44 protein-coding genes and 1 pseudogene (1 of these 45 only partly in view) are annotated in these 49713 nt (G+C 71.1%); 23 read left to right on the top strand and 22 right to left on the bottom strand.

The annotated features are described in order from the left end of the window. Nucleotides 1-224, top strand: the 3' portion of a protein-coding gene (locus ACIO3P_RS00300) for a TIGR03618 family F420-dependent PPOX class oxidoreductase (protein ID WP_329824010.1). 223 nt of this gene lie to the left of the window's left edge; only the last 224 of its 447 coding nucleotides appear in the window; its start codon lies beyond the left edge, outside the window; its stop codon occupies nucleotides 222-224. A 116-nt stretch (nucleotides 225-340) separates the two neighbouring features. Beyond that, nucleotides 341-1030, top strand: a complete 690-nt coding sequence (locus ACIO3P_RS00305; protein ID WP_401849581.1) for a hypothetical protein — start codon at nucleotides 341-343, stop codon at nucleotides 1028-1030. A gap of 162 nt (nucleotides 1031-1192) precedes the next feature. On the opposite strand, the gene ACIO3P_RS00310 is transcribed toward ACIO3P_RS00305, so the two are convergent. After that, on the bottom strand, nucleotides 1193-3001 hold the full coding sequence (locus ACIO3P_RS00310; RefSeq protein ID WP_329824008.1) for an NAD(P)/FAD-dependent oxidoreductase: 1809 nt from the start codon (nucleotides 2999-3001) through the stop codon (nucleotides 1193-1195). A gap of 213 nt (nucleotides 3002-3214) precedes the next feature. Between ACIO3P_RS00310 and ACIO3P_RS00315 the strand changes: the two genes are divergently transcribed. Beyond that, nucleotides 3215-4237 carry an SMP-30/gluconolactonase/LRE family protein gene (locus ACIO3P_RS00315; RefSeq protein WP_329824007.1) on the top strand — a complete coding sequence of 341 codons (1023 nt, stop codon included), beginning with the start codon at nucleotides 3215-3217 and terminating at the stop codon, nucleotides 4235-4237. Between the two features lie 14 nt (nucleotides 4238-4251). Here ACIO3P_RS00315 and ACIO3P_RS00320 read toward each other — a convergent pair whose 3' ends face one another. From ACIO3P_RS00320 to ACIO3P_RS00340, 5 genes are all read right to left on the bottom strand, one after another. After that, nucleotides 4252-4839: a helix-turn-helix domain-containing protein gene (locus ACIO3P_RS00320; protein ID WP_329824006.1), complete on the bottom strand. Its 588-nt coding sequence runs from the start codon at nucleotides 4837-4839 to the stop codon at nucleotides 4252-4254. A gap of 90 nt (nucleotides 4840-4929) precedes the next feature. Further along, on the bottom strand, nucleotides 4930-6966 hold the full coding sequence (locus ACIO3P_RS00325; protein WP_401849583.1) for a non-reducing end alpha-L-arabinofuranosidase family hydrolase: 2037 nt from the start codon (nucleotides 6964-6966) through the stop codon (nucleotides 4930-4932). 260 nt (nucleotides 6967-7226) lie between these two features. Then, nucleotides 7227-8045, bottom strand: coding sequence for an SDR family oxidoreductase (locus tag ACIO3P_RS00330; RefSeq protein WP_329824004.1), 819 nt, complete (start codon nucleotides 8043-8045; stop codon nucleotides 7227-7229). A gap of 129 nt (nucleotides 8046-8174) precedes the next feature. After that, nucleotides 8175-8297: a hypothetical protein gene (locus ACIO3P_RS00335; protein WP_329824003.1), complete on the bottom strand. Its 123-nt coding sequence runs from the start codon at nucleotides 8295-8297 to the stop codon at nucleotides 8175-8177. Between the two features lie 512 nt (nucleotides 8298-8809). Further along, nucleotides 8810-9085, bottom strand: coding sequence for a helix-turn-helix domain-containing protein (locus ACIO3P_RS00340; RefSeq protein WP_401849584.1), 276 nt, complete (start codon nucleotides 9083-9085; stop codon nucleotides 8810-8812). 15 nt (nucleotides 9086-9100) lie between these two features. Here ACIO3P_RS00340 and ACIO3P_RS00345 point away from each other — a divergent pair. Next, nucleotides 9101-9670, top strand: a pseudogene (locus tag ACIO3P_RS00345) (MFS transporter); the annotation flags it as partial. A 4-nt stretch (nucleotides 9671-9674) separates the two neighbouring features. Here the strand turns inward: ACIO3P_RS00345 and ACIO3P_RS00350 are convergent. Further along, complete coding sequence (locus ACIO3P_RS00350; protein ID WP_401849587.1) at nucleotides 9675-10736, bottom strand: protein kinase family protein; 1062 nt, start codon at nucleotides 10734-10736, stop codon at nucleotides 9675-9677. A gap of 177 nt (nucleotides 10737-10913) precedes the next feature. Between ACIO3P_RS00350 and ACIO3P_RS00355 the strand changes: the two genes are divergently transcribed. The 4 genes from ACIO3P_RS00355 (at nucleotide 10914) to ACIO3P_RS00370 (ending at nucleotide 13516) form a co-directional block, all read left to right on the top strand. Further along, the gene (locus ACIO3P_RS00355; protein WP_329824000.1) at nucleotides 10914-11531 is read left to right on the top strand and encodes a LysE family translocator; all 618 of its coding nucleotides are present in this window, start codon (nucleotides 10914-10916) and stop codon (nucleotides 11529-11531) included. A 139-nt stretch (nucleotides 11532-11670) separates the two neighbouring features. Then, nucleotides 11671-12045: a PaaI family thioesterase gene (locus ACIO3P_RS00360; protein WP_401795297.1), complete on the top strand. Its 375-nt coding sequence runs from the start codon at nucleotides 11671-11673 to the stop codon at nucleotides 12043-12045. Between the two features lie 240 nt (nucleotides 12046-12285). Further along, complete coding sequence (locus tag ACIO3P_RS00365; RefSeq protein WP_401849589.1) at nucleotides 12286-12792, top strand: DUF4158 domain-containing protein; 507 nt, start codon at nucleotides 12286-12288, stop codon at nucleotides 12790-12792. A 541-nt stretch (nucleotides 12793-13333) separates the two neighbouring features. Then, nucleotides 13334-13516, top strand: coding sequence for a hypothetical protein (locus ACIO3P_RS00370; protein WP_401849590.1), 183 nt, complete (start codon nucleotides 13334-13336; stop codon nucleotides 13514-13516). Between the two features lie 216 nt (nucleotides 13517-13732). Here the strand turns inward: ACIO3P_RS00370 and ACIO3P_RS00375 are convergent, their stop codons facing one another. Continuing rightward, nucleotides 13733-14659: a LysR family transcriptional regulator gene (locus tag ACIO3P_RS00375; protein ID WP_401849591.1), complete on the bottom strand. Its 927-nt coding sequence runs from the start codon at nucleotides 14657-14659 to the stop codon at nucleotides 13733-13735. A 94-nt stretch (nucleotides 14660-14753) separates the two neighbouring features. On the opposite strand from ACIO3P_RS00375, the gene ACIO3P_RS00380 reads away from it, so the two are divergent. The 6 genes from ACIO3P_RS00380 to ACIO3P_RS00405 all read left to right on the top strand — a co-directional run bounded on the left by ACIO3P_RS00380 (nucleotide 14754) and on the right by ACIO3P_RS00405 (nucleotide 21884). After that, nucleotides 14754-15863 (top strand): epoxide hydrolase family protein, encoded by a 1110-nt coding sequence (locus ACIO3P_RS00380; protein WP_329823995.1) that lies wholly within the window; start codon nucleotides 14754-14756, stop codon nucleotides 15861-15863. Continuing rightward, entirely contained in the window at nucleotides 15860-16639 is a 780-nt protein-coding gene (locus ACIO3P_RS00385; RefSeq protein ID WP_401849593.1) for an SDR family NAD(P)-dependent oxidoreductase, read from the top strand. Before ACIO3P_RS00380 ends, ACIO3P_RS00385 begins: the two co-directional genes overlap by 4 nt. Further along, nucleotides 16636-17526, top strand: coding sequence for a fumarylacetoacetate hydrolase family protein (locus ACIO3P_RS00390; protein ID WP_365750009.1), 891 nt, complete (start codon nucleotides 16636-16638; stop codon nucleotides 17524-17526). Before ACIO3P_RS00385 ends, ACIO3P_RS00390 begins: the two co-directional genes overlap by 4 nt. Nucleotides 17527-17583: 57 nt before the next feature. After that, the gene (locus tag ACIO3P_RS00395) at nucleotides 17584-18489 is read left to right on the top strand and encodes a hypothetical protein (RefSeq protein WP_401978109.1); all 906 of its coding nucleotides are present in this window, start codon (nucleotides 17584-17586) and stop codon (nucleotides 18487-18489) included. A gap of 388 nt (nucleotides 18490-18877) precedes the next feature. Further along, nucleotides 18878-19765, top strand: coding sequence for a tyrosine-type recombinase/integrase (locus tag ACIO3P_RS00400; RefSeq protein WP_401849594.1), 888 nt, complete (start codon nucleotides 18878-18880; stop codon nucleotides 19763-19765). A 256-nt stretch (nucleotides 19766-20021) separates the two neighbouring features. Next, the gene (locus tag ACIO3P_RS00405; protein ID WP_401849596.1) at nucleotides 20022-21884 is read left to right on the top strand and encodes a glycoside hydrolase family 76 protein; all 1863 of its coding nucleotides are present in this window, start codon (nucleotides 20022-20024) and stop codon (nucleotides 21882-21884) included. Nucleotides 21885-21937: 53 nt separating this feature from the next. Here the strand turns inward: ACIO3P_RS00405 and ACIO3P_RS00410 are convergent, their stop codons facing one another. The 6 genes from ACIO3P_RS00410 to ACIO3P_RS00435 form a co-directional block, all read right to left on the bottom strand. Beyond that, a complete protein-coding gene (locus tag ACIO3P_RS00410) occupies nucleotides 21938-22096 on the bottom strand; it encodes a hypothetical protein (RefSeq protein WP_329823989.1) in 159 nt (52 codons plus the stop codon). Between the two features lie 102 nt (nucleotides 22097-22198). Next, nucleotides 22199-22939, bottom strand: coding sequence for a hypothetical protein (locus tag ACIO3P_RS00415; RefSeq protein WP_401849598.1), 741 nt, complete (start codon nucleotides 22937-22939; stop codon nucleotides 22199-22201). A gap of 10 nt (nucleotides 22940-22949) precedes the next feature. Further along, nucleotides 22950-23861: a carbohydrate ABC transporter permease gene (locus tag ACIO3P_RS00420; protein WP_401794964.1), complete on the bottom strand. Its 912-nt coding sequence runs from the start codon at nucleotides 23859-23861 to the stop codon at nucleotides 22950-22952. Then, entirely contained in the window at nucleotides 23858-24754 is an 897-nt protein-coding gene (locus tag ACIO3P_RS00425) for a carbohydrate ABC transporter permease (protein ID WP_401849600.1), read from the bottom strand. The genes ACIO3P_RS00420 and ACIO3P_RS00425 overlap by 4 nt, the downstream gene beginning before the upstream one ends. Then, nucleotides 24751-26019 carry an extracellular solute-binding protein gene (locus tag ACIO3P_RS00430; protein WP_329823985.1) on the bottom strand — a complete coding sequence of 423 codons (1269 nt, stop codon included), beginning with the start codon at nucleotides 26017-26019 and terminating at the stop codon, nucleotides 24751-24753. Before ACIO3P_RS00430 ends, ACIO3P_RS00425 begins: the two co-directional genes overlap by 4 nt. A 78-nt stretch (nucleotides 26020-26097) precedes the next feature. Next, complete coding sequence (locus ACIO3P_RS00435; protein ID WP_329823984.1) at nucleotides 26098-27117, bottom strand: hydroxyacid dehydrogenase; 1020 nt, start codon at nucleotides 27115-27117, stop codon at nucleotides 26098-26100. A gap of 224 nt (nucleotides 27118-27341) precedes the next feature. On the opposite strand from ACIO3P_RS00435, the gene ACIO3P_RS00440 reads away from it, so the two are divergent. Beyond that, nucleotides 27342-28445: a substrate-binding domain-containing protein gene (locus ACIO3P_RS00440; protein WP_329823983.1), complete on the top strand. Its 1104-nt coding sequence runs from the start codon at nucleotides 27342-27344 to the stop codon at nucleotides 28443-28445. A gap of 12 nt (nucleotides 28446-28457) precedes the next feature. On the opposite strand, the gene ACIO3P_RS00445 is transcribed toward ACIO3P_RS00440, so the two are convergent. The 4 genes from ACIO3P_RS00445 to ACIO3P_RS00460 form a co-directional block, all read right to left on the bottom strand. Further along, entirely contained in the window at nucleotides 28458-30320 is a 1863-nt protein-coding gene (locus ACIO3P_RS00445; RefSeq protein ID WP_329823982.1) for a heparinase II/III family protein, read from the bottom strand. Between the two features lie 234 nt (nucleotides 30321-30554). Continuing rightward, entirely contained in the window at nucleotides 30555-31619 is a 1065-nt protein-coding gene (locus ACIO3P_RS00450; protein WP_329823981.1) for an iron chelate uptake ABC transporter family permease subunit, read from the bottom strand. After that, entirely contained in the window at nucleotides 31616-32656 is a 1041-nt protein-coding gene (locus tag ACIO3P_RS00455) for an iron ABC transporter permease (RefSeq protein ID WP_329823980.1), read from the bottom strand. Before ACIO3P_RS00455 ends, ACIO3P_RS00450 begins: the two co-directional genes overlap by 4 nt. A gap of 16 nt (nucleotides 32657-32672) precedes the next feature. Next, nucleotides 32673-33725 (bottom strand): iron-siderophore ABC transporter substrate-binding protein, encoded by a 1053-nt coding sequence (locus ACIO3P_RS00460; protein ID WP_329823979.1) that lies wholly within the window; start codon nucleotides 33723-33725, stop codon nucleotides 32673-32675. Between the two features lie 384 nt (nucleotides 33726-34109). Here ACIO3P_RS00460 and ACIO3P_RS00465 point away from each other — a divergent pair, with 384 nt between their 5' ends. The 6 genes from ACIO3P_RS00465 (at nucleotide 34110) to ACIO3P_RS00490 (ending at nucleotide 42435) form a co-directional block, all read left to right on the top strand. Further along, the gene (locus ACIO3P_RS00465; protein WP_329823978.1) at nucleotides 34110-34709 is read left to right on the top strand and encodes an antibiotic biosynthesis monooxygenase; all 600 of its coding nucleotides are present in this window, start codon (nucleotides 34110-34112) and stop codon (nucleotides 34707-34709) included. A 79-nt stretch (nucleotides 34710-34788) separates the two neighbouring features. Beyond that, nucleotides 34789-37017 carry an aminodeoxychorismate synthase component I gene (gene pabB / locus ACIO3P_RS00470; protein ID WP_401849605.1) on the top strand — a complete coding sequence of 743 codons (2229 nt, stop codon included), beginning with the start codon at nucleotides 34789-34791 and terminating at the stop codon, nucleotides 37015-37017. Then, on the top strand, nucleotides 37014-38621 hold the full coding sequence (locus tag ACIO3P_RS00475) for an AMP-binding protein (RefSeq protein ID WP_401849606.1): 1608 nt from the start codon (nucleotides 37014-37016) through the stop codon (nucleotides 38619-38621). Before pabB ends, ACIO3P_RS00475 begins: the two co-directional genes overlap by 4 nt. 86 nt (nucleotides 38622-38707) lie before the next feature. Then, nucleotides 38708-40309: a class I adenylate-forming enzyme family protein gene (locus ACIO3P_RS00480; RefSeq protein ID WP_401850176.1), complete on the top strand. Its 1602-nt coding sequence runs from the start codon at nucleotides 38708-38710 to the stop codon at nucleotides 40307-40309. Between the two features lies 1 nt (nucleotide 40310). Further along, complete coding sequence (locus ACIO3P_RS00485) at nucleotides 40311-41531, top strand: FAD-dependent monooxygenase (RefSeq protein ID WP_401849608.1); 1221 nt, start codon at nucleotides 40311-40313, stop codon at nucleotides 41529-41531. Between the two features lie 37 nt (nucleotides 41532-41568). Further along, nucleotides 41569-42435 carry an aminotransferase class IV gene (locus ACIO3P_RS00490; RefSeq protein WP_401849609.1) on the top strand — a complete coding sequence of 289 codons (867 nt, stop codon included), beginning with the start codon at nucleotides 41569-41571 and terminating at the stop codon, nucleotides 42433-42435. Between the two features lie 134 nt (nucleotides 42436-42569). On the opposite strand, the gene ACIO3P_RS00495 is transcribed toward ACIO3P_RS00490, so the two are convergent. Then, nucleotides 42570-43061, bottom strand: a complete 492-nt coding sequence (locus ACIO3P_RS00495) for a carboxymuconolactone decarboxylase family protein (protein ID WP_329823973.1) — start codon at nucleotides 43059-43061, stop codon at nucleotides 42570-42572. 259 nt (nucleotides 43062-43320) lie between these two features. On the opposite strand from ACIO3P_RS00495, the gene ACIO3P_RS00500 reads away from it, so the two are divergent. After that, nucleotides 43321-44349: a sporulation protein gene (locus ACIO3P_RS00500; RefSeq protein ID WP_401849611.1), complete on the top strand. Its 1029-nt coding sequence runs from the start codon at nucleotides 43321-43323 to the stop codon at nucleotides 44347-44349. A 283-nt stretch (nucleotides 44350-44632) separates the two neighbouring features. Here the strand turns inward: ACIO3P_RS00500 and ACIO3P_RS00505 are convergent, their stop codons facing one another. The 3 genes from ACIO3P_RS00505 to ACIO3P_RS00515 are packed head-to-tail and all read right to left on the bottom strand — an operon-like array spanning nucleotide 44633 to nucleotide 46949. Further along, nucleotides 44633-45538: a biotin-dependent carboxyltransferase family protein gene (locus ACIO3P_RS00505; RefSeq protein ID WP_329823971.1), complete on the bottom strand. Its 906-nt coding sequence runs from the start codon at nucleotides 45536-45538 to the stop codon at nucleotides 44633-44635. Next, on the bottom strand, nucleotides 45535-46191 hold the full coding sequence (locus ACIO3P_RS00510; RefSeq protein ID WP_401849613.1) for an allophanate hydrolase subunit 1: 657 nt from the start codon (nucleotides 46189-46191) through the stop codon (nucleotides 45535-45537). The genes ACIO3P_RS00505 and ACIO3P_RS00510 overlap by 4 nt, the downstream gene beginning before the upstream one ends. After that, nucleotides 46188-46949: a LamB/YcsF family protein gene (locus tag ACIO3P_RS00515; RefSeq protein ID WP_401849615.1), complete on the bottom strand. Its 762-nt coding sequence runs from the start codon at nucleotides 46947-46949 to the stop codon at nucleotides 46188-46190. Before ACIO3P_RS00515 ends, ACIO3P_RS00510 begins: the two co-directional genes overlap by 4 nt. A 434-nt stretch (nucleotides 46950-47383) precedes the next feature. Here ACIO3P_RS00515 and ACIO3P_RS00520 point away from each other — a divergent pair, with 434 nt between their 5' ends. Continuing rightward, the gene (locus ACIO3P_RS00520; RefSeq protein WP_401849616.1) at nucleotides 47384-49576 is read left to right on the top strand and encodes a glycoside hydrolase family 9 protein; all 2193 of its coding nucleotides are present in this window, start codon (nucleotides 47384-47386) and stop codon (nucleotides 49574-49576) included. The last annotated feature ends 137 nt before the right edge of the window (nucleotides 49577-49713 follow it).

Genomic DNA, 49713 nt, shown 5'->3' on the forward strand with positions numbered 1-49713 from the left:
CCTTCGACCGCGTGCAGATCAGTGGTGAGGTGGCCCGCTTCATCGACGGCCAGGAGGCGCACGACCGGATGGACCGGCTGGCCCGGAAGTACCTGGGCGGCGAACGGTTCGAGTGGATCATGCCGGGTGAGCAGCGGGTCGCGGTGATCGTGCGCGCGGTCAAGGTGCGGCACATCGTCGGGGTGGAGCGGTTCCGGCCCGGCGGCCCCGTCCCCGCGCCCTGACCGGCCCGGCCGAGCGCCGTCCGCTCCTCGCGCAGGTCGACTGAGTACGCGTACCCACTCCTTGCCGGGTATCCGTGCCCATCCGCCGCGCTCCCCCGCTGACATAGCGTCCCCGTATGCCCGCAGAGACCGCACCGACCAGCATCACCCCCGCCACGACCGAGTCCGCTCCCGCCGCCTCGGCCCTCAGGGCCATCGGATGTAGCTGCGTCGCGTTGGTCGCCGTACTCGCTCTGGTCGTCCCGCTCGTATGGGGATCATCGGGGTCGACGGACTTTCCCCGTGTCACGCCCGAGAACATGGCGAGCCGCGCCTTCCAACGCTCGCAGGAGGCGTACGACGTCCTGGGCTTCACGCGCACCGTGGAGCCGGGGGTCGAGGACATCGGCGTCAGCACGGAGAACACGTTCAGCTCCGGCTCCTGCTACGACGGGGGCCTGCTGGGACTGGAGGACAAGACCGTCGACGGCGCCTACCAGATGAGTCACAGTTGGGCGCTGGACCACGTGCCCGCGAGTCAGGCCGTCTCCGGCCTGCGCCGGCTGCACCAGCACCTCAAGGACAACGGCTGGACGGTCTCGTCCTACCGTGACGGCACCAAGGGCAACTGGGACCTGTTCGTCCAGCGGGACGACGGGGCCGAGCGGATGTCCTTCACCTGGTACGCGGACCGGGAGTACTTCACCGGCGGCGCCAGCGTGCCCTGCGCCTACGACCCCGAGTGGAAGGACGGCGACATCGGCTCCTCCGGGGATGACCAGAACCCACCCGTCCTCGGTCCCGCGCGGCGGGGCCAGGGCGGGTGAGGGAAGGGTCACCGACCACTCTCCGTGCCTTCGACGGCATGGGCCGCCGTCCCGATGGTCCTTCTCGGCACCGGAGCACCACACGGTCGCCCAGGCCCCGCACGGTCCAGGGCATGGGCGACCGGCGCTGCCGGGCCGGGGCGGGGCGCTTCCGTGCGCGTCCTAGAGCTGCTGGGCGGTCCTGGTGCGGAGGATCTCGTCCATGGACTCCTCACGCCATCGCTTCAGGAGTTCGTGGAAGGCGAACGCGCCGTGGGGGTAGGCGCTCGGGCCGTTCGGCCGGCCGCGGCCCTCGCGGTTGTAGTAGCCCGGGGTGCATTCGGCGTGGAACCACTCGTGGTCGGGGGCGTCCTCGGCCAGGACGGCGATCCAGGCGTCCTCGGCTTCGCGGGGCGGTTCGATGAGGGCGTCCTTGGCGTGGGCGGCGGCGACGAGGGCGGCGGCGTGGACGGCCTGCTCGTCCAGGATGTGCGTGAAGTTGACGCTGCTGGCGTTCTGCAGGGAGCCCATGTGGATCAGGTTCGGGAAGCCGTTGCCGGTGAAGCCGTGCAGGCTGCGCGGGCCCTGTCGCGCCCAGGCGTGCAGCAGTTGGGTGCCGTCCCTGCCGTGGACGGGGAGCTTGCCGGACAGGACGCCGGAGGTCCCGACGGAGAAACCGGTGGCGAAGATCAGGCAGTCGAGTTCGTACGTGGTGTCCCCGACCACGACGCCCTGCTCGGTGATGCGTTCGATGCCGTGGGTGTCCGCGGTGTCGACCAGGGTGACGTTGCCGCGGTTGAACGCCGGGTAGTACTTGTCGGAGAAGGTGGGGCGCTTGCAGGCGTACCGGTACCAGGGTTTGAGCTTCTCCGCCGTGTCCGGGTCGTTGACGGTCTCCTCGACGCGGGCGCGCAGCTCGTTCATCTTGGTGGCGTCGGCGGCCTCGTAGGCGACCTCGAAGGCTTTCCGGTCGCCTTGGCGGCGGAAGCTCGGCAGGAGCTTCTCCAGGAGACCGGCCGACATGGTCCAGCGGTCCGCCACGAGATCCTTGTCGGCGCCCTCGCCGGAGACGATGCGGAGATAGTTCTCACGGCGTTCACGCGCCCAGCCGTCGTGGTCGGCGCCCACGTCACCGGCGGTGGTGCGGCAGTTGGCGCGGACGTCCACGGTGGAGGGGGTGCGCTGGAAGACGTAGACGTGCTCGGCGTCCTCGGCCAGCATCGGAATGACCTGGATGCCGGTGGCGCCGGTGCCGACGATGCCCACCCGCTTCTGTGAGAGGCCGGTCAGGCCGCCGTCCGCGGTGCCGCCCGTGTAGGCGTAGTCCCACCGCGACGTGTGGAAGGTGTGGCCCTTGAAGTCCTCGATGCCGGGTATCCCGGGAAGCTTCGGCTCGGAAAGGGTGCCGGTGGCGGTGACGACGTACGTGGCCCGGAACGCGTCGCCCCGGTCGGTGGCCACGAGCCATGTCTCGGACGCCTCGTCCCAGGTCAGCGAGGTGACCGCGGTGGAGAACAGGGCGTCCGGGTAGAGGTCGAACTTCTGCGCGACCCGCACCGCGTGGCGGCGGATCTCCTCGCCGGGAGCGTACTTCCACTCCGGCACGTATCCGGTCTCGTCGAGCATCGGCAGATAGACGTGCGACTCGATGTCGCAGTGGATGCCCGGGTACCGGTTCCAGTACCAGGTGCCCCCGAAGTCGCCGCCCTGCTCGACGATCCGGACGCGCTCCAGGCCCTGCTGCCGCATCCGGGCCCCGGCGAGGATGCCGCCGAACCCGCCACCGACCACGGCCACGTCGACCGTGTCGTGCATCGGCTCGCGCTCGGCCACGTCCCCCACGTACGGATCGGCGGCGTAGTAGCCGAACTCCGCGTCGGTGGCCTGGTACTGGCTTGCGCCGTCGGGCCGTACCCGTCGCTCGCGTTCGCGTTCGTAACGCTGCCTCAGTGCGGCGAGTTCGTCGGGCGTCGGCGCTTGAGGGGGTGTCATGTGGGGGCCTCGATCCTGTGGGTCTGCTGTCGTGCGGCCGCCCAGGACGAGCGGTCTTCCGCTACGGTAGCAACTACCGGACAACGATGTCCGGTTGGATCGCGGGTGCACCGCGGCACTCGGGAAACGAGCACGTCCGCGCCCCGGGCGGACGTACGCGAGCCCCCTGTCGGCGGCACCCGTACACAGCGGACAGGAAGAGTGATTCCCCCCATGCGACGACTCCCGATCCGATCCCTCGCCGTGCTCGCCTCGGTCGGCATGCTGGCGCTCACCGGATGCGGTACGGACACGGGCGGCCCCGGCGATACGGCGGCCTCCTCCACGGCCACGGGCAAGACCATCCGCGCGCAGAAGGTCATGCAGCTCACGAAGGTGCACGAAGAGACCGGCATGACCCTGCTGGAGGGCCCGACCTTCGGCAAGGACGGTGGCCTGTTCGTCGTCGATGTCACCGCACCCGCCGGTGACCCGAAGGTGATACGTGTCGACGTCAAGAAGAAGACGTCGCGGGCGGTCCACACCGACGACCGGGGGGCCTACACCTCGGCGCAGTTCAGCCCGTACGACGGACGGCTCTATCTGACCGATTACGCCTACGGCGAGGTCGTGAGCCTGGCCCCGGGCGGCGGCGATCCGCGGACCTTCTTCTCCGGCAAGGTCGACGGAGCGCAGATGAACCCCGACGACATCGCCTTCGACCAGGAGGGCAACCTGTACATCAGCGACACACGCGGCCTGTCCGAGGGAGAGGCGCACGGCCGCGTGGTGCGGATCGACCGCGACGGCAAGAAGGCCACCGTCCTGGCCGAGAACCTGGCCGCGACGAACGGTATCTCGTTCGACGTGGACTACCGGGGGCTGTGGTTCAGCGAGCTCACCGAGAACCGGATCTCCTACCTCCGCCTCGACGGAAAGGGAGCAGTGGCTTCCCGGCACACCGCCATCCGCGTCGACGGCGGGATCGCCCAGACCGACTCGATCGCCGTGGACGCGGACGGCAACCTCTACCAGGCACTGCACGGCCGGCCCGCGATGGCCGTGTACAACCAGCACGGTGAGCACCTGGCGACGGTCGAGGTGCCCGCCCGCGCCGAAGGGCTGGAGTCGGCGACGAACGTGGCGATCACGCCCGGCGGGACCACGGCGTACATGACCGTCAGCGGGCCCGCCGGAGGGTACCTGTACACCTTCGACGCGCTGGCGAAGGGCATCCGGCAGTCCAACGGCGGCTGACCCCGCTCCGCCGCTCACCCCTCGAACGGCCGCACCGGTCCCACCGCGACGTCGAGCAGCCGCCAGGCCGCCAGCGCCCGGTGTTCCCGCTCCTCGCGCGTGGGGCCGGTGACGGCGCCGGAGACCATGGCGACGGCCAGCATGAGATCGTGCGCCGCCCCCAGCCGATGACCTTCCGGCAGGCGTGCCCGCAGGGCCTGCTCGACCCGCTCGGACAGGGCCAGAGCGTACGCGCGGACGTCGGAGCGGCGGTCCACGTCGGCGTGCAACAGGCCGATGAAGGCCGCCGACTCCGTCAGATGCCAGGTCAGCACACCGAGGACTCCGGTGAAGGCCAGGTCCTCGGTCGCGGCCGCCTTCTCGACCTGCCGCACGTTCTCCTCCAGAACCGCGGTCGCCACGGCGGCCCGGTCAGGGAAATGCCGGTACAGGACGCCCTGCCCGACCCCGGCCCGACGCGCGATCGCGGAGAGCGGAGCGTCCAGACCGTGCTCCGCGTAGATCTCCCGGGCAGCGGTGACCAGAGCGGCCCGGTTGCGGGCAGCGGCCTTCGGCCCGTGGTTCGCGGGCCGCCGCTCGTTCGACATGGGGTGCTGCGTCACTACCGAAGGGTAGCCCCCGACCGGGCATCGCGGCACTTCCCTTCCCCCGCGGAGAGGCCCGGCGGCCCGGAGCCCCGCGGTTCCGGGCGGTCAGCAGGCCGAGTTGGTCTGGGTGAGCAGGCCGAGCCGCCACGGCAGTGTGTTGTAGTCGCCGCTCGCGCCGGGGTCCAGGCCCTGGTACACGTACTGCAGCTTGCAGGCGGGGATCGTCAGCGTCTGGTCGTAGCCCGCCCGGATCATCTCGCCGTGACTCACGTCCCTGGTCCAGGACCCGGCCGGGAAGGTGACGTTGTTCGCCCGGGCGAAGGGATTGCCCTCCGAGGCGGCCAGCGCCGTCCACGAACCGCCGAGACCGGTGGCGGTCCAGGACCGGAAGTAGCGCCGGCCGTCCGATCCGATCGCCTCCACCAGCAGCAGATACTGGTTGCCGCCCTGCACCTTGTAGACGTTGGCGGCTTCGAACAGGGCGTACTTGTTGGCGTCCTGGGCCGCGATGACGGTGTTGGTGAACCCGTTCGGGAACTGGGACACGCTCGTCTGCGAGCGGTACAGGTGCCCGTTGTCGTCGGAGGAGAACAGATAGCAGGTGGCGCTGTCGCAGATCACCCACATGTCGACCCAGTAGCCGTTGCCGATGTTCTGCCTGATGATGTCGGGCATCGAGGCGTAGAAGTTGCGGGGCGCGCTCCAGCCGTTCGGATCGCTGATGTCCGGGTTGGTGGAGAAGGAAGCGTTCCCGGTCTGGTACACGAGGTACCACAGCCCTTGCGGGGCGTAGTAGAACACCTGTGGCGCGGCCCGGTATCCGGTTCCGATCGCGCCGCGGTCCAGGTAGTGGTGGGTGGCCGAACCCGCCTGGGACCAGTCGCTGAAGCTCAGGTACACCAGGTTGTAGCCGGAGGCGCTCGCGGTGCTGGCGAACACGTGGTACTTGCCGTTGTAGTGGACGACCGACGGGTCCTTGATCCCGGCGATGTTGTGGGTCGAGTCCGGCTTCGGGGCGATCAGCGCGCCGCTGGAGCTCCAGGAGAAACTGCCGGGCAGGGCCGATGCGGAGGAGGCCGGGCGTGTACTCGTGGTGCGTGCCGCCGTGACCGCGCTGCCGCCGAGGCCGGTCAGCGTCGCCTGGTAGGCCGCCTTCTTGTTGCCGTTACGGTCGAACAGCAGCGGGTTCTCCCCGCTGCGCCAGGAGTCGCTGTCCCTGATGCCCCACACGGTGATCCCGGTGCACCGTGGGACGTTCAGGCATGCCTGGACGGTGTTCGTGTACGCGGCCGCCGGCGCCTGGGCGATGTCGAGTTCGGTGATCTGTACGTCCACACCGAGGGCGGCGAAGTTCGCCAGCGTCGTCCGGAAGTTCGACGGCGGGCCGCCGGTGCCGAAGTGTGCCTGGAAGCCGACACAGTCGATGGGCACGCCGCGCGCCGTGAAGTCGCGCACCATGCGGTACACGCCCTGGGTCTTGGCGTCGCTCCAGTTCTCGATGTTGTAGTCGTTGTAGCAGAGCTTGGCCGCCGGATCGGCGGTCCGCGCGGTGCGGAAGGCTTGCTCGACGAAGCCGTCGCCGAGCAGGTTCTGGAACACCGAGGGGCGGTGCTGACCGCTGCCGCCGTCGGCGAATGCCTCGTTGACCACGTCCCAGGTCTGGACCTTGCCCTTGTAGTGGTTCATCACCGTGGTGATGTGGTTGTTCATCACGCCGCGCAGGGTGTTCGCGTCCGTGAGAGAGCTGACCCAACTGGGCAGTTGGGAGTGCCAGACCAGGGTGTGGCCCCGTACGCGCTGGCCGCGCGCCGAGGCGCGGTTGACGATCTGGTCCGCGGGAGCGAAGTTGAACGAGCCGCGGGACCGCTCGACGGTGTCCCACTTCATCTCGTTCTCGGGCGTGACCGAGTTGAACTCGCGGTCCAGGATCGTCGCGTACGTCCCGTCGCCCAGTTTACCGGCCGCCACGGCGGTCCCGAAGTACCGTCCGGACTGGGCCGCCTGGGCGCCCAGGGTGCTCGCCCGGACCGGTGCGGACTCGGCGGCGGGTGCGGCGGCGACCCCGGTCGCCAGCAGCGCGGAGACCGTCAGCAGGCCCAACATCGAGGCGCGGCGCCTGCCGCGTCGGGTGGGGGGATTCATGGTTCTCCTCCTGTGCGCTTGTTCGCGCCCTGACATGCCGGTCGCTCCTCCTCGCCAGGGCGCGAAAGGTTTCGACATGATCGCGCGCGGTTCGAGAGCCGCACGTTCGAAGTATCGGACAGCTACCGGCGCTTCGGACAGCCTGGATGATAGAAGCCCCAGCGGGAGCGTCAATACCCCTCGCATCATTCGGACTTGGCGGCGAAATGTTTCGACGCGAGAGGGGGTGCGTCACCCGTGTCGGCCGAGGTGCACAGGGGTCAGCCGTGGTGCACAGGGACCACGATCATCTCGGCGATGTTCACATGGACCGGCGCCGTGACGGTGAAGGCGACAGACTCGGCGATGTCCTCGGCGGACAGAGGGCGCGGGCCGGTGCGCATCTGCGCCAGGGCGGCACGCATGTCCTCGTTGAGCATGTCGTCCCCCAGCTCGGTCGCCGTCACGCCGGGTTCGATGGTGTGCACCCGTACCTTGCGCGGTCCGAGCTCGGCTCGCAGATTGCGGGTGAGGTGGGCGACCGCGGCCTTGGTGGCGCAGTAGACGGACCAGTTGGGGTAGAGGCTGTGGCCGCCGACGGAACCGATGTGCACGAGGTCGGCCGGGCCGTGCTCCGCCGCGGTGAGCAGGTCGTCGACGAAGGCGCGGCCGGTGTGGAGCAGTCCGCGCAGGTTGACGTCGAGCATGCGGTCCCACTCGGCGGTGTCGGCGGTCTCGAACGGCGCGCCCAGCATCGCGCCGGCGTTGGCCACGACCAGGTCGACCCGGCCGAGCCGGGACCGTACGGACGCCGCTGCCTCGGCGAAGGACCGGGTTCGGGCGAGATCCACGGCCACGGTGAGGATCTCGCCGGAAGCGGCCGGACGCAGCTCCTCGGCCAGTTCCGTGAGCCTGTCCTCGCGGCGGCCCATCAGGGCGACATTGGCGCCGCCGAGGGCCAGCTTCCGGGCGGTGGCGGCGCCGATGCCACTGGTGGCCCCGGTCACCACGGCCACCCGCCCGGCGAGGGGACGACCGGGTTCGGCGGCGGGGGCGGAGCTTGCGGATACGGCCGAGGGCGATGCGGAAGAAAAGGTCATGCCGCAACCTTCGGGTGATCCGGCGGCTCCTGCCAGGCACCGCTTCACCTGGGTGCCCTCACCCTGGGAGTGCCACGACCACCCTCGGCCGGAGGCGCCCTACGGAGGAAGGGCGGGACGACGGTTCGGTCAACTGCTGTGTCGCGAGAGGCTGTAGAGGAGGATCAGCACAGCCGCGGCCATCACCAGCACGTGTAACCACGCGGGGGCGGCGGAGGCGTCGGCGGCCAGGGTCGTGAGCGAGGTCATCATGATGTCTCCTTCAACGCGGTCGTCCGAGACGGAACCGCGGTCGTCGTGTGGGTCCTTGCCGCACCGGAGCGGGCCCGGATCGGCCCGTCGGCGGCGTTCGGAGGACGCACCTCGGGTCAGGGTGCCGCGTGGCGGACGGGGCGCTCGTCCACTCTCACCGTGCGGAGGGTGCGAGTGCCCGTCCGGCCGGAGTCGCGGTCAGGTCACCGCCGGTCGGGGCGGCGTCCGTTGCCGGTGCCTGCCCTGTGCGGGGCCGGCGGCGCCGGGCCCGGCAGCATGGCGTTCATCGACGTGAGGACGGCGTTCGACGCGAGGTCGGCGGCGCGGGTCAGGAAGGCGATGACAAGCAGTACGCGGCTGTCCCAGCATGACCGACTCCTTCGGCAGTTGGTATGCGTGTGCCCCCGCATCAGGGAGGTAGACCTGATCCGGCTCGGCGGGGCGGGCCGGAGCGCGGAGGAGGGCCCGACGGGAGGCATCCGTGCCGGGGGGAAGTGGCGCGTGTCCGCCGCTCAGTTCGTTCCACGGAACGTGTTGCGGTACGTACGCGGCGACACCCCCAGCGCCTCCCTGAAGTGCTGGCGCATCGCCGTCCCGGTGCCGAAACCGGCTGCCGCGGCGATCCGGTCCACCGGCTCGTCCGTACGCTCCGGCAGCAGCCGCGCGTGCTGGAGCCGCTGTTCGGCCGGCCAGCGCATCGGCGTCGCTCCCGTCTCCTGGAGGAAGCGCCGGCTGAGGGTCCGTACGCTCATCGCCGCCTCCCGGGCCCAATCCTCCAAGGTCAGCAACTCCCCAGGGGGCCGAGGGCGTATGTCACCGGCGTCCTCTCCTCGGGCAGCGTCTTCGGACAGATGGTGTTCCTGCCCGCACTGTCCTGGACCATCGGCCGCTACGACTGGCGCCCCGCCCTGGTCACTCTCGCGCTCGCCGTGCTGGCCGTCGCGCCCGTCGTCCGGCTGGTCCTGCGCGACCACCCCGCCGACATCGGCCGATGCCCGTACGGCAGCACGGTCTTCGTTCCGAAGCCGCCCCCTGTCAACGGCGTCGCCCGCCGCACGCTCACCGTGCTCCGCGACTCCGGGCGCACCACGCCCTTCTGGCTGCTCGCCGGCGCCTTCGCGATCTGTGGCGCCACCACCAACGGCATCATGTGGACCCATTTCACCCCGGCCGCCCACGACCACGGCATGGCCGTCACAATCGCGTCCAGCCTGCTCGCCCTCATCGGCGTCTTCAACGTCGCCGGCACCATCGGCTCCGGCCGGCTCACCGACCGCTTCGACGCCCGCCGCCTGCTCGCCGTCCACTTCGCCCTCCGTGGTGCGCTTCTCGTGTCGCTCCCCGTCATGATGGCCGCGTTGCCCCGCGGACCGGGTCTCAGAGGTGCGCGCGGCCGAGTCGGCGGATCTCCTCCAGCGGGTACGGGGTCTGCCTGCTCTCGTGCCGGAGCTTGCGGAAGAAGTCCGCCATCACCGCGGTGAGCGGCGCGTCACGGGCGAGGATCGCCGCGGCCACCCGCGGGGCTCCGGTGGGGCGCTCGCCCTGGGCGTACGCGCGCACCTGCGCCTCGCGGTCGTCTCTGCCGTATCCGTACAAGGCGGTGACGAGCCAGTTCACCAGGTAGGCGGCGGCGTAACAGCGGTCGTAGCTCTGATGCCGGTCGAAGAAGTCGGCCTCCTCCTGGGACAGTTCGAATCGGGAGGAGAGCGCAAGGCCGTAGTCCGTGAAGAACAGGCGCCGTCCGTCGGTCAGGATGTTCTCGAAGTGGGCGTCGAAGTGCAGGAGTTCGCGGCTGTTCATGAAGGAGATTCCCGCGTCCAGCTCCCTTTCCACCATCGCGCAGGCCCGGTCGGCGGTCTCGCCGCCGATGTCCATCTGCCGGCCCAGCCATTGGTGCAGGTTCTGCGGGATGTACTCGAGGAACAGCGTGACACCGGCCGAGGAGTGCTGGAGGGCCTCGATCCGGCGGCGTACCGGCGAACCGCCGCCCCAGTAGGCAACAGCCCTTTCAACGTCGGACAGTTCCTCGGGCAGGGGCGTCGAGTCCGGCAGTACCCGCCAGTGGTACATCAGGGGGAAGCCCTCGGACTCCCCTGCCCGTACCCAGTTCGTCGTCATGGTGTGCACGGCGAGCTCTCTCCAGGCCCCGAAGCCAGGACCGCCGATGCCGTACTGGCAGAAGACCGGCAGCCCGAACACGTTCGCCGTGGACCGGACGCCGTCCGGGCGCCTCTCCAGGTCGGTGAGAGGCACCCGCTTCACGAAGACCGGGGTTCCGGCGATCTCCAGCAGCGCCGATGTTCCGCCGATGCCGGACCCGAGCGGCTCGGCGGTGTCCACGAGGTCGCGCAGGGCGCGATCACCGTACCGGGCCAGAGAGGTGGAGACGGCGCCGTGGGTGGTCAGCCGGGCACCGTGCGACGCGTCGGGGGACTTCATGGCCCGCCTCCATCCGTGACAGCCACCTGTCATCCAGGAAGCATTTTCCGATGCAGAGCCTATGTGAAGAATATTCTTCCCCTTAGAGCGCGATCATGGAGTAAGAACAGAAACACCTTCGGGCGTATTACGCCTAACCTTCCCTCTTGCACCAAGGAACGTGAGAGGGATCTATCGATGGACACGACGACTGTGGCGGCTTTCCTGGCAGTGGATCTGCTGCTGGTCCTCACCCCGGGCGCGGACTGGGCCTACGCGATCTCGGCCGGGCTGCGGGACCGGTCGGTCGTCCCCGCGGTCGCCGGCCTGATAGCCGGATACGCCGGTTACACGGTGCTCGCCGTCGCGGGTCTGGTGGTGATCGTGGCGAGTTCGGCGACCGTCCTCACCGCGCTGACCGTGGCCGGGGCCGCCTATCTCATGTGGCTGGGCTGGGGTGTGCTGTCGCGGCCGGCGGTGCTGGGGGCGTCCACGGAGAGCATGGCCTCCTCGCGTGGGCGGATCATGCTCAAGGGGGCCGGGATCAGTGGCCTCAATCCCAAGGCGCTGCTGCTGTACTTCTCGCTGTTCCCGCAGTTCATCGACCCCGCGGGCGGCTGGCCGGTCGCCGCGCAGACCGGGCTGTTCGGCACGCTCCACATGGTGGCCTGCGCCGTCGTCTACCTCGTCGTCGGCGTCCTCGCCCGCACCGTTCTGAAGACGCGGCCTTCCGCGGCCCGGGCCGTCACGCGCGTCTCCGGTGCCATGATGATCGTCATCGGCGGGTTCCTTCTGGTGGAACGGCTCGCCGGCTGACGACCCCGCACCACCCTGTTCACAGACCGTGATGTCCGTCGGAGGAGAACACGTGGAAGACCGGACGCCGCAGGAGCACGACCAGGCGAGCCCCGAGGTGCGACACCGCATCCGAACGAGCTTCGACCGCCAGGGGTTGATGACTCATCTCGGTGCGCGCATAACCCACATCGGCCCCGGTCGCGTGCACATCGTGCTCCCGAGCCGCCCCGAGGTGACCCAGCAGCACGGCTACTTCCACGCCGGCGCCACGAGCGCCGTCGCGGACACCGCCGGCGGGTACGCGGCCTTCACGCTGTTCCCCGAGGACACCGAGGTGCTCACCGTCGAGTACAAGATCAACCTCCTCGCGCCTGCCACCGGCGACCACATCGAGGCGGTCGGGACCGTCCTGAAGCCCGGACGCACGCTGACGGTGTGCCTGCTCGAGGTGTTCGGCGTCCAGGACGGACGGCGGAAACTCGTGGCCAACGGGCAGCAGACGCTGATCCGCGTGAACCGGCCCGAGCGGTGAGCCCGCGGCCGTCGTTGCCGTCCGCCGGGACCCCGGCGGCCGGGATCCCGGCCGCCGCGCGGCGGAGCGCCCCGACGGGCCGGTAGGCCGAGCCCTGCCCGTACGTCCGGGTGTGACCGAGATACGCGCCAAAGGGGCAACGGGATGATCTTGAAGCCCTGAGCGCCCTCCGCCCGTCACCCATTCGGCTCAGTCTCGTTGGTGGTGATGTTGAGCGTCGTCTGGGGCCTGGGGTGGGTGGTGACATCGATTGAACGGACCGCGTATCCGCGGTTCAAGCGGCTCATCACCGCGCATGAGCTGCACCTGTTCTTCTCCCCGAGCCGCGATGAGCTGAAGTGGGCGGCCGATGCCACGAACTGCGATGAGCATCTGCCGGCGCTGCTGCTGATGCTGAAGTCGTATCGGCGCATGGGGTGTTTCCCGGCGTTGGAGGACGTCCCGGAGATGGTGGTGGACTTCGTCCGGCGGGCGGTGGAGCTGCCGGAGGGCACGCTGCCGGTGTACCGGGCGGAGCGGACCGCCAAGCACCACCGGGGACTGGTCCGCAAGCAGGCCGGCGTGACATACGACCAGGCCAGGGCCCGCGGGATCGTCGAGCAGTCGATCCGCAAGGAGGCCGCGGCGAAGAACCGCCCGGCGGATCTGATCCGTATCGCGCTGGAGAAGGTGGTGGAGAACCCGGGCTGGAACTGCCCGGGTTCTCCACCTTCGACAAGATGGCCTCGAAAATCCGCACCGAGGTGAACGCCTCGATCTGCACGGGCATCCACGACCGCATGAGCGCCGCTCAGCGGGCGGGGCATCTCCTTCGCCACCCAGAACTGGCGCAAGGCCGTGGTCGACAAGACCCGGACCGGGCAGTTCGTCCGCAAGCGCTTCGAGGCGATGGTCTTCACCGCCTTCGCCGAGGAGCTGCGCACCGACGTGGCGGCGTGCTGGACGCCGGTGGTAGCGACTGGGACCCAGTCGCGAACAAGTCCGCCCGACCCGGCTCGGCTTCGTTATCTGGAGTCACCGAGGCACTGTCCAGGACGTGCAGCACGTACGGGTGAAGCCCCCTCGGCCCCGTCCTGGATGGGATTGCCTTCCGTCATCCCCGGAACCCGGCCAGCACGGCCGACCAGACAGCAACAGAGTCCCGCCATACCCGCTGAGCAGTACGGACGCTGAATCAGCGCCGCCTGCGCGCAGGACGGCTCTCCGGCCGCGGGGGCCTGCACTCGCGTGTGCCCTGCACGCCCTCAACGAGGTCTCCAACGGCGTCGGGCCGGGCCCCGCAGCCGCGGTGCTGCCCATCTCCTGCCCGGACGGATCCGTGCTCGGCCGGTTCGCGGCCGACACCCAGGACGCGGAGATCCTGGCCAAGCGCGTGCACGAGATGTCCGCCGACCGGTCGTACTCGCGGCGGGTCTTGCGCTGTATCAGGATGGCCGGGGTGCTGTCGAAAGGCTGGCATCGGGCGCGGTGAGCGCGGTGCACACCGGGTGTGGTGCTGACGCGCGAGGCGCAGCCCTGACCGCGCCGTACTGTCTATGCCCTGATCGAGCGCGGCCCGCTCGGCGTCGTCCAGTTCAGCGGTGCGCAGGACGTCCCCGGAGGAGATCCCCGATCTCGTCGGGACGCTGTGGCGGCAGACCAGGCACGGGCCATGATCGCTTGCGTATGCGGGCGGAGCTGCCGCTGATCATGTCGTGCGGATCGGTCCTGCACGGTGGGTTCCGGTAAGCAGAGCTTCGGCATGCTTGCGGAAAGCGGTGACCAGACGGCTGCGGTCGCCGGTGCGCGTGGCGAGTACGACCTGGCTCGGTTCGACCCCATGCAACGGGACGGTGGTGAGGCTGGGATGCAGGCCGGTCGCGTGGTCGAGGGGCGGCCCGATGGCCACGGCCTGCCCGGCGGCGATGAGTTCGTGTTTGTCCTCAAGGGCTTCGACCAGGGGGCCGTCGGGCGCGGGCCGCCCGTCGGGCCGGGGATCGAGCCGCCAGTAGGCGTTCAGCAACGGGTCGGACTGGCGTACGTGGGGGATCGGCTCGTCGGCGATGTCGCCGAGGGTGACCGACTCCTTGCCGGCCAGACGGTGGTCCCGGGGCACGACCAGTACGCGCGGTTCGTCGTGGAGGACGGTGACGCGCAGCTGGTCGGTGGGGAACGGCAGGCGCGTCACCACCGCGTCGACGCGGTGCTCCAGCAGCGCGCCGCGCGAGTCGTTCCAGGCGAGCAGGCGGGTGTGGACCTCGGCATCGGGATTGCGGTCGAGCAGGGCGCGCACGGCCGGAGTGATGACCAGCCCCTTGGTGTAGCCGATGGTGATGCTGCTGGGCCGGGCCGCGGCCCGGGTGCGGGCCATCGCCTCGACCGCGGCGCGCAGCACCCCCTGGGCCCGGGGCAGGAAAACCTCGCCGGCCTCGCTGAGCCGGGTGCCGCGCGTGGTGCGGTCGAGCAGGCGGACGCCCACTTGCTGTTCGAGGCGGCGGATCTGCCGGCTCAGCGACGGCTGGGTGGTGTGCAGCGCTTCGGCGGCACGGCCGAAGTGCTGGTACTCGGCGACCACCGTGAAGCACTGCACCAGCCGGAGGTCGAGGTCCACGGGTGCGGGGAAGCGTTCGGACACCATGCCACTCTAGCTGGCCTTATACGCAGCCTGTATTACATGTGTCGGAACAATCATTGGACTGCGCGCTTGTCGCGGCCGCACCGTGGTGACCATGACATCGGACAGCGTGACACCGTTTCGTATCGACATTCCGGACAGTGCCCTGGAGGATCTGAAGGACCGGCTCCACCGGGTACGCCTTGCTGGCCGGGAGACAGCGCCGGACAGCAGCCAGGGGGTGCAGCGGGAGCGCCTTGAGGGGCTGCTGGAGTACTGGGCCACCGGATACGACTGGCGCGATCTGGAGCGGCGGCTCAACGAGCTGGGCCAGTTCCGCACGACCATCGACGGTCTCGGCCTCCACTTCATGCACGTACGCTCACCCCGCCCCGACGCCACCCCCCTGTTGCTGCTGCACGGATGGCCGGGCTCGTTCCTGGAGTTCCTCAAGACCGTCGGCCCGCTCACCGAGCACGGCTTCCACCTCGTCGTCCCCTCGATGCCCGGCTACGGCTTCTCCGACCAACCCGCCTCGACAGGCTGGGGCCCGGACCGGATCGCCCGCGCGTACGGCGTGCTCATGTGGCGCCTCGGTTATGACTCCTACCTGGCCCAGGGCGGCGACTGGGGCGGCGTCGTCGCGACCCGCATGGGGGCGCAGCGCGTGACGGGCCTGCGTGCGATACACGTCAACTTCCCTGAGTTCCTCGCCGCACCACCGGTCGCCGACGCCCCGGCCCCTGAGGAGAAGGCCGCACTCGAACAGGGCAGCCGCTTCTTCGCCGTCCATTCCGGATACCACGTCGTGCAGCGCACCCGGCCGCAGACCATCGGCTACGCCTTGACCGACTCCCCGGCCGGGCAGGCCGCCTGGATCTACGAGAAGTTCCTCGACTGGGCCCGGCCCGACGCCCTCACCCCCGACGAGATCCTCGACCACATCTCCCTGTACTGGTTCACCGGCACCGCTGCTTCCTCCGCCCGCCTGTACTGGGAGTACGCCCGGCAGCCGCTCGCTCTGACCGAGCTGGACCTTCCCGTTGGGGTCAGCGTCTTCCCGGACGAACTGACGCGTACCCCGCGCATCTGGGCCGAGCGCGCCTATCACGACCTGCGCTACTTCAACGACGACATCCCCGCGGGCGGACACTTCGCCGCCCTGGAGCAGCCTGAGCTGTTCGTCGAGGAGATCGTCAAGTTCGCGCGGACGGTGGCCGCATGAAGACGGTCGTGATCACCGGGGGCACGGACGGCATCGGGCGCGGCCTCGCCCGTATCCACCTCGGGCGTGGGGACCAGGTCGTGGTCGTCGGGACGGACAAGGCCAAGGCCGAGCCCGGCGCCTGGTTCATCCGGGCCGACCTGGAGCTCATCGACGAGAACAGGCGGCTGATCAACCGGCTCTCCGCCGAGCTCGACACGATCGACGTCCTTGTCCTGGGTGCCCGGTTCCAGCGCTCCAGGCGTAGGGAGACCGCCGACGGCCTGGAGTCCGACTTCGCGCTGACCTGCCTCAGCCGTTTCCTGCTCAGCCACGGCCTGGCCGGCCTACTCGGCCGCGCCGCGGATCCGGTCGTGCTCAACTTCGGCGGCGCCGGGCGTTTCGGGCCCCCACGTTGGGACGACCTTCAGCAGCGGACGCAGTATCACGGCCTCACCGCGATGATCCAGGCCGGAATCCTCAACGCTGCGCTCGCGGTCGACCTCGTCGGCCGTCACCCCGCCATCCGGTACGTGAACACCTTCCCCGGCACCGTCGCCACGAGCTTCGCCGGCGATTACGACGAGGTCGAGGCCGCGCAGATCGGTTGTCTTCGCGCGACCGGTAAATCCGTGGAGACCGCCGTCAAGGAGATCCTGCCGTTCCTGGATTCCGGCGCCCCGGGCCACCCCGTCGCCGTGAGCGAGGGAAGCGCCGTCCCCCTGGACCCTCAGGCATCCTCCCTCGCCGACGCGCGGCGGCTCTACGACTACACCCGGGAGGTGCTTGCCCGATGAAGTGGGTCAGCTACCGCTCCGCCGACGGCTCCACGCGCTGCGGCGTGGTGCACGACAACAGGATCCACGCCGTGGGCTTGGGCCTGTTGAAGCTGCTGCGCGCCGAAGGCGGGCTGGAGGCCGCGGCAACCAGAGAACCGTCTGAGATCGTCGAGTTGGCTACGGCCGACCTGCTGCCGCCGATACCGGTGCCCCCGGCGGTCCGGGACTTCGCAGCGTTCGAACGTCACATCAGTAACGCGGGTAAGGCAGCCGTTGGCGACGGCAGGGTCAGCCCGGTCTGGTACGAGTATCCGCTCTTCTACTTCTCCAACCCGGCGGCGATCAAGGGACCGCACGACGAGGTCCCCATCGCCCCGGGCGCTCAGTTGTGGGACTACGAGGTCGAGGTCGCCGCGGTGATCGCCGGGGACTGCTCGAACCTTGACGCCGCCACCGCGGAGAATCACATAGCCGGCTACCTGGTCTACTGCGACTGGAGCGCACGCGATATCTCCGCGAGCGAGATGGGGTTCGTGTACGGCCCGTCCAAGAGCAAGGACGCCTCGACCAGCCTCGGCCCGTTCCTCGTCACCCCCGACGAACTGGAGCCCTACCGCTCGGGCAAAGGCTATGCCCTGCGGATGGACGGGTACGTCAACGATGAGCATTACGGCGGCGGCAGCTGGGACGAGATCCACTGGTCGTTCGGCGAGATGCTGGCGCACGCGTCGCGCGGCACCTCGCTGCGAGCCGGTGACATCCTCGCCAGCGGCCCCGTGGGCACCGGCTGCATCCAGGAGTTGTCCGGCCGCCGCCGCTACCTGGCACCGGGAGACACGGTCCGGATCGAAGTGCAGGAACTCGGCGCGATCTCCGCACGGATCACCGCGCCAGAGCCGTCCTGACGTACCGGATGCACCAAAAACAATGTTGCCCCTTCCACTTGTCGGGAGACCACCGAGATGCGTCTCGCCAGCACCTTCGCTCGCGCTGACATGGATCTGAACGCCGTCCGCGAGGTCAGCCTCACCATCAACGCGACCCACCTGTTCGTCTACTTCATCCCCGAGGCACCGGAAGAGGCCGCCAAGCTGGGCGTAACCGAGTACGCACCGGCGTACTTCGCGTTCCGGTCAGCCCCGATGGGCGCAGTCCCATGGCAGGTCACACTCGCGGCCTTCTACAACTTCAGCCCGCGGTCGGTGCAGGTCATGGCAGGCGTGTGGGACACAGCGACGCCAGAGGAGTGGCAGGCCGCTCGCTTCGCAGCCGTCGATCGTGCGTTGCAGCGCGTCGACGTGAGCCTCACCGCCGATCAGATCGCCGAGGCACGATCGCTGATCGCCCCGGTCGTCGCGAGCGCCGACTACGCCGGGAAGACGATGGCTGCCGCCAACGCCTCGGTCCCCCTCCCAGCCGATCCGCTCGTCGCGCTATGGCAGCAGATCACGGTGCTGCGCGAGTGGCGCGGCGACGCGCATGTCACCGTGCTCGCCGCCAACGACCTCGGGCCGTGTGACTGCAACGTTCTGCAAACCGCGACAGGTCACTTCCCGGAAGCGATCGCGCGCGCCACCCGGCTGTGGGACGACGAGGAGGTGGCTGCGGCAACAACACGCCTCGTTGCTCGCGGCTGGCTCAACGCCGACGGCACCGCTACCGATGCCGGCATCGCGGCGCGCGAGCAGATCGAGGTCGAGACCGACGAGCACTGCGCGGCGCTGTGGACGCCGATCGGCGACGCCAACATCCGTCGCCTCACCTCGCTCATCATGCCGATCCACGACGCGTTCACCGCAGCCGGGACATACCCCTTCCGCGTGGAGAGGGGAGACACGCAGTCCGCCGATCCGGAGGCCGCCAGGTAGGCCCCGTTCTCGTGTAACCGCGACGAACGGACAAGTAGCAGGGTGACGCTGAGGGCTGAACCGGGCGCGAGGGCCGAGGGCACAGCGATCATCGGTAGCAGTGATTCCGCTTATCGGACTTCCGGTGCGCCTGACGGCTCGTCAGCGCGGTGCCGCAGTAAATGCCGGATTTACTGCGGCAGTCCCGGGAAGGCGGAGCGGGCATGACAATCGAGCCGGTGACCGAGCTCGGGAACGAGGGCGCACTTCGGTTGCCGCGCGCTCGGGTCGTACCTCTGTCCGCCCCGCCCGCGTCGTACACCGCGGCGGTCGAGCGGTACCTCACCGGCGCGGGCCTCGCGAAGTCCTCCGCGCGGATCTACCGGATCTCGCTGACGACCTGGGGTGGATGCTCACCGGTGAACCGGCGCCGACCGGAGCCGCCCGCCGGGGCGCGAAGCCGCCCGTCTTCCCCGTCGCCGCGATCGACGACCTGGCGCTGCCCGAGGTGCCGGCCGAGCCGGCGGCGGCGCGCGCGGACGAGATGGACGCCGACACCGTCAACCGGGAGTTGTCCATCGCGCGCAAGGCGATCGGCCGGTGGCAGCGCCAGGGCTGGATAGAAGGCGACCCGACGATCGGCATCGAGCGGCGGCCGGCACCGCCGGACCGCACCAGGGCTCTCGCGGAGAATCAGATCGCTGCCCTGTGGCGCCTCGACGTCGCGCTGCGGGAGAAGACGCGGTGGAAGACGCTCTACGAGTCTGCCGCACGGGCCGACGAGGTGCTGTGCCTGAACGTGAACGTGGAAGACCTGTGCCCGCAGGACAAGCGGGGGAAGATCACCGCCAAGGGCGGGGCGACCGAGTGGATTCACTGGCGGTCCGGCACCGCCCAGCTCCTGCCCCGCCTCATCGCCCGCCGCACCCGCGGCCCGCTGTTCCTCACCGACCGCAAGGCGCCGGCCGGAACACCGACGCTCGACGTGTGCCCGGAGAACGGCCGGGCCCGGCTCTCCTACCGCCGCGCTGAGGAGATCTTCGAGGAGAACACCCGGCTGCCGGCCAACCCTCTCGCCTCACCCGACGACATCGAGGACCTGGACGGCTGGACCCTGCACCGGCTACGGCACAGTGCCCTCACGCACGACGCGGAGGACGGCGCCTCCACCCCGATGCTGCTGGCCCGCTCCCGCCACGCCTCGGTCCGCTCTCCGGAGCGATACGCACGGCCCGGCGTCGACTCGGTCGCTCGGCACGTCGCCGAACGCGACCCCGCTGCACGTCGCCGCACGTAGATCCGTGCGGATCAGGGCTTCAAGATCATCCAGTTGCCCCTTTGGCGCGTATCTCGGTCACACCCCTACGTCCGGGCGTGGCCGACCGAGGCCGCGCGGGGCCACGCGCCCGACCACGTTGTCCGTATGTGGTCTGGACTTGTGTCCGGGTGAGTGCTGTGGTGTTCGCGCAGCGGGAGCAGCCCCAGGACGGCCGTCCTCCACGGGCGGCCGTCCCTTCCTTCCGCGTACGGCCCCCTTGGAAAGGCGGTACGTCATGTCAGCGCGGACCCATCCCGTCGTCGGCGGTCTTCTGGCCCTGTTCCTGGCACTGACCGGCCTCGTCGCCCTCCCCAGCCCCTCCCATGCCGTGGCACCGGTCTGTGCCCTGGCGTGCGACACCCTGGACCCCTCGAAGGCGCGGCAGGACACCTTCCCGGTGCCGGCCAGGACCATCAACGGCCGGATCCTCCGGCTGCATGTCTCCGACCCGGACAGCATGGCCTGGGCGAGCATCGACAACGGCGTGAGCGGCGACTCGGTCTGGCTGGACCGGTCCTGGGACCGGGGCGCCACCTGGGAACCGCTGCTCGGCAAGGCGAGCGTCCCCGGCACATGGACCGGTACCCGCACGCTGATGTACAACATCACCGACCCGGTGGAGCACCGGCGCGGCTGGATCCGCGCCTGCGGTGACGCCGCCGCCGTCACGTGCACCGACTGGGTGTATCCGACGGTGTGCGACGGCTCGTTCTGCGACGGCGCCGACCCCGCCACCGCGTCGGGCGACGACACACCCGTACCGTCCGTCACCCTCTTCGGGCGCGCCATCAGCCTCCATGTCGACCAGCGCAGCGGCCTGGCCTGGGGCGTCATCGGAAACGGCGGCGCGGGCGACGAGATCTGGCTGGACCGCTCCTGGGACGGCGGTACGAGTTGGCCCGAGGGTTCCTCCCTCGGCCGTACGAGCGTGTCGTCCGGGGCGGTTTCGGCGCGGACCGCCCTGTTCGCCACCCGGGACCCGCACGGCCTCCTGTACGGCGGGGCGGTGCGTGCCTGTGGCCGCGAGGCCGCCCACCAGGAGGGCGGCTGCACGGCCTGGGTGAGGCCGGCGCCGACCCGGGCGCGCGCGGCGGCCGACGCGCTGATGGCGTCGTACCGCACCGATGAGGGCTGGTGGCACAGCAGTTGGTGGAACTCGGCCGTCGCGATCACCTCGGTCGTCGACTTCGCCGAGCGGACCGGGCGGCACGACTACGACTGGGCGATCTCCCGCACCTTCGAGCAGAACCGCGGCGTCTTTCCCGCGGGCGCGCGCGGTTCGGACCCGATCGAGGGCCATTTCATCAGCCGCGCCGTCGACGACGCGGCCTGGTGGGCGGTGGCCTGGCTGGCGGCGTACGACTACACGGGCGAGCGGCGCTACCTGGACGAGGCGGTGACGATCACCTCGTACGTCCAGCAGCACTGGGACACCGGGACGTGCGGCGGCGGGGTGTGGTGGGACCGGGAACACACCTACAAGAACGCGGTGACCAACGGGCTGTACCTGTGGCTGACCGCCTCGCTGCACGAGCGGCTCGGCAGCGACACCCTGTGGGGCGCCCGTGCGGTCACGGCGGCGGACTGGTACCTCGCCAGCGGGATGATCAACTCCTCGGGCCTGGTCAATGACGGGATCGCCACGGGGTGCGGCAACAACGGTCAGACGGTGTGGAGTTACAACCAGGGTCTCGCCATCGGCGCCTTCACCCAGCTCTGGCGGTCCACCGGGAGCGGCCGGTACCTGGACACGGCCCGGCGCCTGGCCGACGCCGCGATGTCCTCGCCGATGCTGACCAGCGGCGGTGTGCTGACCGAGTCCTGCGACCTCGGCACGAGGTCCTGCGACGACAACCAGAAGCAGTTCAAGGGCATCTTCATGCGGCACTTCTCCGACCTGGCGGACGCCACCGGTTCGGCCACCTACCAGGCGTACATCAGGAAGCAGGCCGACTCGATCTGGGCCACCGACCGGGACTCCCTCAACCGCCTCGGCCAGCGCTGGTTCGGCACGCCGCCCAACCCGGCCGACTGGCGCACCCAGGCCGGCGGGCTGGAAGCGCTGACGGCCGCGGAGGATCTCCGGGGCGCGGGCTGACGGCCGGCGGACGCGGACCCCGGGGGCTCAGGCGGACGCGGGCTCCCGGGCACTCAGCGGCGGGCTTTCCAGCAGCCCCAGGCGAGGAACGCGAGGAGCGCGGTGACCGCCAGATCACCGACGCCGATCGGCGCCCCGGGCTCCTTGGAGGCGATGCTGCCGACGGCGAGCGCAGCGAAGAGCACCGCCAGCCCCATCCAGAATCTCGTCACGGCCACCCCCACGCGGATCCGACAGCCACCGTACCGCCCGCGCCCCCTGACCGGCGCGGGCGGTCGGCTCTTCGGTGAGGCCGAGGTGCCGGCGTCATGGCCTCACGGGGTCCCGGGCCGGTCGTCGGGCCGGGTGCCCTTGTCCGCCCGTACCGCCGCCGGACCCGCTGATTCGATCATGGCGCAGGAGTTGCGCCAGACGACGGACAGCACACAGCCGGGCACGACGGCCAGGCCGAGCAGCGGCGCCTGATTGACGATCACGAGGGTGACCGCGAGCAGCCCGAGGTTCATCAGACCGAGCGGCCAGCGGCGTATCAGCGCGTACGGCGCCGCCAGGAGGGGGTGTTTCCTGGTGTGCGGGGCGTCGTACGCCAGGCAGGCCATCGCCACGACGCCGGAGCTTCCCGTGACGAGTACGGCCACGACGAGCAGCGGCACCAGCGCGAGTCCCCACGCGGAGTCGCGCAGGACGAACACGTCGGTGGTGGCCATGGCGATCAGCAGTACGCACGGCGTCCAGAGGAGCAGCGCCCGGCCGGACAGACGCCGGTAGGCGCGCAGCAGTTCGGCGACCGGGGCCCGCTCGTCGTCGTCGGCCCGGCGCAGATAGCCGAACACGGCGGCGAGCGACGGACCGATGCCGAGGGACAGGAGCCCGAAGAACACCGGGTACCGCCACGGCTGGTGGGCCACGTACAGGGCGACCAGCAGGGGCAGGTTCGCCGCCGCGAGGCCGAGGTTGACCACCAGGACCCGGTGGACGAACGACCAGATCAGGTCCCAGGACCCGTACCCCACGTTGAGCCGGGGACGTCGGCCGGTGACGGGTGCGCCGCTCATCGTACGCACCTCACTTGATTCCGCTGGTGGCGATGCCTCGCACGAAGTAGCGCTGGCCGAAGAGGAAGATCACCAGGATGGGCAGCACCGACAGCACCGAGCCGGTCATGATCATGGCGTACCGGGTGTCGTACATCCCCACGAACTGACGCAGACCGAGCTGCACGGTCCAGAGGTTGTTGTCCGTCAGATAGATGAACGGCCCCATGTAGTCGTTCCACGTGTTGACGAAGGTCAGCAACGCCAGGCTGGCGAGCGCCGGCTTGGAGAGCGGGAGGATCATGCGGGCCCAGATGCCGTACTCGCTGAGCCCGTCCAGGCGCGCGGCCTCGCTGATCTCGTCGGGAATGGTCAGGTAGAACTGGCGCATCAGGAAGACCCCGAACGCGCCGAACGCCTGAAGAAGGATCAGCGAGAGATGGGTGTTCACCAGCCCGAGCTTCTCCATGATGATGTACTGCGGAACCATGTATGCCTGCCACGGCACGGCGATCGTCGCGATGTAGCCGAGGAACAGCGCGTCCCGTCCGGGGAATTGCATCTTGGCGAAGCCGTAGGCCGCGAAGCTTCCGGTGAGTACCTGGAGCGCGGTGATGGTGATGCTGAGGAAGAGCGAGTTGTTCAAGTAGGTGAGCAGCGGGATGTCGGTCCAGATCTGGGAGAAGTTCTCCCAGTGGAACTCCTTCGGTATCCACTGGATCGGGACGGTGAAGACGTCGTTGTCCGCCTTGACCGAGGACGTCATCATCCAGGCGAACGGCAGCAGGATCGCCGCCGCCAGCGCGATCAGTCCTGTGTGGAGGAGAATCTGGCCGGCGATCCTCCCCGCACCGCTCCGGCCGCCGGTCCTGCCCGTTTCCGGGGCGGCCGGTGGTGGCGTCCCGGTCGCCGTGCTGTCCTTTCGCAGCGTGGTCGTGTTCATCGGTCGTACCTCCGCTGGAGCTGGAACTGTACGAGGGTGATCGTCAGGACGAGGAGGAAGAGCACCAGGGAGATGGCCGAGGAGTAGCCGAATCTGCCCTGGGTGATGCCCTGCCGGAAGATGAGCTGCGAGAGCACCAGTGTCGAGCGTCCCGGTCCGCCCTCGGTCATGACCTGGACCAGGTCGAAGACCTTGAAGCTGGACACCGTGAGCATGACCAGCACGAAGAAGGTGGTGGGCCGGAGCCCGGGCAGCGTCACATGCCAGAACCGCTTCCACGCGCCGGCGCCGTCCATGCGCGCGGCTTCGTAGAGTTCACCGGGGATGGCTTGGAGCCCGGCGAGATAGAGCACCATGTAGTACCCCATGTCCCGCCACACGCTGGTGATGATGAGCGCGGGCATCGCCCAGTCGGTGGAGGTCGTCCAGCCCGGCGGGTCCGCGACGCCCACGTACCTCAGGAACTGGTTGACGGGCCCCACTTCGGGGCTGAGCAGCATGTTCCATACGACGGCCACGGCGACCAGCGAGGTGATGTACGGGAAGAAGAACGCCGTGCGGAGGATTCCCACACCTTTGAGCTTCTGGTTCAGCAGCACCGCGAGGCCGAGGGCCGCCGCCAGGGTGAGGGGGATGTGACCGGCCGCGTACCACGAGGTGTTCTTGAACGCCGTCCAGAAGTTGTCGTCGTCGAGCATCCGCCGGAAGTTGTCGAGCCCGATCCACTGGGGTGTCGAGTACGAGTTCCAGTCGGTGAAGGCCAGCAGCAGCGACCCGATCACCGGGATGAGCGTCAGGGCCGCGAAGCCCAGGAAGTTCGGGAGGATGAAGCTCCAGCCGACCAGTGTGGCGCGCCGGCGCTTGCCGGCGGTGGTCTCCGAGAGTGTGGTCACTGGACTTCGGACTTCACTCGCTTGTTCATCTCCTCGATGCCCTTCTCGACGGACTTGTCACCCGTCATCACGAGTTCGTGCTCCTCCTCGATGATCTGGTCGATGTCCGAGGTCTTGTCGCTGACCGGCATCTCCAGCTTCACGGCGTCCGGCTTCATGGCCTTCCTGGACAGCTCGTCGGACGGCATGCCCTGGACGCCGAAGTACGACTTCATGACCGCGTCGCTCGTGTACGAGGGGACGACACCGATCTTGGCGATGGCCTCCGCGCCCTTCGGGCCCGAAGCCCACTTCACGAACTTCTCGGCCTCCGCCGATCGCCTCGCGTTCTTGTTCACGGCGAACGCGGTCGGCGAGCCGAACGTCGTCGTCTTCCCGTCGGCCGCGATCTGCGGCAGCGGCGCTATGCCCCAGTCGACGTCGGTCTTGCCCTGGGCCTTGTCCGCCAGCAGGCCGGCGGCGAGCCAGCTCCCCATCGGCACCATGCCGACCTTGCCGCCCTCGAAGATCGTCTTGTAGGTGACCTTCTGGCTCTTGGCCGTCGCGAACGGCATCGTGGCACCGGCCTTCTGGAGGTCCAGGGCCGTCTCGTACTGGTCCTTGAAGAAGCCGTAGTCGCCGCCCAGCAGGTCGCCACCGGTCTGGGCGGCGGCGGTCGCCTGGACCACCGAGCGCCAGGTCTCCAGATAGGTGCCGTAGACCTTGGACGTGCCCTCGCCCTTGGTGATCTTCTTCGCCAGGTCCGCGTAGTCGGCCCAGGTGAGGTCCGACAGATCGGCGCCGGTCGGCTCGGTGAGCGCCTTGTTGTAGAAGAGCACCCAGAAGTCGTGCCGATAGGGCATCGCGTAGTAGTGGCCGTCCAGATCGAACGGCTCCAGTCCGGAGTACGACGCCTTGTCGAGCGCCTTGACCTCACTGTCGAGGGACTTCAACTGGCCGCGTGTGGCGTACCGCGCGTAGTCGGTGACGTTCTTCATCGTCAGTACGTCGGTGGAGTCGCCGCCCGCGAGCATGGTGGTGACCTTCTCGGCGTAGGTGTCGGCCAGGATGTCGACCGGCTGTACGTCGATCTTCGGGTTCTCCGCCTCGAAGCCGTCGATCAGCGCCTTGAACTCGGGGGTGGTGTCGTAGTTCCACAGCGCGATCTTGACCACCGTACGGCCGTCGGAGGTGGTGTCGGAACCGCCTCCGCCTCCGCCGCATCCGGCGGCGAGCAGGCTCACGGCGACGGCGGCCGTCAGGGCTCTTGCTGGGGTCTTCCTCATGATGTGCGGCTCCTTCGAGTTGTCTGTTCTTGCCGGATGCGGCGCCGTGGGTACGCGCCCGCGCGGGTTCCGAGGCGCTCAGGCGCTCAGCCCGAGCGCCCAGTTCTCCGCCGTGATCTCCGCCCGCAGGGGCTGCCGGGCGGACCACCGGGCCAGTTCGTCCATCGCGTGGTCCGTGAGACGTCCGATCTCCGAACCGAGCGAACCTGCCACATGGGGGGTAATCATGACGCGGGCCAGTCGCCGGAGCGGAGAGCCGGCAGGCAGCGGCTCGGGCTCGGTGACGTCGAGGATGGCGAAGAGGCGGCCCGCCGCGCACTCCGCGGCCAGTGCGTCGGAGTCGATCAGGCTGCCGCGCGCGGTGTTGATCACCGTGGCGCTGTCGGGCAGCATGCTCAGCTCCGCGGCGCCGATCAGGTTGCGGGTCTCGGGCAGTTCGGGCGCGTGCAGGGTCAGTACGTCGACCCGCGGCAGCATGTCCGCCAGGTCGACCAGGGTCGCGCCCGCCCGGTCGACCTCGGCCGGATCCGCGTACGGGTCCGCGACCAGGCAGGTGGTGTCGCCGAGGACCTTCAGCAGCTCGACGACCTTGCGGCCGATCCGGGAGAACCCCACCACCCCCACGGTTCTCCGGAAGTTGGACAGGTCCCCGTAGCCGGTGACCGTTCCCCAGCCCTCGTAGGCGCGCAGCTCGTCGGCCGCGAGGAAAGGAGCCTTCTTGCCGGCGAAGATGATGGCCGCCAGCGTGTATTCGGCGACCGGAGTGGCGTTGGCGTCGGCCCCGCTGGTCACACGGATCCCGCGGCGCCACACCTCGTCCCCCACCAGACCGCGCACACTGCCCGCGCAGTGCAGCACCGCCTTGAGGGCCGGCGCCGCCGCGAGACGCTCCGAGGTCAGCCGGGGCGCGCCCCAGGACGTCAGCATCACCTCGACGTCCGTCAACCGGGCCCGTACCGATGGGGAGTCGAGGTCGCCGGTCCACACCGGATCGCCCAGTTCCACCAGACTCGCCAAGCGTTCGAGTCGGGCTGCGTCGAAGTGCGCGTCGAAGCTCTGCCTGTCCATCACGACCAGCGCCTGGGGCTTCGTCTGCATCGGGTGTCGAATCCTTCCCATGGGCGCCCGGCCGTGGCCGGCGCCGCCCTGTTCGTTGCCGTACCGGCAGTTCCTTGCCGAACGCGTGGGAATAGAGATAGTGGTGTGGCGTACGGATTCACTAGAGGTCGCACACAAACGAAGCGAAACGTTCAGAGTCGAACAGGAACGTTGACACGTATGTCGAGCAGGTACGTCGAGCAGGTACGAGGACAGGTGACCGGATGACGGATGAGCGGCTCTTCGCCCTGCAGCGCAGGGAGCGGCTGATGGACGAGTTGCGTCGGCACGGTTCCCTGCGGGTCCGGGACGTGGCGCGGAACCTGGCGGTCAGCGAGCTGACCGTACGGCGCGACATCGCCGCGCTCGCCGCCCGTGGTCTGCTCACCCGCGTGCACGGCGGCGCCACCCTGCCGACCGATCTCGACGCGGTCCCGGCGCGCCGCCCCCGCCCCGCGTCGACGCCGTTCACCATCGGCATGGTCGTGCCGTCGCTGGACTACTACTGGCCGCAGATCGTGGGCGGCGCCCGGAGCGCGGCCGTCGCGCTCGGCGTACAGATCCAGTTGCGCGGATCGAGCTACGACCAGGCCGAGGACCGCCGCCAGATCAGCCGGCTGATCGCCGCCCAGCAGGTCCAGGGGCTGCTGCTCGCGCCGAACCTGGAGGGCGAGGGGCTCGACGAGATGATCGACTGGATCGGCGACCTTCCGGTGCCCGCCATCCTCGTCGAACGGCAGATCCAGCGGTGGACCCCGACGCCACGCCAGTTGGGGTGGGTACGCAGCGATCACGCGCTCGGCATGGAGATGGCCGTGCGCCATCTCCACGAGCACGGCCACCGCAGGATCGGACTGGTGCTGTCGAAGGGCAGCCCGACCTCGGCCCATCTCGCGCAGGGTTGGCACAAGGCGTGCGCGGAGCTGGGCCTGCCGGACGGGTTCGTGGTCAGGGAGAGCGTCGCCCTCGACGTCCCCGGCCACCGGGAGATCATCAGGTCCGTCCTGGACCGGTCCCGGACGTCCCGGATCACCGCCCTGATCGTGCACAGTGATCCGGACGCGATGTCCGTCGCCCAGTACCTGACGGAACAGGGCCTGACCATCCCCGGGGACATGGCGATGGTCAGTTACGACGACGAGGTGGCCCACCTCGCGGAACCGGCGATGACCGCGATCCGCCCGCCCAAGTCCCGCGTCGGCCGGATGGCGGTCGAGATGATGGTGTCCCGGCTGCGGGAAGGGCGGCGCCATCCGGCCCAGCGGGTTCTCGTCCTGCCGGAACTGGTCCTCCGTAACTCGTCGGTCAGGACGGCGACGGGCGTCTGACCGTACGCCGGCTCAGCGGGCCCGTTCGATCCGTACCCGCGGCGGGGCCGGTGCTTCGCCGGGGGCGCGGGACAGGTCGGCGGTCAGGGTGAGCCGGGTCAGGCGGTGGCCCCAGGAGCGGCGCAGGGTGGGGTCCGCGATCGGCTGGTGTTCGAGAGCGCCGGTCAGCAGGGCGGGGTCCCAGGTGAGCTGGAGCGTGCCGCCGCCCGCCGTGTCGACCACGGCCCGGCCCGCGTGGAGCCGTACGTCACCGGCGATGACGTGCCGCAGCGCGAGCACGCCGGGTCCTTCGGGTCCGGCGGCCGGTGCGTCGGTGACCACGATGTGCGCCGGTTCACCGGCGGTGGCGCGTACCAGCCGTACGGTACGGTGCGACGCGCCGAGCAGACCTTCGGGATAGGCGGGCGCGAGATCCGCGTACCACTCGGTGGCGCGGTCCCCCACCTCCGCCCGTACGTCGCGGGCGCGGTGCCCGGCACCCGGCAGTTGCCCGGCGCCGGGGTCGGGCACGTTGTGCCAGGCGCTGCGCAGCGGCCAGGCGTCGTACCGGTCGGGGCCGAAGCTGGCGGCCGTGTACGTCGGCTGCCCGATGTCGACGATCACCGGCTCGCCGTCCAGGGCGACCCAGTAGGAGCCGACGTCGAGGTGGTTGTGGCGTTCGTCGTTGTGACCGCCCTTGACGGCGAGGGCGAGCCCTTCGGTGGTGCCGGCGCGCTCCCTGGCGACGAGCACCTGCACCCGCGGCAGCCAGATGTCCCTGGGCAGCCAGGCACCGTCCTCGCCCGCGGCGGGTTCCCGGCCGGTCGCGGCGCGCCAGGCGGGGTCGGAGAGCCCGGACAGCGCGCGGCCCAGGCCGTCCTCGTGGCGCGCGGTGACGCCTCGCGCCACGCCGCGGGCCAGCGCGTGGGCGCTGACGTCGGGGTCGCCGAGTCGGGTGCCCCAGCGGTACAGGACGTGCCAGGGCTGCTCGTCGGGGAGGCGGGCCGGCGCGTCACCGACGTTGACGTACCACGGTCCGCCGAAGTGCATGCGGTAGGGGTAGCGCACGAGTTCGGCGAGCACCGGCAGGCCGCGCGCGTCGCACGGCGCCCCGCCGACGGCGGCGAGCAGATCGAGCGCCTCCATCAGCCGGCAGGCGCCGAGCCACCAGTAGGCGACGCCCTCGTCCACACCTCCGTCGTCGGGCAGCACCTCGACGAAACGGTCGAGGCCGACGGCGACCAGCCGTACGAGCTCGGCGCGCTCCGCCTCGTCGTCGCAGAGCAGGAGAGCCGCCGTCAGCACCGAACCGTGCACCCACGGGTTCCAGTTGTGGGCGTCACCGTCGAGGCCGATCCAGTGCCAGTCCCTGATCCGCAGGAAGGGTTCGAGGACGCGCAGCCGGACCTCGCGCCGCAGCCTGCGGCGCAGCCCGGGAACCCGCTCGTCGAGGTGGGGGCCGAGTACGTGATCGGCCCAGGCCAGCAGCGAGGCGACCTCGGCGGCGCCGAGGTCGAGGAACGGCTCGTCGGGATCCGGTACGACCTCGCCGCGCCGCGTGGTGAAGCGGTCGTGCGGCGCCCAGCACCAGGTGCTCGCCTCGGCGAGCGCCATGAGCGCGTCGGCCGCCGCGTCGAGGTACGGGGCGGCGCCGGGCGGCGCCTGCGCGGGTGCGGACTCCCCGGTCAGTACCGCCGCGAGGACGAACAGCGCGGTGCGGTGACGCAGCGCGCGGGCCTGGTCCTCGTACTCCGTGCGCACCCCGTCGCGGAAGGCGCGGGCCCAGTCGGAGGCGCGCAACACCGGTGCGGGGCGGCCGAGTTCCTTCTCGGCCTCGGCGAGGAGCGCCGTGCGGGTCGCCCCGTCCACCGCGTCCCAGGTTCCGCGGTCGGTCACCGGGGGGACCGGTACCCGCCGGGGTGCGTCCCGCAGTCCGGCGTCGAGGTCTTCGGCCTGAGCTATGTTTGCTACCGATCGAAAATGTTCGTTCACGCCGATGAGTATGGTGGTTCTCTGCGCTTTTGACCCTCCGCCTGTCGAAATGGCAGGCACGTGGCCCGCGGGAGCGCTGGACCGTGCCGCCACCCTTCGCGGGGGTGGCGGCACGGTCGCACTGGTAGCGGCGCGCTCCTACAGCACTCCCTTGCGCCATTCGCGGATCAGCAGATACCCGAGGTACGCGCCCCCGATGGCCAGCGTGTAGATGCCGACCGGCAGGTCCTCGAAGAGCGGCAGTTGCTGCGCGCAGAGGTCGGCGAGGACCAGCAGCAGGGCGCCGACCAGGGTGGAGAGCATCAGGTGGGGGCCCGAGCCGCGGGTGAGGCGTTTGGCGATCTGCGGGGCGGTCAGGGCGATGAAGGCGATCGGGCCCGAGACGCTGACCGCACCGGCGGAGAGGACGATCGACAGGACGACGGCCAGGGTCTTCGTGGTCCTGGGCTCGGAGCCCAGCCCCCCGGCGATCTCGTCGCCCATCTCCGCGATGTCGAGACGGCGCGCGATCAGCGCGGTGCAGGGGGCCACGAGGAGCAGGACCAGCCAGATGGTGGCCGCGTGGTCCCAGGCCCTGGCCGCCAGGCTGCCGTTGATGTAGGCGGTCAGGACGGCCGCCTTGTCGCGTTCCACGGCGTAGACGACGTACTGGGTGACCGCCGTGGCGATCGCCGCCACCCCGATCCCGGCGACGACCAGGCGTCCGGGGTTACGGAATCCGCTGCCCGTGGAGACGTACACGAGCGCCATCGCGAGCACGGCACCGAGGAGGGCGCCGAGCGGTACGGGTACGGTGCCGGGCAGCAGGAGCGCCACGATCGCGGCGCCCGCTCCGGCGCCTGCGCCCAGCCCGATCACGTCGGGGCTGCCCAGCGGGTTGCGGGTGACGGACTGGAACAGGGCGCCCGACAGTCCGAGCGCCGCGCCCGTGCCCACCGCCACGGTCAGCCGCGGGCCGCGCAGCCGCTCCAGGACGAACACGTCCGTACCCCGGGCCCCGCCGGTGACGGCGGCCGGGAGATCCGCGAGCGCGATCCCGAGCCGCCCCAGGGACAGGGTCGCGATCGCGGCGGCCACGGTCAGGACCACCGTGACCAGGGCGACGACGACGGACCTGCGCCGTACCGGCACCGCCACCGTGCGGCCGAGGGTGAGAAAGCCGCGCGGCGCCGCGGTGCGGACCATGGTCTGATTCCCCGTCATGTGTTGCCCTTCATCCTGCGCACGGCCACCAGCAGCGCGGGCGCCCCGACGAACGCCGTCACCACGCCGACCATCAGCTCCTGCGGACGCAGGACGATCCGGCCCAGCACGTCCGCCAGGAGCAGCAGCGCGGGACCGGCGATCGCCGAGAACACGATCTGTATCCGGAAGTCGACGCCGACGACGGCGCGCACGATGTGCGGCACCGCGAGGCCGACGAAGGCGATGGGGCCGACCGCGGCGGTCGCCGCCGCGCTCAGCAGGGTCGCGGCGACCAGCCCGCCGGCGCGGACGAGCGCCGGGTTCGCGCCGAGGGAGGCGGCCGAGGCGTCGCCGAGCGCGAGCGCGTTGAGGCCGGGTCCCAGCAGCAGGGCCAGGACGAGACCGGTCGCGGCGAACGGCAGCACGGACCAGAACACGTCGAAGTCCCGGCCGCCGAGCGCCCCGACCACCCAGTAGCGGTAGCTGTCGAAGACCTTCGGCCTGCTCAGGGTCACCGCCTGGATGAACGCCATGAGCACCGCGGAGAGCACGGCTCCCGCCAGCACCAGCCGTACCAGGGAGGTGCTCGCGCCCGCGGAGCCGATGACATGGACCAGGAACCCGGCCAGCAGAGCGCCGGGCAGCGCCCACCACATGGTGTCCGTCCGGCCCGTCGCGCCCAGGAAGGCCGTCGCCGCGACGACGCTCGCCGCCGCGCCGGCGTTGATCCCGAGCAGCCCCGGGTCCGCGAGGGGGTTACGGGTGACCCCCTGCATCAGTGTTCCGGCGACGGCGAGGCAGAGGCCCGCGAGCACGCCGAGCGCCGTCCTCGGGTAGCGGCTCTCGACAACGGTGGCGACATAGGGATCGGCGGTCCCCGCGAGGACGTCCATGACATCCCCGAACGACGTGGTCCTGCTGCCGAACATCACGCTCGCGATCACCGCGAGGACAAGCACGACGACCCCGACGAGCAGGGCGTACACCCGGCGGGCGGTCCCGGCACGCGAGGTGCCGGGACCGCCCGTACGGGCCGGTGCGGTGGTGGTGGTCATCCGGTTTCCGTACGCCTTACTTGTCGAGCTTGGTGACGGCCTTGTCGATCAGCGGGAGGTAGCGGTCGATGACCCAGGGAACGGTGAGCGGGTTGATGATCGACGACGCCGTGACGAAGGAGGGGTCGTCGCTGGCGACGAGGGAGTCACGCTTGACGGCGGGGATCGCCGAGTACAGCTTCTGCGCCTCGATCTCCTTGCGGGTCTTGGCGTCGGAGTAGAAGGTGAAGACGAGGTCGCTGTCGGAGAGCTTCTCCGCGTTCTCCAGACCGATGAGCGCCGAGTCGGTGCCCTTGGTCTCCTTGAACGTCTTCACCACCGGGTCGACGGTGAGACCGAGGGAGGAGACCATCTCGACGCGCTGCTCCTCGGGGAGGAAGACGCCGAGCGTGCCCGGGCCGGAGGTGTAGATGTACGAGAACGAGACGTCCTTGTACTTCGGCCGGGTCGCGGCGGCGTCCGCGAGCTGCTTCTTGATCTTCGAGGTCAGCTTCTCCGCGTCGTCCGGCTGTCCCAGCGCCTTGGAGATGATCTCGATCTGCTCGTCCCAGTTGGTGCTCCACGCCAGCTCGGGGTAGGCCACGGTCGGGGCGATGTCGGAGAGGATGTCGTACTGCTCCTGGGTGATGCCCGACCAGGGTGCGAGGATCACATCGGGCTGGAGTTCGGTGATGGCCTCGAAGTCGATGTCCTCCCCGCCCGCGAACTGGGTCGGCAGTTTGTCGCCGGACTTCTTCACCGCGTCGTGGATCCACGGCAGATAGCCGGACTTGTCGCTGCCCCACTCGTAGCTCTCGATGCCCACGGGCGTGTGGCCGAGGGCGATGGCGGTCTCCGCGGACCCCTGTCCCAGGGTCACGACCCGCTCGGGCTGCTCGGTGATCTTCGCCGATCCGAGCGCGCTCTTGATGGTGACCGGGAACGCCCCGTCGCTCGCGCCGTTCTTGGCCGGAGCACCGGAGTCCTCCTTCTCGGCCGACGAGCAGCCGCCCAGAACGAGTGCGAGCGCGGCGGCGGTGGCCGTGACGGCGAGAGTCTGTCGACGCGCGCGGGTGAACCAGGATGGCATGGGTGTTCCTCAGGTTTCGTGGACAGCGTAGATCACAGAATCTTAGGCAAGCCTAAGCTAAGTCGCATTTTCGTTTCAACTGGCCGGTGATGGGCGCTTCGCGCGGCCGCCCCCTCGGACGCCGACGCGACACGGCGCGCGCGGCGGGCACCCCGACGGGGCGCGCGGCGGGCACCCGCGGGGCGCCGGCGGGGCCGCCCCGGGGCGGCATCCGCGCGAACCCCCTGTCCGGAGGGTGTGAAGAACCCCCGGCAAGGATTCACAGGATTACCCCGGACCCGATTGAACACGTGGCACAGTGCTTTCGTATTCAAGGACGTCCGGCTCGATGAAATGGGATCACCGGCCGAGGCATCACGGCGCCGTGATGCCGAAAAGGAGGTCATGGCCGGAGTGCAGAGCGAACCGATCACCGTCACGACCGCCTACCAGGTCGCGCCGGGCCGCGAAAGCGAGTTCCGTTCATGGGCGATGGCCGTGCTGGGTGCCGCGGCCCGCGTTCCCGGCTATCTGGGCGGCGGAGTTCTCGCCCCCGGTGAGGCCGGCTCGGAATGGCATGTCATTCACCGGTTCGACTCCGCGTATTCCGCGGCGGCCTGGGAGGGGTCCGCCGCTCGGACCGAGTTGGCGTCGTACGGGGATCAGCTCGCCCGGGAGACCGGGCACCGGAGGATACGAGGTCTCAGAGCCTGGTTCGAGGGCCCGGCGGAGGTGGCGCAGCCGTCGCCGCCCCGGCCGCCGCCGAAATGGAAGTTGTGGTTCGTGAACATGGGTGCCGTCTTTCCGCCGGTGCTCGTCTTCAACCTGACGGTGATTCCCTACCTAGGCGGTCTCAACGCACTCGTACGGACACTCATTCTCTGCCTGAGCGTGACGGCCATTGTCACCTGGGTGCTGATGCCACGTCTTCAGCGCTTTCTCAAGAAATGGCTGTATCCGCCTCTCCAGGCGTTCCGTGGACGGCACAAGCGCCGGGCCGCGTAAGGGGAACGCGCGGAGAAACGGGCACGGGACGAGGCACGGAACCGCACGGCCCCGGAAAGACGAAAAGGAGGTGGGCCGGGTGAAGACTCTGCTCATCGACAATTACGACTCGTACACGTACAACCTGTTCCAGCTCATCGCCGAGGTGAACGGCGAGGAGCCGGTGGTACTGCTCAACGACGCGCCGGCCGGCGCGGAGCTGGATCTGCGGGCGTTCGACAACGTCGTGGTGTCCCCGGGGCCGGGACATCCCGGCACGGCGCGCGACTTCGGCATCGGTACGGCGCTGCTCGCCCGGTCCGGGATCCCCGTTCTCGGGGTGTGCCTCGGCCATCAGGGCATCGCGGTGGGCGAGTTGGCCCAGGTGGTGGCGGCGCCCCGCCCCCGGCACGGCCATCTCTCGGTCATCCGGCACGACGGCCGGGAGCTGTTCCGCGGGATACCGCAGAACTTCACCGCCGTGCGCTACCACTCGCTGGCCGTACGGGAACCGCTGCCGCCGACCCTGGAGGCCACCGCGTGGGCCGAGGACGGGGTGCTGATGGGGCTGCGGCACCGTACCCGTCCGATGTGGGGCGTGCAGTTCCACCCCGAGTCGATCCTCACCGAGTTCGGCCACCGGATGCTCGCCAACTTCGCGGAACTCACCGCCTCCTGGTCGCGTACGGACCGCTCGCGCACCGGAGGGCGCAGGACCGCACCGGCCTCCCGCACCCCGGCGCGGACGAAGGTGAGAGCGGGGACGGGGGCGCCGTCCTCGGGGACCGGCCGGAGCCCGGTCTTAACCACCGGGATGGGCCGCTACCGACTGCACAGCAGGATGATCGACACGCCGGTGGACCCCGAGGCGGCGTTCACCCGGATGTGCGCCGACGCGCCCCGCGCGTTCTGGCTGGACAGCGCGCGCGTCGAGGCGGGGCAGTCCCGCTTCTCGTTCTTCGGGGACGGTACGGGCCCGCTCGCCGAGTTCGTACGGTACGACGTCGAGGCGGGCCGGAGCGAGGTCGAGCGGACCGGACGGGCCGTCCGCCGCGTGCCCGGCAGCGTCTTCGACTACCTCGGAAGGCAGTTGGCGCTGCGGAGGGTGGACGCCCCGGAGCTGCCCTTCGGCTTCACGGCCGGCTATGTCGGCTACTTCGGGTACGAGATGAAGGCCGACTGCGGGTCCCCGGGCCGCCACCGGGCCGAAACCCCCGACGCCTGCTGGCTGTTCGCCGACCGGATCGTGGTGGTGGACCACCAGGAGGGCGCGACGTACGCGGTCGCCCTCGCCGAGCACACCCCCCGCGCGGCGCGGGAGGCCGCTGAATGGCTCGACTCGGCCGTGGCGCGGCTGAGTTGTGTGCCCACCGCCCAGACGCCCGCGGCGCCGCGTCCGGCCGCCGCCGACCTCGGCGCCGCCGAACCGTGGCTGGAGCGCGACCGTACGGCGTATCTCGCCGACATCGAGTCCTGCCAACGGGAGCTGGCGGACGGAGTGAGTTACGAGATCTGTCTCACCAACGCCGCCGACCTGCCGGCGCCGCCCGACGCGTACGACTACTACCGGGTACTGCGCCGCCACAACCCGGCCCCGTACGCGGCGTATCTGAAGTTCGGCGAGGTCGACGTGGCGTGCTCGTCGCCCGAGCGGTTCCTGCGGATCGGGCGGGACGGCACCGTGGAGGCCCAGCCGATCAAGGGCACCGCGCCGCGCGGCGAGGGCCCCGAGGAGGACTCCCGGCTGCGGGACTCGCTCGCCGCCGACGAGAAGACCAGGTCCGAGAACCTGATGATCGTCGATCTGCTCCGCAACGACCTGGGCCGGGTCTGCCGGACGGGCACGGTACAGGTGCCCCGGCTGATGGCGACCGAGACGTACGCGACCGTGCACCAGTTGGTCTCCACCGTTCGGGGACGGCTCAGGGAGGAGAAGGACGCCCTGGACTGCGTACGCGCCTGCTTCCCCGGCGGTTCGATGACCGGGGCGCCGAAACTGCGCACACTGGAGATCATCGACCGGCTGGAGACCCGGGCCCGCGGTGTGTACTCCGGCGCCCTCGGCTATCTGAGCTGCAACGGCGCGGCGGACCTCAACATCGTGATCCGTACGGCCGTGTTCAGCGGCGGCCGGATGCGGCTCGGGGCGGGCGGCGCCGTCGTCCTGGGCTCCGATCCCGCGGCCGAGTACGACGAGATGCTGCTGAAGACGGCCGCCCCCATGCGCGCCTACCTGGACCACACGGTCCGGGCCCGCGCCCCGCACCCCGCTGTCCCGGTCGCCACTGTCCCCGTAGCCGCTGTCCCCGTAGAGGAGCCGGTCCGATGACGCCCCCCACCACCCTGCGCCTGACGCCCCGGTCCGCCCCGCGTCCCCCCGCCGCCCCACCGGAGCCCGCAGCCGTGGCCGCCCCGGCCCGGGGGCGTACGGGCACGGCCAGGACCTGCCCCGGCAATCTGGCGGCCGACCTCGCCGACCTGGCGGAGCGGCACGGCTGGACCGACCGGCCCGCGTTCCACCAGGACCACCGGGTCTGGACCCACGGCGAGGTGCACGCCCTCGCGGCGCGCGCCGCCACCGTACTGGCCGACCGCGGGGTCGCACCGGGCGACCGGGTGCTGCTCGCGCTCCCCGACTCCGTCACGTGGGTGACCACCTTCCTCGCCCTGGCGCGGCTCGGAGCGACCGCGGTCCTGGTCAACCCCGAACTGCCGCGCGCCGACCATGACTTCATGGCCGAGGACGCCGGGGTCACGCTCGGGGTGACCGGCCCCGGTCTGGAGGACCGCCTCCCGCCGGAGCAGCGGCTGTTCGGCGACCAGCTCCTGGCGCTCGCCTGTACGGCCGCCCCGGCGGATCCCCGGCCGGCCGGGTCCGGCACGCCGCTGTACGTCCAGTACACGTCCGGGACCACCGGGCGCCCCAAGGGGGTGGTGCACCATCACGGGGACCCGGAGGCGTACTTCGAGTTCATCGGGAGGCGGCTGCTGCGGATCGGCCCCGACGACGTCACCCTCTCGGTCTCCAAGCTCTTCTTCGCGTACGGCTTCGGCAACGCGTTCGTCTTCCCGCTCTTCTCCGGCTCCTCCGCCGTCCTGGTCGGCCGGCGCCCCTCCCCCGCCGCCGTGGACGAACTGGTCGCACGCCACCGGGTGACCCTGCTGTACTCCGTGCCGTCGGCGTACGCGGCGCTGGTCGCCGACCGGGCGGACGGGCACGCGGCGTGCTTCGCGTCCGTACGCGCCGCGGTGTCGGCCGGTGAGGGGATGCCCGCCGGGCTCGGGGAGCGGGTCACCGAACTGCTCGGCGTGCCCGTTCTGGAGCAGATCGGCTCGACCGAGGTCGGTCACGCGTTCTGCGCCAACAGCCTCTCCCACAACACACCGGGCACCGTGGGCCGTCCGGTGCCGGGTTACGAGGTGCAGCTCCGGGACGGCGACGGGAGGCCGGTACCGGACGGCGAGGAGGGCGAACTGTGGGTGAAGGGGCCGACGTTGACCACCGGGTACCTCAACCTGCCCGAGGACAGCGCCCGCGCCCTGACCGGCGGCTGGCTGGCCACCCGGGACCGGGCCCGGCGCGCTCCCGACGGCACGTACCACCATCTCGGCAGGACGGACGACCTGGAGATGGTGGGCGGGATCACCGTGTCGCCGCTGGAGATCGAGAGTGTGCTGCGGACGCATCCGGCGGTCCGTGAGATCGCCGTGGCGGCGTTCACCGACGAGGAGGGCGCCACCCGGCTGCGGGCGTTCGTCGTCCCGGCCACGCCGGTCGAGGACGCCGAGGCCCTGGAGGCGGGGATCGTCGGGCTCGCCCGGGAGCGTCTCGCACCGTTCAAGGTGCCCAGGACCGTCCAGGTCGTGGAGTCCCTGCCCCGCACCCCCACCGGCAAGCTCCGCCGCCCTCTCGTGCGCCGGGGTTCCTGGTGAACTCCCCTCGATCCTCTCGACGTTCAGGAAGGACCGCCACCGTGCGACATCCCCTCTTCCCCGAGCGCGGTTTCTCCCTCGGGCTGATGTTCCACCAGGCAGCCCGCCGGTACGGTGCGCTCCCGGTCACCCTGGACCGGCCGCTGGATGTGAGCCCCGGGGCGGGGCTCGACCTGAGCTGTCCGGAGCTGGCCGCCCTTGTGGACGACATCTCGGCACGGCTCTGGGCGGCGGGTGTCAGGCCGACCGAGCGGGTGGCCATCCACAAGTCGGACAACGCCGACATCGTGGTGCTGGCCTGCGCCGTCTCCCGGATCGGGGCCGTGCCCGCGCTGCTCTCGCCGGGGCTGCACGGCCGGGTGGCCGGTGAGCTGCTGGAGCGGCTGGACCGGCCCTGGCTGATCACCGACCGGGCCACACTGGAGGGCTCGCTGCGCGACGCCGGGACACCCGCGGCGGACGGCGCAGCGCCGGGTGCCCGCGCCCCCGGGGTCACCGGGCTGGTCCGGCAGGTGCTCACCGTCGACCGGGCCGCCTGCGGCACGGACGGGGCGGACGGCGCCGTACCGCTGGACGCGTACGCCGGCGCTCCGCCGCACGCGCCGGTACGGCTCCATCCGCGCGAACCCTCGCTGATCACCCACAGCTCGGGCACGACGGGGGTGCCGAAGCTGGCGGTGCACTGCGCGCACACCATGTGGAACCGGCTGGTCCCGCAGAAGGCGATGGGCTGGCCCACCCGGGGCGAGAGCGCGGCGCTGCACCTGTCCTTCGTCCACTCCCGCTTCTACCATCTCCTCGGTGTGCTGCTGCACTTCGGCAGCCCGCTGCTGCTGATCGTCGACCCCGATCCGGCCTCGGTGGGGCCGCTGCTCGCCCGGCACCGGCCGGGCATCGTCGAGACCCACCCCAACACCTTCGTGCTGTGGGAGGAGTTGGCCGACGCGCCCGGGGCGCCGCTGTCCGGGGTGCGTGCGTACGGGTCCACCTTCGACGCCATCCACCCCCGTACCGTGCAGCGGCTGCTGAGCGCCTCCCGGCGGCGGGCGCCCTGGCTCGTGCAGCTCTACGGGCAGAGCGAGACGGGCCCGGTGGCGTTCCGGTGGTACTCGCGGCGCGGCGCGGCGAAGGCGGACGGCAGACGGGTCGGGACCGCGATCCCCGGGTTCACCCGGGTACGGATCGCGGACCGCGAAGGGCGCCGGGCCGCCCCCGGTACCCCGGGCCGGATCGAGGCCCGCACCCGGGGCCTTGTCCTCACCTATCTCGGCGCGCGGGAGAGTTACGATCGCCAACTACGGGACGGCTGGTGGCAGATGGGGGACATGGGGTATCTCGACCGCTGGGGCGGGCTCTATCTGACCGATCGCGAGGTCGATCTGATCGACGCGGTGAACAGCAATCTGGCGGTGGAGGACGTCCTGATGTCCCGGCTGGAGGAGCTGCGCGAGGTCGTGATCGTGGCGGGCGGCGAGCGCGAGCCGGTCCCGGTGGTGTGTGTCCGGGGTGACGAGCCGCTCGACGCGCGGCGGTGGAGCGAGGCGACCGCGGATCTGCCCGTGATGTCGGCGCCTCTCCAGTGGCGGTTCGACGATCTGCCGAGGACCTCGACGTGGAAAATCAAACGGTTGGAGATCACCGCCATGCTGAACCGGGGCGCGCTGCCCGCCGTCCGCTTCGGGGGCTGAGATGAAGCCTGTCATGGTGGTGGGCGCCGGACCCGTGGGCCTGTCGGCGGCGCTCGCGCTGCGGGCGGGCGGCCTGCCGGTCACCGTGCTGGAGGCGGATCCGCGGGGCCGTGAACGGCCGGGCAGCCGGGCCCTGTTCGTCCACCGGGAGACGTTGCAGCTCCTGGACCGGATGCGGCCGGGGCTGGCGGCCGAGATCGTCGCTTACGGCAGGACCTGGCGCACCAGGCGCACCCTGTACCGGGGGCGTGAGGTCTTCGCGCGGACCTTCCCCGAGCCCTCCCCCGCGCCGAACGGGGCCGGTGCGGCTGCCCCGGGTGGCGCGCCGTTCACGAGTCTGCGGCAGGTGGACACGGAGAGGTTCCTGCTCGCGGCGTGCGAGGCGGCCGGTGTGCGGTTCGAGTGGGGTGCGCGGGTGGAGCAGGTACGGGTGTCGAGGAACGGGGTCGGCATCACCACCGGGGACGGCAGGGACTGGTCGGGCGGCCATGTGATAGCCGCCGACGGCGCCCGCTCGACGGTGCGGGCGCAGCTCGACATCCCGATGCAGGGGGTCCGTACGGAGGGGTTCCACGTGGTGGTGGATGTCGCCGACATTCCGGGGGCCGAGCTGCCCCTTGAGCGGGTGTTCCACTACGAGCATCCGGGGGCGGGCGGGCGCACGGTGATGCGGGTGCCGTTCACCGGGGGGTTCCAGATCGATCTCCAGTGCCGGGAGGACGACACGCCCGAGGCGTACGGGACGACGGAGGCGGTACGGGGATGGCTGCCCCGGCTGGTGGGGGACGGCTACGCGGAGCGGGTGCTGTGGGTGTCGACGTACCGCTTTCTGCGGAAGGTGGCGGCCGAGTTCACCGATCCGCGCCGCCGGGTGCTCTTCGTCGGCGAGGCGGCGCACCTCTTTCCGCCGTTCGGCGCGCGGGGTATGAACAGCGGTATCGCGGACGCGGCGGCGGCTGCCGCCGCGGTCGTCGCCGGGACCGCCACCGGGTCGGCGCGCCCCGTCGAGGAGTTCGCCGCGGCCCGGCGGGAGGCGGCGCTGTTCAACAGCGCCGCGGCGGGGGCGGCCCTGGACCATCTCCGGCCGCGGCGGGCCCTACGGGTCAAGCAGCGCGCGGCGGCGGCGCTCTCCCCCGTGCTGCCGTGGTGCGGCGAGTGGCTGGAGCGCGCGCCGTACGGTCCCCGGCACGGGGTGCCGTTGGGCGCGGGCCGCAGGTACTGACAGGCTGGGTGTGATGGACGACAGGAGGTATGACCGGATGGCGGCAACACCGACCGATCGCGCGGAAGCGGTCACGGAGCGGGTTCTGGGCTGGGAGCCGGGCCATGGCCTCACCGTCATGGCGGAGATGTCCGGCGGGCCCCCGGGGTCCGGCGGCGGCGCGGGCGGGGCCGGCGGCGTGCTGCCGGCCGCGGACTCGTGGCTGGTCGCGGACGGGCGGGTGCGCGCGCTCGCCCGGCACCGTGAACGGTTCCTGCGCGCCTGCGCCGAGACCGTCGAGCTGCCCCACGGCCAACTGGCGGCTTTCTGGCAGGACATGACGGCCGCGCTGCCGCGCGAGGGGGCGTGGTTCCCCCGCGTGGAGCTGGCGCCGCCGGGGCGGACTCCCCTGCTGAGGCTGCGGCTGCGGGCCGCTCCGCCGCTCACCTCGGAGGTACGGGTGTGGGCGGAGGGCCAGCCCGATCCACGGGCGTTCCCCCGGCGCAAGGGCCCGGACCTGGACACGCTGGCGGGGGTACGGCGCCGGGCGGCCGCCCACGGCGCCGACGAGGCGCTGTTGACGTCCACCTCGGGGCTGGTGCTGGAGGCCGCGTACTCCAGTGTGATGTGGTGGGAGGAGGAGACGCTCTGTGTGCCCTCCCCGACGCTGCCGGTGCTGGCGGGGGTCACCGCGGCGGTCATCCGCGAACGGGCCCGGCGGGCCCGGATTCCGTTCGTCGCCTGTGAACGTACGGTGGCGGATCTGGAGGGCCGTGAGGTGTGGCTGGTGAACGCGCTGCACGGGATCCGTCCGGTGACGGCCTGGACGGGGCGGCCGATGCGGGCGGGGGCGGCGACCCGCGCGCCGGAGTGGCGGGAATGGCTGGCCGGAATCACCGAGCCGCTTCCGGTGGACTGGCCGTAACTCCCGCCGCCCGTTCGGGAAATGCGTCCGGCGGGTGAACGGAGTTCGGGGGCAGGGAAATCGGCTCCGGATTCGACGGCGGACGCGGATATCGCGCCGGGCCGTATTCCACGGCCCGGCGCGATATCCCTGGTTCAGGAATTCCTGGGGACCGGCTGGTAGGCGCCCGGGGTCATTCGGGTGGCGATGGCGATGCGGTTGTACGCGTTGATGACGGTGGCCGCCCAGATCAACGCGGCGACCTGTGCCTCCTCGAACACGGCGGCGGCCTCCGCGTAGACCGCGTCCGGCACCTGGCCGTCGTGGACCAGGGTCACGGCCTCGGTCAGCGCGAGGGCGGCGCGCTCCCGCTCGCTGAAGAACGGTGTCTCACGCCAGGCGTTCAGCGCGTAGATACGGTGCTCGGCCTCGCCCTGGGCACGGGCGTCCTTCGTATGCATGTCGAGACAGAAGGCGCAGCCGTTGATCTGCGAGGCGCGAATCCTGATCAGTTCCAGGATTTCCGGCTCGACCTTGGCGTCACGCGCCGCGGAGACGGCGGCGGAGTGCAGGGCGCCCATCGCACCGGAGACGTCCGGGGTCAGTTTCTTCAGCGGTACACGGGGCGCGGATTCATTGCGAGTCATACCCGAACCCTATTCCCCGGTACGGCGGCCGGGGAACGGAACCACGAAATACCGGAATGGTGTTTCGGGGAATACGGCGGCCCGGTGGGGTCCGAGGGGCCGCCCGGCGCCCGGATGGCTGAAAACAGTCACCCTCGGGGCTCCCCTTGGGAATCGCTTTACCTTCTGGGGTAGTTCTGGTGGCGCCCCACACCCCGCCGGTCCTCAGCGGGGATCAGTGCAGGGAACGACAGAAGCATATGAAGGAGTGGACGCCACGATGGTGTTCAAGAAACTGCTCGGAGCCGTCGGTGTCGGCGGTCCCTCGGTCGACACGGTGCTGGACAGCACCACCGCCGTCCCCGGCGGTCCCCTGACCGGCCGGGTGCTGCTGCGCGGCGGCAAGGCGGACGTGGAGATCGAGCAGATCACGCTGGACCTGGTCGCCCGTGTGGAGGCGGAGGGCGAAGAGGGGGAGAGCGAGGGAACCGTCGTCTTCGACCGTACGGTGGTCGGCGGCGGCTTCCGGCTGGCCGAGGAGACCGAGCACGCCGTGCCGTTCTCCCTGGCCCTTCCGTGGGAGACACCGCTGACCGAACTGCACGGCCAGCCGCTGGGCGTGGTGCTGGGCGTACGGACCGAACTGGCGGTGGCCGGGGCGCGCGACAAGGGCGACCTGGACCAGCTCGGGGTGGCGCCGCTGCCGGTCCAGGAGGCGGTCCTGGAGGCGCTCGGGCAGCTCGGCTGGGGATTCAAATCGGCCGATCTGGAGCTGGGGCACATCAATGGCACCGGTCAGCGGCTGCCCTTCTACCAGGAGTTGGAACTCACGCCGCCCGCGCAGTACGCGCACACGGTGAACGAGATCGAGGTGACGTTCCTCGCCGCGCCCGACGGGATGGAGGTCGTCATCGAGGCCGACAAGCGTGGCGGGCTCTTCTCCGGCGGCCACGACACCGTCCACCGGTTCACGGTCGCGCACCACGACGTGGCGCGGACGCCGTGGAACACGGAGGTCGAGGGCTGGCTCCGGCAGGTCCTCGACGCGCACGCGTCCCGTGCCGGCCACTACGAGGCGCAGGGGAACGGCGGGTACGGCGGCCACGGCGGGTACGCGGACCACGGCCATGGCGAGCACCACGCCGGTGGGCACCGCTCGGGTCCGAGCACCGGAGCCGTGGTGGCCGGCGTCGCGGCGGGCGTGGCGGTCGGTGTCGTGGGCGGCATGGTCGCCGCGGAGATCGTCGACGAGATCGGTGACGCCTTCGAGGGCGACGAGGAAGACGAGGGCGACGGCGACGACGCGTAGGACCGGTCGGTCCGAAGGGACCGGGGAAGGAAGAAGGCCCCGGCTGGACGGGGGATTCCAGCCGGGGCCGTTCCGTTGTGGTCGCGGAGGGCGGTCCGCCTCGCGGCAGTCCCGGGCGCTCGGGGGGAGGCCCGGGGACACGGTCCCCTCCATGCCCACATATGTATGAACGGAAAACCATCCCTCGGGGTTCCCTTTCCGTGCCACGTGTGGATATGAGACGGGTCATACCGGCCCGCCCCGCCGCTGCCGGGCCCGCCCACCCGTTGCCGGGCCCGCACGGTCACCTCGGGTAACGGCGGGGCCCGTAGCGGCGGAAGCGTACGGCGGCGCCCGGCGGCATCTGTCCGGCGAGGGGCAGGTCGTCCGCGTGGACGACCCCGATGACCGGATAGCCGCCGGTGACCGGATGGTCGGCGAGGAAGAGGATCGGCCGTCCGTTCGGGGGCACTTGGAGGGCTCCGCGGACCATGCCCTCGGCCGGGAGCTCGTCGTCCCCGGCACGGACGAGGGCGGGCCCGTCGAGCCGCACCCCCACCCGGTTGCTCCGGCTGGTGGCCTCCCAGCGCTCCCGGTAGAGGGCCCGGCGGGACGCCTCGTCGAACCAGTCGTCCCGTGGTCCTGGCACCACCCGGAGGGTGAACTCCCGTGGCGGGACGGCGCACGGCGCCAGATCGACTCCGGGCATGGCGCCCGTGGCCGGGGCGACGGGCACCGTGTCGCCCGCCGTCAGGGGCGGCGGGCCGAGCCCGGAGAGCAGGTCGGCCGAGCGGGAGCCGAGGACGGGCGGCACGTCGAGCCCGCCCCGTACGGCGAGATAGGTGCGCAGCCCGGAGGCGGGCGGGCCGAGTTCGAGCAGTTGGCCGTCGGTCACGGCGAGCGGGGCGTTCATCCCGGCGGATCCGCCGTCGAGACGGACCGCGCACGGTGCTCCGGTGAGGGCGAGGTAGAGCACGGCCGGTGCCCCGTCCGGGCCGCGGGAGTGGATCCGGGCGCGCAGCCCGCCGAGGGTGATCTCCAGCGCGGCGGAGTCCCCCGGGTTGCCGAGCAGCCGGTTGGCGAGGGTGAGGGAGCCGGTGTCGGCGGCGCCCGACGTCGTGACGCCGAGATGGGCCCAGCCGGGCCTGCCGAGGTCCTGGACGGTGGTCAGCGGGCCGGGGGCGAGGATCTCCAGGTGGCGTAGGTTCATCGGCCGACCGCCCGGAGCCGGACGGCCCTGCCGGGTACGAGCAGCGCCGGCGGGTCGCGCCGCTCGTCCCACAGGGTGAGCGAGGTGGTGCCCAGGAGGTGCCAGCCGCCGGGTGAGGGGCGGGGGTAGACCCCGGTGAAGCCGCCCGCCACGGCGACGGCGCCCGTCGGGACCTCGGTGCGCGGCTCGGCGCGGCGGGGCAGCGCCAGCAGCGGGTCGGTGCCGGTCAGATAGCCGAAGCCGGGCGCGAACCCGGCGAACGCCACGGTGTAGCGGGGCGCGGTGTGACGGGCGATCACCTCGTCCGTGGTCAGCCCGGTCCGTCGGGCGACCTCGTCGAGATCGGGGCCGTCGTACCGTACGGGAACGGTCAGCTCGTCGTGGTGGGCGGCCGGGCCGGGCCGTACCGCACGGGGTGTCGTGGCGCGGCGGGTCACCTCGCGGGCGAGCGTGTCGTGTCCGGTGACCGCGGGGTCGTAGGTGATCAGCAGGGTGCGCGCGGCGGCGACCAGCTCCCGTACGCCGGGCGGGGTGTCGTCCGCCAGCTCGGCGCGCAGCGCGAGCACGGCGTCGAGTCCGTCGAGTTCGGCGAGGAGGGCCGCGCTGCCCATGGCCCTGAGGACCGGACCGGCGCGGCCGGCGGGCGGGGTCATCGGGTGGTGAAGGGACGGGGGCCGTGGCCCGTGCGGGTGAGTTCGTCGCGGAGCCGGCGGGCGATCGCCACCGCGCCCGGGGTGTCGCCGTGGACGCACAGGGAGTCGGCGCGCACGGGGACGTCGGTGCCGTCGACCGCGGTCACGACCCCTTCGGTGACCATGCGCAGGGAGCGCGCCACGATCACGTCGGGGTCGTGCAGCACGGCGCCGGGTTCGCGGCGGGAGACCAGGGTGCCCTTCGGGGTGTACGCGCGGTCGGCGAACGCCTCCTGGAAGCAGGGCAGTCCGGCGTCGGCGGCGTGGCGCAGCCAGGCGCTGCCGGGCAGGCCGAGTGCGGCGAGGGAGGGGTCGTAGCGGCGTACGGCCTCGGCCACGGCGGCGGCCTGTGTCTCGTGGTGGACGATGGCGTTGTAGAGCGCGCCGTGGGGTTTGACGTAGGTGACGCGGGTGCCGGCGAGGCGGGCGAAGCCGTCGAGGGCGGCGATCTGGTAGACGACGTCGTTGACGAGTTCCGGCGGGTCGACGTCGATGAAGCGGCGGCCGAACCCGGCGAGGTCGCGGTAGCCGACCTGGGCGCCGATAGCGACACCGCGCCGGGCCGCCTCCTCGCACGCGCCCCGCATCACGGTGGGGTCGCCGGCGTGGAAGCCGCAGGCGACGTTGGCGCTGGTGACGAGGGTGAGGAGGGCGTCGTCATCGCCGAGGCGCCAGGCTCCGAAGCCTTCGCCGAGGTCGCTGTTGAGGTCGATCGTCATGGGTCACACCTGCCGGGTCGGGTGGGTCGCGCGAGGAGGCCGAGGGGTCGAGGGCCCTCGGTGGAGCGGGTGGTCCGCCCGTGGAAGGGCCGGTCGGCGCCGGGCGGGCCGCCTCGGGCCGCCCGGTCCTCGGCTTCGGTGATCACGAGGGGTGGTTCCCTCTCTTCCCTGTCCGCACTTGTCGGCTGTCCGCACATGTCGTTCCTCTCCGCGTACGGTCCCAGGTCATGACCGTACGTCCGGCCGCCGTCCGCCCGGTCATTGCCTCACCCTTGACGGTTCGTTCCGTCATTCCCGACCCGTTCGGCCATCATCGGCCGGTGCGCCGGCCCTTTTCCGCGCCGCACACATTGACCGCTTGACGTGTCCATGCGACGCTCCGGTGGGAGCGCTCCCACTTCCTGTTCGAGCCGCCTGCGAAGGGGTCCCCCACCATGCCCGTTCCGACGTATCCGCTCCGCGGCCCACGCCGTACCGTCTCCTGGATCGCCGCCGCGGCGCTCTCGGCGGCGCTGCTGGTCACCGGGCCAGCGACCACCTCCGCCGTCGGCGCCTCCGGGGCCGACGTGTCCGCCGCGGCGGACACCCCGGTGCGTACCAACCAGCTCGGCTATCTGCCGGACGGTCCCAAGCGCGCCACCGTCGTGACCACGTCGGCCGCGCCGCTCACTTGGCAGCTCAAGAACGCGGCGGGCGCGGCCGTCGCCTCCGGGACCACCACCGTCCGGGGCACCGACACCGCCTCGCGCGAGGCCACCCAGCTCGCCGACTTCTCCTCGTACACCGGTACGGGCAGTGGTTTCACCCTGGTCGTCGACGGGCGGAGCAGCCACCCCTTCGCCATCGACGCCGGGCTCTACAAGGCCCTGCGCTCGGACGCGATGTCGTTCTTCTACCAGCAGCGCAGCGGTATCGCCATCGAGGCGTCGCTCGCGGGCGCGGCGTACGCGCGGCCCGCCGGGCATCTCGGGGTCGCGCCGAACAAGGGCGACACGAGCGTGCCCTGCCAGGCCGGGGTCTGCGACTACAGCCGTGATGTACGGGGCGGCTGGTACGACGCGGGCGACCAGGGCAAGTACGTGGTCAACGGGGGCATCACCACCTGGCTGATGGTCAACGCGTACGAGCGCGCCGGACGGGCCGGTACGGCGGCGGCGCTGGGCGACTCCACCCTCAGGATCCCGGAACGGGGCAACAGCGTCCCCGATGTGCTCGACGAGGCGCGCTGGGAGCTGGACTTCCTGCTGCGGATGCAGGTGCCCGAGGGCAGGCCGCTCGCCGGAATGGCGTTCCACAAGATCCATGACGCGGCCTGGACGGCGCTGCCCACCCGGCCCGAGCAGGACGACCAGCAGCGCGAACTGCACCGGCCTTCGACCGCAGCGACCCTCAACCTCGCGGCCACCGCCGCCCAGTGCGCCCGGGTCTACGCCCCGTACGACGCGGCGTTCGCGGCCCGCTGCCTGGACTCGGCCCGGCGCGCCTGGACGGCGGCCCGCGCCAACCCTTCGATGATCGCGCCGGATTCGGACGGGACGGGCGGGGGCGCCTACGGTGACGCGACGGTGAGCGACGAGTTCTACTGGGCCGCCGCCGAGCTGTACGCGACGACCGGGGAGGCCGCGTACCGGGACGCCGTCACCGGCTCGTCCTGGCACACCTCCGCGAACGCCTTCCCCGGGGCAGGGTTCGGCTGGGCGGACACGTCGGCGCTCGGCCGGCTCACCCTGGCCACCGTTCCCACCGGTCTGTCCGCGTCCGACACGGCCCGGATCCGCGCCTCGGTGACCGCCGCCGCCGACGGCTATCTGTCCCTCATGGCGGGCCAGGGGTACGCGGTGCCGATCCCCTCGACCGCGTACGTGTGGGGCTCCAACAGCCTGGTGGCCAACAACGCGGTGGTGATGGCCGTCGCCCACGATCTGACGGGGCAGCAGCGCTACCGCGCCGGGGCGGTCGAGACGCTGGACTACCTGCTCGGCCGCAACACCCTCGACCTGTCGTACGTCACCGGGTACGGGACTCGGTCGTCCCAGAACCAGCACCACCGGTTCTGGGCGCACCAGGCGGACGCCTCGCTCCCCCGCCCGCCGGCGGGTTCGCTCGCGGGCGGCCCCAACTCCGGGCTCCAGGACCCGGTCGCGGAGCAGCAGCTTCCCGGGTGCGCGCCCGCGGCCTGCTACATCGACGACATCGGCTCGTACTCCACCAATGAGGTGGCGGTCAACTGGAACGCCCCGCTGGTCTGGCTCGCTGCCTACGCCGCCGAGCCGTCCACCGGAGGCGGCGGGGGCGGCGATCCGCAGCCGGGCGCGGGGTGCGCGGTGACGTACCGGGTCGACTCCACCTGGACCAGCGGGTTCACCGCGACGGTGACGGTGAGGAACACGTCCACGACCGCCGTCGACGGCTGGACGCTGGGGTGGACGTACGCGGGCGGCCAGCGGGTGACCAGCGCCTGGAGCGCCACCGTCGGCCAGAGCGGTGCCACCGTCACGGCGAAGGACGCGGGCTGGAACCGGGCGATCGCGCCCGGCGGGACGGTGAGTTTCGGCTTCCAGGCCGCCGTCACCGGAGCCAACCCGGCGCCCACCGCGTTCACCCTCAACGCGAGCGCGTGCGGCTGAGAGGCGGGCCGCCGTCCTGCTCGCACGGAGGAGGTGGCGCCCCCCGGCCGGGCGGGGGGGGCCCCCCCCCGCGGGGCGGGCGGGGGGGGGGGGGGGGGGGGGGGGGCGGCGGGGGGGGCCGGGGGGGGGGGCGGCGG

It is taken from the genome of Streptomyces sp. NPDC087310, from assembly GCF_044744405.1.
In the GTDB taxonomy this organism is placed as follows: Bacteria; Actinomycetota; Actinomycetes; order Streptomycetales; family Streptomycetaceae; genus Streptomyces.

Coding starts and splice junctions, on each gene's coding strand:
- ACIO3P_RS00500 (WP_401849611.1), top strand. CDS start 43,321: ATGGTGTTCAAGAAACTGCTCGGAGCCGTCGGTGTCGGCGGTCCCTCG.
- ACIO3P_RS00360 (WP_401795297.1), top strand. CDS start 11,671: ATGACTCATCTCGGTGCGCGCATAACCCACATCGGCCCCGGTCGCGTG.
- ACIO3P_RS00490 (WP_401849609.1), top strand. CDS start 41,569: ATGGCGGCAACACCGACCGATCGCGCGGAAGCGGTCACGGAGCGGGTT.
- ACIO3P_RS00480 (WP_401850176.1), top strand. CDS start 38,708: ATGTTCCACCAGGCAGCCCGCCGGTACGGTGCGCTCCCGGTCACCCTG.
- ACIO3P_RS00440 (WP_329823983.1), top strand. CDS start 27,342: ATGACGGATGAGCGGCTCTTCGCCCTGCAGCGCAGGGAGCGGCTGATG.
- ACIO3P_RS00455 (WP_329823980.1), bottom strand. CDS start 32,656: ATGACCACCACCACCGCACCGGCCCGTACGGGCGGTCCCGGCACCTCG.
- ACIO3P_RS00330 (WP_329824004.1), bottom strand. CDS start 8,045: ATGACCTTTTCTTCCGCATCGCCCTCGGCCGTATCCGCAAGCTCCGCC.
- ACIO3P_RS00395 (WP_401978109.1), top strand. CDS start 17,584: ATGCGTCTCGCCAGCACCTTCGCTCGCGCTGACATGGATCTGAACGCC.
- ACIO3P_RS00380 (WP_329823995.1), top strand. CDS start 14,754: ATGACATCGGACAGCGTGACACCGTTTCGTATCGACATTCCGGACAGT.
- ACIO3P_RS00515 (WP_401849615.1), bottom strand. CDS start 46,949: ATGACGATCGACCTCAACAGCGACCTCGGCGAAGGCTTCGGAGCCTGG.
- ACIO3P_RS00325 (WP_401849583.1), bottom strand. CDS start 6,966: ATGAATCCCCCCACCCGACGCGGCAGGCGCCGCGCCTCGATGTTGGGC.
- ACIO3P_RS00400 (WP_401849594.1), top strand. CDS start 18,878: ATGCTCACCGGTGAACCGGCGCCGACCGGAGCCGCCCGCCGGGGCGCG.
- ACIO3P_RS00430 (WP_329823985.1), bottom strand. CDS start 26,019: ATGAGGAAGACCCCAGCAAGAGCCCTGACGGCCGCCGTCGCCGTGAGC.
- ACIO3P_RS00485 (WP_401849608.1), top strand. CDS start 40,311: ATGAAGCCTGTCATGGTGGTGGGCGCCGGACCCGTGGGCCTGTCGGCG.
- ACIO3P_RS00435 (WP_329823984.1), bottom strand. CDS start 27,117: ATGCAGACGAAGCCCCAGGCGCTGGTCGTGATGGACAGGCAGAGCTTC.
- ACIO3P_RS00415 (WP_401849598.1), bottom strand. CDS start 22,939: ATGAGCGGCGCACCCGTCACCGGCCGACGTCCCCGGCTCAACGTGGGG.
- ACIO3P_RS00315 (WP_329824007.1), top strand. CDS start 3,215: ATGCGACGACTCCCGATCCGATCCCTCGCCGTGCTCGCCTCGGTCGGC.
- ACIO3P_RS00495 (WP_329823973.1), bottom strand. CDS start 43,061: ATGACTCGCAATGAATCCGCGCCCCGTGTACCGCTGAAGAAACTGACC.
- ACIO3P_RS00520 (WP_401849616.1), top strand. CDS start 47,384: ATGCCCGTTCCGACGTATCCGCTCCGCGGCCCACGCCGTACCGTCTCC.
- ACIO3P_RS00475 (WP_401849606.1), top strand. CDS start 37,014: ATGACGCCCCCCACCACCCTGCGCCTGACGCCCCGGTCCGCCCCGCGT.
- ACIO3P_RS00305 (WP_401849581.1), top strand. CDS start 341: ATGCCCGCAGAGACCGCACCGACCAGCATCACCCCCGCCACGACCGAG.
- ACIO3P_RS00510 (WP_401849613.1), bottom strand. CDS start 46,191: ATGACCCCGCCCGCCGGCCGCGCCGGTCCGGTCCTCAGGGCCATGGGC.
- ACIO3P_RS00420 (WP_401794964.1), bottom strand. CDS start 23,861: ATGAACACGACCACGCTGCGAAAGGACAGCACGGCGACCGGGACGCCA.
- ACIO3P_RS00350 (WP_401849587.1), bottom strand. CDS start 10,736: ATGAAGTCCCCCGACGCGTCGCACGGTGCCCGGCTGACCACCCACGGC.
- ACIO3P_RS00390 (WP_365750009.1), top strand. CDS start 16,636: ATGAAGTGGGTCAGCTACCGCTCCGCCGACGGCTCCACGCGCTGCGGC.
- ACIO3P_RS00460 (WP_329823979.1), bottom strand. CDS start 33,725: ATGCCATCCTGGTTCACCCGCGCGCGTCGACAGACTCTCGCCGTCACG.
- ACIO3P_RS00405 (WP_401849596.1), top strand. CDS start 20,022: ATGTCAGCGCGGACCCATCCCGTCGTCGGCGGTCTTCTGGCCCTGTTC.
- ACIO3P_RS00385 (WP_401849593.1), top strand. CDS start 15,860: ATGAAGACGGTCGTGATCACCGGGGGCACGGACGGCATCGGGCGCGGC.
- ACIO3P_RS00355 (WP_329824000.1), top strand. CDS start 10,914: ATGGACACGACGACTGTGGCGGCTTTCCTGGCAGTGGATCTGCTGCTG.
- ACIO3P_RS00335 (WP_329824003.1), bottom strand. CDS start 8,297: ATGATGACCTCGCTCACGACCCTGGCCGCCGACGCCTCCGCCGCCCCC.
- ACIO3P_RS00450 (WP_329823981.1), bottom strand. CDS start 31,619: ATGACGGGGAATCAGACCATGGTCCGCACCGCGGCGCCGCGCGGCTTT.
- ACIO3P_RS00310 (WP_329824008.1), bottom strand. CDS start 3,001: ATGACACCCCCTCAAGCGCCGACGCCCGACGAACTCGCCGCACTGAGG.
- ACIO3P_RS00505 (WP_329823971.1), bottom strand. CDS start 45,538: ATGAACCTACGCCACCTGGAGATCCTCGCCCCCGGCCCGCTGACCACC.
- ACIO3P_RS00465 (WP_329823978.1), top strand. CDS start 34,110: ATGGCCGGAGTGCAGAGCGAACCGATCACCGTCACGACCGCCTACCAG.